34 protein-coding genes are annotated in these 40581 nt (G+C 48.4%); 23 read left to right on the top strand and 11 right to left on the bottom strand.

The genetic code is table 11. The features are described from left to right. Positions 1-183 precede the first annotated feature (183 nt). Both Q0Z70_RS06565 and Q0Z70_RS06560 read right to left on the bottom strand, forming a co-directional pair. Positions 184-600, bottom strand: coding sequence for a helix-turn-helix domain-containing protein (locus tag Q0Z70_RS06565; RefSeq protein ID WP_298073315.1), 417 nt, complete (start codon positions 598-600; stop codon positions 184-186). 70 nt (positions 601-670) lie between these two features. Further along, the gene (locus Q0Z70_RS06560; RefSeq protein ID WP_298073314.1) at positions 671-1021 is read right to left on the bottom strand and encodes a helix-turn-helix domain-containing protein; all 351 of its coding nucleotides are present in this window, start codon (positions 1019-1021) and stop codon (positions 671-673) included. 151 nt (positions 1022-1172) lie between these two features. Here Q0Z70_RS06560 and Q0Z70_RS06555 point away from each other — a divergent pair, with 151 nt between their 5' ends. Then, positions 1173-2066, top strand: a complete 894-nt coding sequence (locus Q0Z70_RS06555) for a radical SAM protein (RefSeq protein ID WP_298073319.1) — start codon at positions 1173-1175, stop codon at positions 2064-2066. 232 nt (positions 2067-2298) lie between these two features. On the opposite strand, the gene Q0Z70_RS06550 is transcribed toward Q0Z70_RS06555, so the two are convergent. Beyond that, complete coding sequence (locus Q0Z70_RS06550) at positions 2299-3006, bottom strand: methyltransferase (RefSeq protein ID WP_298073313.1); 708 nt, start codon at positions 3004-3006, stop codon at positions 2299-2301. 174 nt (positions 3007-3180) lie between these two features. Here Q0Z70_RS06550 and lon point away from each other — a divergent pair, with 174 nt between their 5' ends. Genes lon through Q0Z70_RS06535 form a run of 3 tightly spaced genes read left to right on the top strand, consistent with a single transcriptional unit; the run spans position 3181 to position 7936 of the window. Next, positions 3181-5664 (top strand): endopeptidase La, encoded by a 2484-nt coding sequence (lon, locus tag Q0Z70_RS06545; protein WP_298073312.1) that lies wholly within the window; start codon positions 3181-3183, stop codon positions 5662-5664. Beyond that, positions 5661-6791: a tRNA guanosine(34) transglycosylase Tgt gene (gene tgt / locus Q0Z70_RS06540; protein ID WP_298073311.1), complete on the top strand. Its 1131-nt coding sequence runs from the start codon at positions 5661-5663 to the stop codon at positions 6789-6791. Before lon ends, tgt begins: the two co-directional genes overlap by 4 nt. Continuing rightward, positions 6788-7936, top strand: coding sequence for an LptF/LptG family permease (locus Q0Z70_RS06535; RefSeq protein WP_298073310.1), 1149 nt, complete (start codon positions 6788-6790; stop codon positions 7934-7936). Before tgt ends, Q0Z70_RS06535 begins: the two co-directional genes overlap by 4 nt. Positions 7937-8335: 399 nt before the next feature. Here the strand turns inward: Q0Z70_RS06535 and Q0Z70_RS06530 are convergent, their stop codons facing one another. Together Q0Z70_RS06530 and Q0Z70_RS06525 are read right to left on the bottom strand one after the other, a co-directional pair. After that, the gene (locus tag Q0Z70_RS06530; RefSeq protein ID WP_298073318.1) at positions 8336-11233 is read right to left on the bottom strand and encodes a M16 family metallopeptidase; all 2898 of its coding nucleotides are present in this window, start codon (positions 11231-11233) and stop codon (positions 8336-8338) included. Positions 11234-11326: 93 nt separating this feature from the next. Further along, positions 11327-12535 (bottom strand): BamA/TamA family outer membrane protein, encoded by a 1209-nt coding sequence (locus tag Q0Z70_RS06525; protein ID WP_298073309.1) that lies wholly within the window; start codon positions 12533-12535, stop codon positions 11327-11329. Between the two features lie 96 nt (positions 12536-12631). On the opposite strand from Q0Z70_RS06525, the gene Q0Z70_RS06520 reads away from it, so the two are divergent. The 7 genes from Q0Z70_RS06520 (at position 12632) to nqrF (ending at position 20097) form a co-directional block, all read left to right on the top strand. Beyond that, positions 12632-14029 carry a C1 family peptidase gene (locus Q0Z70_RS06520; RefSeq protein ID WP_298073308.1) on the top strand — a complete coding sequence of 466 codons (1398 nt, stop codon included), beginning with the start codon at positions 12632-12634 and terminating at the stop codon, positions 14027-14029. A gap of 207 nt (positions 14030-14236) precedes the next feature. Further along, entirely contained in the window at positions 14237-15586 is a 1350-nt protein-coding gene (locus Q0Z70_RS06515; protein WP_298073307.1) for a Na(+)-translocating NADH-quinone reductase subunit A, read from the top strand. Between the two features lie 36 nt (positions 15587-15622). Next, positions 15623-16807: an NADH:ubiquinone reductase (Na(+)-transporting) subunit B gene (locus Q0Z70_RS06510; protein WP_298073306.1), complete on the top strand. Its 1185-nt coding sequence runs from the start codon at positions 15623-15625 to the stop codon at positions 16805-16807. 14 nt (positions 16808-16821) lie between these two features. Beyond that, complete coding sequence (locus tag Q0Z70_RS06505; protein WP_298073305.1) at positions 16822-17508, top strand: Na(+)-translocating NADH-quinone reductase subunit C; 687 nt, start codon at positions 16822-16824, stop codon at positions 17506-17508. 6 nt (positions 17509-17514) lie between these two features. Further along, entirely contained in the window at positions 17515-18150 is a 636-nt protein-coding gene (locus Q0Z70_RS06500) for an NADH:ubiquinone reductase (Na(+)-transporting) subunit D (protein WP_298073304.1), read from the top strand. Positions 18151-18183: 33 nt separating this feature from the next. Continuing rightward, the gene (gene nqrE, locus Q0Z70_RS06495; protein ID WP_298073303.1) at positions 18184-18810 is read left to right on the top strand and encodes an NADH:ubiquinone reductase (Na(+)-transporting) subunit E; all 627 of its coding nucleotides are present in this window, start codon (positions 18184-18186) and stop codon (positions 18808-18810) included. Positions 18811-18828: 18 nt separating this feature from the next. Further along, entirely contained in the window at positions 18829-20097 is a 1269-nt protein-coding gene (gene nqrF, locus Q0Z70_RS06490) for an NADH:ubiquinone reductase (Na(+)-transporting) subunit F (RefSeq protein ID WP_298073302.1), read from the top strand. 371 nt (positions 20098-20468) lie between these two features. Here the strand turns inward: nqrF and Q0Z70_RS06485 are convergent, their stop codons facing one another. From Q0Z70_RS06485 to Q0Z70_RS06460, 6 genes are all read right to left on the bottom strand, one after another. Beyond that, entirely contained in the window at positions 20469-21017 is a 549-nt protein-coding gene (locus Q0Z70_RS06485) for an NUDIX hydrolase (protein ID WP_298073317.1), read from the bottom strand. Between the two features lie 18 nt (positions 21018-21035). Continuing rightward, a complete protein-coding gene (gene gcvP, locus Q0Z70_RS06480) occupies positions 21036-23885 on the bottom strand; it encodes an aminomethyl-transferring glycine dehydrogenase (protein WP_298073301.1) in 2850 nt (949 codons plus the stop codon). A gap of 59 nt (positions 23886-23944) precedes the next feature. Then, entirely contained in the window at positions 23945-24583 is a 639-nt protein-coding gene (locus Q0Z70_RS06475) for an MBL fold metallo-hydrolase (RefSeq protein ID WP_298073300.1), read from the bottom strand. A 48-nt stretch (positions 24584-24631) separates the two neighbouring features. Beyond that, entirely contained in the window at positions 24632-25252 is a 621-nt protein-coding gene (gene rsmG / locus Q0Z70_RS06470) for a 16S rRNA (guanine(527)-N(7))-methyltransferase RsmG (RefSeq protein WP_298073299.1), read from the bottom strand. A gap of 5 nt (positions 25253-25257) precedes the next feature. Beyond that, positions 25258-26100 (bottom strand): DUF3298 and DUF4163 domain-containing protein, encoded by an 843-nt coding sequence (locus tag Q0Z70_RS06465; protein ID WP_298073316.1) that lies wholly within the window; start codon positions 26098-26100, stop codon positions 25258-25260. 129 nt (positions 26101-26229) lie between these two features. Beyond that, on the bottom strand, positions 26230-27063 hold the full coding sequence (locus tag Q0Z70_RS06460) for a helix-turn-helix domain-containing protein (protein ID WP_298073298.1): 834 nt from the start codon (positions 27061-27063) through the stop codon (positions 26230-26232). 58 nt (positions 27064-27121) lie between these two features. Here Q0Z70_RS06460 and lipB point away from each other — a divergent pair, with 58 nt between their 5' ends. The 12 genes from lipB (at position 27122) to Q0Z70_RS06400 (ending at position 39771) form a co-directional block, all read left to right on the top strand. Further along, complete coding sequence (gene lipB / locus Q0Z70_RS06455) at positions 27122-27787, top strand: lipoyl(octanoyl) transferase LipB (RefSeq protein WP_298073297.1); 666 nt, start codon at positions 27122-27124, stop codon at positions 27785-27787. A gap of 99 nt (positions 27788-27886) precedes the next feature. Continuing rightward, positions 27887-30379, top strand: a complete 2493-nt coding sequence (pheT, locus tag Q0Z70_RS06450; protein WP_366807177.1) for a phenylalanine--tRNA ligase subunit beta — start codon at positions 27887-27889, stop codon at positions 30377-30379. A gap of 53 nt (positions 30380-30432) precedes the next feature. Further along, a complete protein-coding gene (locus Q0Z70_RS06445) occupies positions 30433-31164 on the top strand; it encodes a YebC/PmpR family DNA-binding transcriptional regulator (RefSeq protein WP_298073295.1) in 732 nt (243 codons plus the stop codon). Between the two features lie 9 nt (positions 31165-31173). Next, the gene (locus Q0Z70_RS06440) at positions 31174-31419 is read left to right on the top strand and encodes a TIGR03905 family TSCPD domain-containing protein (RefSeq protein ID WP_298073294.1); all 246 of its coding nucleotides are present in this window, start codon (positions 31174-31176) and stop codon (positions 31417-31419) included. 252 nt (positions 31420-31671) lie between these two features. Then, on the top strand, positions 31672-32130 hold the full coding sequence (locus Q0Z70_RS06435) for a C-GCAxxG-C-C family protein (RefSeq protein ID WP_298073293.1): 459 nt from the start codon (positions 31672-31674) through the stop codon (positions 32128-32130). Positions 32131-32345: 215 nt separating this feature from the next. Then, positions 32346-33446: a tRNA 2-thiouridine(34) synthase MnmA gene (mnmA, locus tag Q0Z70_RS06430; RefSeq protein ID WP_298073292.1), complete on the top strand. Its 1101-nt coding sequence runs from the start codon at positions 32346-32348 to the stop codon at positions 33444-33446. After that, complete coding sequence (locus Q0Z70_RS06425) at positions 33443-34807, top strand: S8 family serine peptidase (protein ID WP_298073291.1); 1365 nt, start codon at positions 33443-33445, stop codon at positions 34805-34807. The genes mnmA and Q0Z70_RS06425 overlap by 4 nt, the downstream gene beginning before the upstream one ends. Positions 34808-34809: 2 nt before the next feature. Beyond that, a complete protein-coding gene (gene xseA, locus Q0Z70_RS06420; protein ID WP_298073290.1) occupies positions 34810-36057 on the top strand; it encodes an exodeoxyribonuclease VII large subunit in 1248 nt (415 codons plus the stop codon). A gap of 3 nt (positions 36058-36060) precedes the next feature. Next, positions 36061-36276 carry an exodeoxyribonuclease VII small subunit gene (gene xseB, locus Q0Z70_RS06415; protein ID WP_298073289.1) on the top strand — a complete coding sequence of 72 codons (216 nt, stop codon included), beginning with the start codon at positions 36061-36063 and terminating at the stop codon, positions 36274-36276. 446 nt (positions 36277-36722) lie between these two features. Beyond that, positions 36723-37742: a branched-chain amino acid aminotransferase gene (locus tag Q0Z70_RS06410; protein WP_298073288.1), complete on the top strand. Its 1020-nt coding sequence runs from the start codon at positions 36723-36725 to the stop codon at positions 37740-37742. A 154-nt stretch (positions 37743-37896) separates the two neighbouring features. After that, complete coding sequence (gene trmB, locus Q0Z70_RS06405) at positions 37897-38655, top strand: tRNA (guanosine(46)-N7)-methyltransferase TrmB (RefSeq protein WP_298073287.1); 759 nt, start codon at positions 37897-37899, stop codon at positions 38653-38655. Positions 38656-38670: 15 nt separating this feature from the next. Then, positions 38671-39771, top strand: a complete 1101-nt coding sequence (locus Q0Z70_RS06400; protein ID WP_298073286.1) for an Mrp/NBP35 family ATP-binding protein — start codon at positions 38671-38673, stop codon at positions 39769-39771. Positions 39772-40581: the final 810 nt, after the last annotated feature.

The following is a 40581-nucleotide window of genomic DNA, read 5'->3' as shown; positions in this document are numbered from 1 at the left end:
GGGTGGTGCAGCGCTGGAGCTTCGTCCCGGCGAACACCCCGCTGATCACATCTTCAAGACCCTTCAGGCCATCGGCGTAATAAAGGTCTATCTTGCCGTCCATGTTCAGGTGTTCAAGTTCTTGCAACTTCTCGGTTTTATACGTATAGAGTTGCGGCGAGGGTACTCCCCTTGGGCGTTTTCTTATTCGCTTATATCTTGCGCCAATGCTGATAAAAAACGCTTGAATGTCAGGTCGCTCGCTTCTTTGCCCGTGGCCTTCTGCCAAGCTTCGCGAGCCTTGCCGACGCTTTGCCTGTCCTGTTCTATGGCTTTGCGGACAACTTCCTCGTCCGTACAGTCCATGATAGGCTTGCGCCCACGACCGGGGCGGGTCTGCAGGCCGCTGATGCCTTCCTGCATGAAACGTTTCACCCAAAAGTTGACGGATACATGCGACATCTCCGTCTGCAAACCTACCTGCTTGCTTGAAAGTCCTGACGATTTGAGCTGTACGGCACGGCAACGCATGCGGAAGCAATGGCTGTTCCCTTGTCGGAAACCCCTTTCCAACGCCAAGCGTTCGGAGTCCTTTAAGATGATTGATTTGATTTTGCCCATAAGTGTTTCTTTGAAGTTTATGAGGCAAAGGTAACAAATCTATATGATTAAACTAATTATGAACATCTACTTATTTATTTATCTGTCTATTTCTCATTATCGTATCGAAATTCTCTTGTCCCCATTGTTTTAATTGCTCTAAATGAGGAATTAAAGTTTCACCGAACTCTGATACATAATATTCTACTTTGGGTGGTACGGATGGATATATTTCCCTATTTACTAATCCGTCTGTTACCAATGAGCGTAAAACGGAAGAAAGCATTTTTTCCGAAATGGAAGGGATTGTTTTATATAATTCATTGAAACGTATTACCCCTGTTTCATGTAATTTCAACAAAACGACTAAAGCCCACTTATCACCCAACCATTCCAATACTGGAGATGCTGGACAAAAATCATAATCCAACTTTTTTCTCATTTTTTCATCTTTAATATTGCTGATATTGAGAAACACTAACCTAAACGTAAGTGTCTGACAGATAGTATAGTTCTTCTTTTTTCAGAAGCAACATCCTAACTTTGCAATGCAAAAGTATAGAAAATAACGGATTTTAAAATGCTTAATTACAATATATATGAAACTATTACATTTTACAGGACAGGTTTGGAGACCTCCTTATGAGGCAAGTTCTCAACTCTTACAGGTAACAGCCGGATGTACATATAACAAATGCAAATTTTGCAGTTTGTATCATGGCACAAAGTTTCGACTATCACCTATAACCGAGGTTAAAGAAGATTTGGAGGTAATACAGAAGTATCAACCAAGGGCAAGACGTATCTTTTTAACCGGAGCCAATCCATTTGCATTAAGCTATAATAGGCTATTGGATTTAGGACTCCTAATTAGAAAGTATCTTAGGTATTGCGAAAGTATCGGTATGTTCGCAAGAATTTCAGATATAGAGCCTAAAACAGTAGGCGAATTAAGAAATTTACGTCATTTAGGTTTCGATAGTATCAGCATTGGTACAGAATCTGGAGATGACGAAACTCTTGCAAAAATGGATAAGGGTTATACAGCTAATGATATTTTCGAACAATGCAAAAAATTGGAAGAAGCTAATATCAAGTACAACTTTGTGTATCTGACAGGCCTTGCAGGTAAAAATAAGGGGCGACAAAACGCTGTCAATACAGCTACGGTGTTTAACAAGCTCAATCCGTTTACTATCAACTTCGTTTCATTAACTGTATTTCCTGAATCGAAGCTATATCAGGAAATACAAAAAGGAACATATGTAGAAGCGACAGAACATGAGAGATTATTAGAATTAAAGACGTTTATCTCAAACTTGAACATAGAAACAACATTATTGGGTAATACCGTATCAAACACTATTCCGTTTGTAGGGATGATACCAAATGATAAAGTGAGAATACTTAACGAGTTGGATTTAGCAATAAGGCAAATTAGTGAACATGAATTGAAACGATACAGGGATAGTATTAAATCCTTGTAAGATGACCTATGATTATGAAAAAAGAACTGGCTAATATTTTTGTCGGAAATAGATTTAGAGATAGATGAAATCGACCTTTACGGCTATGATGTTAGCCCAGTTTCTCTTGCTATAATACATCGTTTACAGGGTATTTTATCAGATTTGCAAACCTATGTATTTTTGTTAAAATTACAGTTGGCCAAATTGCAGCAAAGGATGCCATGTGAAGACGGTTACCCAACCTACCTCCTCAGAACTTCAGGTAGAACTCGCCCGTCAAACGGCGGTAGTCGTTGGTGTAATCGCCGTTCGCTTGGTGGATGTAGAGCGTGTCTTCGTCCACAGGCCCCAGCTGACGGCCGAATGTAATCAATACGCGGCGGACGGACTGGCTTGCCTTGGTGTACACACGCGTACGCCGTTGGGGATACAATCCCTGCATCCAAGCTGCATCTTCAGCCTGAGACTCCATCTCACTGGTAATGATGATACTCACTAAGCCTCCTTCGTTGAGCAGACGGGCTGAACGAAGGAAGAGTAGGTCGTAGTTCAGGCTGCCGGCATGGCGGGCGGTATTGCGCTGACGATCAGGGCATGGTAGGGCATCTACGTAGTAAGGGGGATTGGAAACGATCAAATCGAAACCTGCGGCTGGCTGAAAATCCTTGAAATCGGTACATACCACCTCTATCCGGTCGGGCCAGGGAGAAGCAGTTACGTTCTCTGCCGCCTGCATAGCGGCAGGAGCGTCTATCTCGATCGCCGTTACACACAGAAAGGGGTTGCGTTGGGCCAACTGGAGGGCTACGAGGCCTGTGCCTGTGCCCACATCAAGCGCCGTATGTGCCTGGGCTACAGGTGCCCATGCTCCTAACAACACGCCGTCGGTGCCTACCTTCATGGCACAGCGATCGTGGCGTATAATAAATTGTTTAAACAAAAAAGACGAGTCGGACATATCGGTTGCGGTTATTGTTCGGGCAAAATTAGTGAAAACCGAAGGAATAATGCATGTGAAACGCTGTTTTTTGCCTTTTTAAAGGATTAGGGGCCGATTAATAGAAAGAAATAGCGTAAATTTGCAGTTGCTTTGTGAACTCTCACAAGAGAGTACTAATTTAACATGACAGAAATGAAGAAAAGATTTTATATGGGTGGCGACGAATCGCAGGGCGGAAAGGGCTTTTCCGTCATTGCCGACTTTGAAGGAAACGATGAGCAGATGATTATGGATGTTGATATCGACAACGTATTGCCCGTGCTGCCGCTGCGCAACATGGTATTGTTTCCAGGAGTGCTCATACCCGTGTCGGTGGGCCGCAAGTCATCACTCCGACTGATACGTGACGCTGAAAAGAAAGAAATGTACATCGGCGTGGTGTGCCAGAAGGTGGCTGACACGGAAATGCCGCTGTTAGAAGACCTGCACGACATAGGTACGGTTGCCAAGGTGATCCGCGTGCTGGAAATGCCTGACCAGAGCACCACTGTTATCCTGCAAGGGGTGAAGCGGATGCAATTGAAGGATATCGTCGAGACCATCCCCTACCTGAAGGGACACGTGATCACTCTCAACGAGGAGCTGCCCGACAAGAACGACAAGAAATTCCAGGCACTGGTTGAAGCCTGCAAGGATCTTATCGTGCGCTATATGCGTACTGCAGAGATGTTCTCGCAAGATCCCTCGTTTGCCATCAAGAACATTACCAATTCCATCCTCCTCATCAACTTTATTTGCACCAATCTGCAACTGAAGAAGGACGAAAAGATAGAACTGCTGCAGATGACTTCCCTGCGCGAACGGGCCTATCACCTGTTGGAAATACTGAACCGCGAGGTGCAGTTGGCCGAAATCAAGGCATCTATCCAAATGCGTGCCCGCGAAGACATCGACCAGCAGCAGCGCGAATACTTCCTGCAACAGCAAATCAAGACCATTCAGGACGAATTGGGCGGAAGCACGCAGGAACAGGAGATAGACGAGATGCGCCAAAAGGCAGAGACGGTGAAATGGAGCAGCGAGGTGAAGACTACCTTTCTGAAGGAGGTGGATAAGTTAGAGCGCATCCATCCGCAGTCACCTGATTACAGCGTACAGTTGAACTACTTGCAGACAATGCTCAGCCTGCCGTGGGGCATCTATACGGCGGATAACCTGAACCTGAAGAACGCCGAAAAGACGCTGAACAAGGATCACTACGGACTGGAGAAGGTGAAGGAACGCATCTTGGAACACCTGGCCGTACTGAAACTGAAGGGAGACATGAAGTCACCCATCATCTGCCTATATGGCCCTCCAGGCGTAGGAAAAACGTCGCTGGGACGCTCCATCGCCGCTGCACTGAAGCGCAAGTATGTGCGCATGTCGCTGGGAGGCGTGCATGATGAAGCCGAGATACGCGGACACCGACGCACATACATCGGTGCCATGCCTGGACGCATTATCAAGAATCTGATCAAGGCAGCCTCGTCCAACCCTGTCTTTATCCTCGACGAAATAGACAAGTTGAGTGCCGACCATCAGGGCGATCCGTCATCGGCCCTGCTTGAAGTGCTTGACCCTGAGCAGAACTCGGCCTTCCATGACAACTTCCTTGACGTGGACTACGACTTGTCGAAGGTGATGTTTATCGCTACGGCCAACAACTTGAACCACATTCCCAGTCCTCTGCTGGATCGTATGGAACTGATAGAAGTAAGCGGATATATCACGGAAGAAAAAATCGAGATTGCCCGACGTCACTTAGTGCCCAAGGAATTGGAGAACAACGGTCTGGAGGAGACCGATGTAAAACTGTTCAAACAAACGCTGGAGGCCATCATCGAATCGTACACCCGCGAGAGTGGCGTGCGCGAACTGGAGAAGAAGATAGGCAAGATATTGCGCAAGGTGGCCCGACAGTATGCCACTGAAGGAATGTTGCCGAAGGTGGAAATCAGGCCCAAAGACTTGTACGACTACTTAGGCGTGGCCGAATACACGCGCGACAAGTACCAGGGCAACGACTATGCAGGCGTAGTGACGGGCTTGGCATGGACGGCTATGGGTGGTGAAATCCTCTTCGTGGAGACGAGCCTGAGTCGTGGCAAGGGCGGACGTCTGACACTGACGGGCAACTTGGGCGACGTGATGAAGGAGTCGGCCATGCTGGCGCTGGAGTACATCAAGGCGCATGCCTCGCTATTGGAACTGGACGAAGAGATTTTCGACAACTGGAACATCCACATCCACGTGCCCGAAGGCGCCATCCCCAAAGACGGGCCTTCGGCAGGCATCACGATGGCCACTTCGCTGGCATCGGCCCTGACGCAGCGAAAGGTAAAGGCCAACTTGGCTATGACAGGCGAGGTCACGCTGCGCGGCAGAGTGTTGCCTGTGGGAGGCATCAAAGAGAAGATCTTGGCCGCTAAGCGTGCAGGCATCAAGGAAATCATCCTGAGCGAAGAGAACCGCAAGAACATTGACGAAATTCAGGACATTTACTTGAAGGGACTTACTTTCCACTACGTGAAGGACGTGAAGGAGGTATTCGCCATCTCGCTGACTGACGAGAAGGTGGCCGATCCTATCGACCTGACCGTCAAGAAAGATAAGGAGCAAAAAACGGAAGCATGAAATTTGAATTACAATATATCGACAGCAAGACCAATGCCCGCGCAGGTCTGATAACGACCGACCACGGGCAGATTGAGACTCCCATCTTCATGCCCGTAGGTACTGTAGGTACCGTCAAAGGTGTACACCTGACAGAGTTGAAAGAGGACGTCAAGGCGCAGATCATTTTGGGCAACACCTACCACCTGTACCTTCGTCCGGGTCTCAGCGTGCTGGAGAAAGCGGGCGGCCTGCACAAGTTCAACGGCTTCGACCGCCCGATGCTGACCGACAGCGGCGGCTTCCAGGTGTTCTCTCTTTCGAGCATTCGCAAGCTGCGCGAGGAGGGAGTCGAGTTCCGATCACACATCGACGGCAGCAAGCACATCTTTACGCCCGAGCGTGTGATAGACATCGAGCGTACCATCGGGGCCGACATCATGATGGCCTTCGATGAATGTACACCAGGCGATGCCGACTACGAATACGCCAAGAAGTCAATGGAGCTGACGCATCGCTGGTTGGATCGCTGCATCGCACGCTTCAACGAGACGGAGCCGAAATATGGCTGCCATCAGGCACTGTTCCCTATAGTGCAGGGCTGCGTCTATCGCGACCTGCGCACACGTTCGGCCGAATACATTGCTTCGAAAGAGGCCGAAGGCAACGCCATCGGCGGACTGGCCGTTGGCGAACCTGTGGAGAAGATGTACGAGATGATCGAACTGGTGAACGGCATTCTGCCCAAGGACAAGCCCCGCTATCTGATGGGCGTGGGTACGCCGGTCAACATACTGGAGGGTATTGAGCGGGGCGTGGACATGTTCGACTGCGTGATGCCTACCCGCAACGGCCGCAACGGCATGCTCTTCACCAAGGACGGCATCATCAATATGCGCAACAAGAAGTGGGAAGCCGACTTCTCGCCCATCGAGGCTGACGGTGCTTCGTGCGTGGACACACTCTACACGAAGGCCTACCTGCGCCATTTGTTCCATGCGCAGGAGTTGCTGGCCATGCAGATAGCCTCTATTCATAACCTGGCCTTTTACCTATGGCTGGTGGGCGAGGCACGCAAGCACATCATTGCAGGTGATTTTGCAAGTTGGAAACCCATGATGGTCAAACGAGTATCTACAAGATTATGAAAAAGCTGAAAGGTAAACGGATTCCGAAACTGAATGTCAGTATATCCAGGCTGACAGGTGGATATTTGAGGAGGCTGGATATGTACATCATCAAGAAATTCATGGGAACGTACATTTTCGCCATCGCACTGATTATCTCCATTGCGGTTGTTTTCGACTTTAACGAGAAGCAGGATAAGTTCATGTCGCACGATGCTCCCTGGAATGCCATCATCTTCGACTATTACTTGAACTTCATCCCCTATTTTGCCAACCTGTTCAGCCCGTTGTTCGTGTTCATTGCCGTCATTTTCTTCACCTCCAAGTTGACAGAAAATTCGGAAATCATCGCTATGTTTTCTTCAGGCATGAGCTTCAAACGCATATTGCGTCCCTATATGGTTTCGGCCGGCATCATTGCCGTTGTCACTTTCTGGCTTGGGGGATACATCATCCCCAAAGGCAACGTGACGCGCATCAATTTCGAAGACAAGTATTATAAACCCCGAAAAGCCAATTCGGCACGAAACATCCAGTTGGAGGTGGACACAGGCGTTATTGCCTACATCGACCGCTTCGAGAACTATCGTCAGACAGGCTACCGTTTCTCGCTGGACAAATTCAAGGACAAGCAGCTGGTTTCCCATTTGACAGCCCGCAGCATTACCTACGACACGACAGCCTATCACCGCTGGATCATCAAGGACTATATGATACGCGAAATGGACGGAATGAAAGAGAAAATAACGCATGGAGACAGGATAGATACGACGCTTTTCATGGAGCCTGCTGACTTTCTCATCATGAAGAACCAGCAAGAAATGCTGACCAATCCGCAGTTGAGCGAATACATCGACCGCCAGAAGCAGCGAGGATTTGCCAATATCAAGGAGTTCGAAATCGAATATCACAAGCGCATCACCATGTCGTTTGCCTCGTTCATCCTGACATTGATAGGAGTCTCTTTATCGTCCAAGAAGACCAAAGGCGGTATGGGACTTTATCTGGGTATCGGATTGGGACTGAGCTTTTCGTACATCCTGTTCCAGACCATTGCGTCTACATTTGCCGTCAATGGTAATGTGCCGCCCATGGTTGCAGTATGGATCCCTAACATCCTGTATGCCTTCATCGCATTCTATCTGTATAAGAGAGCGCCGAAATAAGGACGTATAGAAACAATAAATAGTTTTATATACAACCACTATTAAGAGTCATGCCGTGCAACGCCACACTTGTACCTTCTCTGACGAAGCACTGCGTCAGCCTTTCAGGAAGTGCTTCGTAAGGGGTTCATACAGTGCTTTCTGAGGAGGTGAGGAAGCACTGTATCATACTTTCATGAAGCACTGCGTGAGGATGTCTGATGATAGAGCGTCAAACGGTGCGAGACTGTGGAAAGATACTAAAACTGTTCGTTTCATCCACAAAAAAGAAAGACGTAATATCGTCTATGGTATCGCATCCTATTGTTTTTTGGAAAAAAGAAACCCGCCACTGATGTCTGTTTTATCAATGACGGGGCACTCATTATTTTCTGATTTTATATATCGAATTCCTGTAGGTTAGAATAGCGTATCTTTCGTGCTGAACAGTTTGCTTGCATTGATCTTGACTACTTTTCCGTATTTCTCCAGTTTTTTCAGGTCTATCATCTTGGGGTTGCCCATGATGGCTATGGCGTAGGGTTTGCCTTGGATGTTCGTCTCGTAGAATTTCACGATGTCATCGAAGGTTAATGCGTCGATTTTTGGTAACTGTTCTTTGGCCGGATCTTCGGTATATCTCTGGTAACCGAGGTCTACCAGATACATCGCCTTGCTGCGGAAGTCGGGATGGTCGGTCAGGGCCGATTGACGCAGATAACTTTTGATGTTGTCGATGCGGCCGGCATTCTTCGGCATGTCGTTGATGAGGTCCATGAACACGTCGATAGCGTCGTTTGCCTTATCATTCTGTGTGCCGATGTTGCCGTACAGGTAGCTGGCTTTGCCGGCGATACCCTGTGTGGTGGCGTAGGCATAAGCCGTGTAGGCCATGGAACGCTTCTCGCGGATTTCGTTCAATACCAATCCGGTAAAGTCCAGACCGAAGTATTGGTTGAAGGCATCACGCAGCACATCGTCCTTCTTGTCGGCCGTCTGCATCGGTAGGTAGAAATGGATTTGTGCTTGTTCGGCGTCACTGTTGGGCATGAAGAAAATGGTATTCTCATTTACTGTCTGCATCGGTTTTACACGAGGCGATTCAGACGGGCGCTCATTGGCTACAAGAGGAAGATTCTGGCTCAGGATGCTGTAGACGTTGTCAAAGGGCAGGGTGCCAGTATAGAATATTTTCGATTCGAAGTTGGAGGCGCGATTGATGTCACCAGTCAACTCGGAGATTTGCAGTTCGAACACTTCCTTGTCCGTCAGTTCGTCAATATAGTCTGACTTGTCGCCGTAGAGCAGATATTGGCGCAGCGCTTCGTTCAGCGTACTGACGTTTTCTTTGCGCTGTTGGCGTGTACTCAGGATGTTACCCTTCAGCTGGGCCAGTTGCTTGTCGTCCAGTTTAGGCATCAGAATTTGGCGTGACAGGAGCTGGCAAGCCTGAGGCAGGGTCTCTTCGAACCCTTCCATGACGATGGTCAGATAGTTTGAACTGGCTGATACGTAGCAGGTGGCGTTCAGTTTGCTGAGTTCTTCCTTCAGCTGTTGCGGTTCGTAAAGACCCATCACACCGGCGTTGTTCATTAAGTTGGCGGCCACGTCGAGTTTGGGAAATTCTTCGGTTCCGGCTCCATATTGCAGGACAAGCTGGAAGATGTTGTTTTCCTTGTTGGGCGTGTAGTATATCTTGGAACGGTCATTCAGTTGTTTTACCTGTATGTCGCTGAAGTCAATCAGGTTTTCGGCTACGTGACCGATGGGCAGATTCTTGAATTGCAGGGCATAGAGTGATTGCTGGCCTACGGGCGGTTCCACGGGTTTGTAGTTGGGCTTGGCTATTTTCTCACCCTTCTTGGCTTTGCCCTGTTCGATATAGAGAGCCAGGTAGTTTTTAGACAGATATTGTTTGGCCACACGCTTTACGTCGTCGTTTGTTACAGCCATGATCTTGTCCTTGTAGTTTAGTATTTCGCCTAAATCCTGTTCGTTATAAAAAGCGTTCATCAGGATCATGGCTTTCTGTTCGTTTTTCTCCATGGCTAAGTCGAACTGGCGGCACATTTCTGCCTTGATAGCATTGATTTTCCAGTCTTCGAAGTCTCCGTTGGCGATCTTTTTGATAGCTTCCAAAGTTTTCTTCTCGGCGCTCTTGTTCGATTCGAAACGACGTTGATTTTCGTCGTAGAGCGGTATGCTTACTACGACCGAGCGCCCCTGCTCGCGGAAGGTCTGTGCGTAGGCCCCTGAACTGGTCAGTTCGCCGTCCAGTACCAGTTTGTCCAATGCTCCCGTCTGGCTGCCGTTGCTCAACAGAGAGAGTGCAATGTTCAGTGCGTCCTCGTCGGGATGTCCGGCCGGTACGCCGTTGAACACCATAGCCACCTGCGGGTAGTAGCCCACTTTTTCGGTGTATTGAATGCGTCCTTGGATGTTCATATCCGTGTAGGTTTTGTGTTCGGGCATCGGCTTCTTGGCTAAGCGGCCGAAGGTTCCGGCGATGCGGCCGGCTACCTGCTGGGCATTGATGTTGCCGACCAATACGAGCACCATGTTTTCGGGTACGTACCAGGTGTCATAGAATTCGATAAGCTTGCTCAACTGCGGATTCTTCAGATGTTCAGGCTGGCCGATGATATCGCGTGAATAAGGATGTCCTTCGAATGCCTTGCTCATGAAAAAGCTGTTGACTGCCTGATTGGGATTATCCTGTGCGCGGTTGTACTCTTCATACACATTTTCCAGTTCGGGCTGGAAAGAACGGAACACGGGATGGATGAAACGTTGTGAGGAGATTTCGAGCCACTTGTTTATCTGATAGGCTGGGAAGGAACTGTGGTAGAACGTGTAGTCGTAGCTTGTTGCAGCATTCACGCCTTTGGCACCGATACTTTCCATCAGACTGGAATATTCGGTTGGCAGGCTGATTTTGCCCGCTTTCAGAGTGAGTTCATTGATTTCTTGGTTCAAGGCGTCTTTCTTTACCGGATCGGTTTCGGTTGCCCGCTGGTCATATTTGGCGATGATTTCCTTGTAGATTGGTTCTTCTTCAGTCCAGTTGAGGGCACCGATGTTATCTGTTCCTTTGAACATGACGTGCTCTAAGTAATGGGCCAGGCCGGTGTATTCTTCCGGTTCGTTGATGGAGCCGGCACGTACACCTACCAGTCCGAATACGTCCGACTGGGATGCGTCTTCCCAAATATATACGGAAAGACCGTTTTTCAGTTTGAATGCTTTCAGACCTTGGCTGAAGGCTGGCATGGCTATGACGGCAGCAATAATCAGGCATAGTAGCATTTTCATTTTCATAACTCTCATAACTTTATATTTTTTCGGTTAATACGTTTAGTTGGTTAATCAGTCTACAAAACTATAAAAAATCACATTCTTGCTCTTCATGTTTTAGAACGCTTCTGTCATGTTGAAGTAGAACAGTGTCTGATTGTTTACTGTATTCTTGCCTAAATCTAAGCGGACATTCATACGAGGTTGTACTTCGATGCGAAGACCGACACCGCAGTTAGGCAGTACACCTTCTATTTTAGTAGGGGTAGGCCCCATAAATCCGCATCCTCCCCACACGACGAAGCCTACGTGGTTGATTATACGTTTCAACCAGGTTTCCTGATCGGTATTCAGCATCTGGCGGTATTCAGCCATCACGATGTGCGATGATTTGTCGCGATACTGTCCTTGATAATACCCCCGGAGATCGAAAGGGGTACCTGTCAGGGAGTATTGCGTTAAGGGTATATTGTCGCCGAATACGTTTTTGGTCTGAGCTGTCCAGGCGAGGACTTTGCGTTTGCCTACTTCCTTGTATTGTCGATAGTCTAATTCGAAGCGATAAAAGTTGCGTTCACTTCCGAATATTTTGTGATACATCATGCCCCGAAAGTCCAGATAGATGCCTTTATAAGCATTAGCTGGAACGTCGCGGCTATCGTATGTCAACAGGAAACCCAAACCGGAATTGAAGTTTTTGTATCCGTGGTAGGTACCGTTGGCTTCTTGATATGACAGGTTTTCTACCAGGCCTTTAGCCGGGTCGGTGAAATGATCGTAGTTGATGTCAATCTGTGGACCTGCAAAGAAATCGCTCTCGCCCAGTCGGAACAGAAACCAAGGATTGATCTGTACGCCACTGTATTGGTATTGGCTGGTCGAGTCACTTCGAATGTAGTCTCTGTTGGCCGTATAGCCTATATCATAATAATTCTCTACTGTGTTTTTATAACTGAACTTTCCAAAGAGGCGGAAACGGTCGTGCTTAAAGAATAATTGTGGTTTGGAGAATACGTTGACTCCTCCGTCGAACATGAAAGCCAGTGCTATTGGTACTACTGAATGTTTCAGAGTTGCGTCGTGAGGGTTCAGGCTGAATGTCATCAAGGCACTTCCGCCTACCAGCAAGCCAAAGTCCGGTGAGTAGCTCGGGCCGCCGAGTATGTTATAATGGAAATTACGGTTCGCTTTCTTAAGCTTTTGCAATTCTTTTTTGCTGAGGGTCGGGGTGCTGTCGTTAACGACTACTGTATCGTTCTGTTGTTGGGCCTGTACGCCGGTCGCCACTAGCGTAAACAGAAGCAGAATAGTTATTAAATTCTTCATACTTGTTGGAAATGTGATGCAAAGGTATTAAAAATCTCAGAAATAGTTAATATCTTTGTCATTGTTAACATTGTAACTTAAATTGTATTGTAACAGATGAAAAAACAAATGATTTCTGTAATTGTTCTGTGTGCAAGCCTGTTGAGTATGCAGGCTCAGGACAAGAATGGGGGTATCAGTTCGGAAATGTTGGGACAGATACGCCAGAACTATCAAGATACGGCTTCTGATAAAGCCTTGCGTAATGCCATCGGCAGTAACAGCATCAAGTCTTTAGCCTTGAATCAGGAGAAGCAGATAGGGATTGATACTGATTTTTCGGTCAAGGTGGAATCCAAAGGAATTACCGACCAGCAGTCTTCAGGTCGATGCTGGCTTTTTACTGGGCTGAACGTGATGCGTGCCAAAGCTATTGCACGCTTCGATCTTCCGGGATTGGAATTTTCGCAAACGTATTCGTTCTTTTGGGATCAGCTGGAGAAGTCCAACCTGTTTTTGCAGGGAATTATTGATACGGCTGAAAAACCGATGAACGATCAGACGGTGGAGTGGCTTTTTAAACATCCTTTGAGTGATGGAGGAACGTTTACCGGCGTGGCCGATATTGTAGGGAAATACGGACTCGTTCCCAAAGAAGTCATGCCTGAAACTTATAGTAGTGAACATACCAGTCTTATGTCGTCGCTTATCGGGCTCAAGTTGAAGGAATATGGTTTGTCTTTGCGTGAGATGGTACAAAAGGGCACCGGTGCTTCCGAACTGGAGAAGGCAAAGACCGAAATGCTGGGTACCGTCTATCGCATGTTAGCGTTGAATTTGGGAATACCTCCTACCTCTTTCGACTATGTGCGAAAGGATGCTCAAGGCAGACGTGTGGAAGTGGAACACCACACTCCGATGTCTTTTCTCGAGAAATACGGGGATACTGGTTTGCTTACCAACTACGTGATGGTGATGAACGATCCCAGTCGGGAGTATTACAAGTGTTATGAGATTGAGTACGACCGCCATCGTTACGATGGCCATAACTGGACTTATGTCAATCTCCCTGTCGAAGAAATCAAGGAAATGGCCATCGCTTCACTGAAAGATAGTACACGGATGTACTTTTCGAGCGACGTTACCCAGCTGGATGCCAAGCGAGGTTGGCTGGATGTGGACAACTATGATTATGGTTCTCTGTTCGGTGTGACGTTTGGCATGGACAAAAGACAGCGCATCCAGACTTTTGCCAGTATGTCGGCTCATGCCATGACGCTGATGGCTGTAGATCTGGATAAAGACGGGAAGCCTGTGAAATGGATGGTGGAAAATAGTTGGGGAGCCGCTTCCGGTTACCAGGGACATCTGATTATGACAGACCGCTGGTTCGACGAATACATGTTCCGCTTGGTGGTGGAGACTAAATACGTTCCTGAAAAGGTAATGAAGCTCTTCAGGCAGAAGCCCATCCGTCTACCTGCTTGGGATCCTATGTTTGCGGAAGAGAATTAAACCTCCGTTACCGTTTTCCAAAGTGCCACTTTAGCACCGTAAAGCTCTTCTTTGCGAGTCTAAAGTGGCTCTTTATTTTCATTGTGTTCGTTAACGGGATCTATTAGGGAGAAATTTCTGTAAATCCTTTCTTAGTTTACTCTTAAATCACATTCTTTTTTGCTAATTTTGCAGCAAATTAATGAAACCATTATTTTAAATCAACACATGGCAAATGTAATTAAGTTACGCAAAGGCCTTGATATTAACCTGAAGGGCAAAGCTGCCGAAGAGTTCTTCTCTGTGAAAGAACCGGGATTCTATTCACTTGTTCCCGATGATTTTACCGGAATTACTCCGAAGATGGTGGTTAAAGAACAGGAATATGTGATGGCCGGGGGGCCCTTGTTTATCGACAAGAACCATCCTGAATTAAAATTTGTTTCACCCGTAAGTGGTGTAGTGACGAGCGTAGAACGAGGCGCACGCCGTAAGGTGATGAATATTGTCGTTGAGGCTGCCACAGAACAAGACTATGAGGAATTCGGCAAGAAGGATCTGTCGAAGATGGATGCCGCGCAGGTTAAGGAACTGCTGCTCAATGCCGGTATGTTTGCTTTCATCCGCCAACGTCCCTACGATGTGATCGCAGATCCGACGGTGGATCCGAAAGCAATTTTTGTTTCTGCTTTCGACAGCAATCCGTTGGCACCCGATTTCGAGTTTGCGCTGAAGGGTGAGGAAGCAAACTTCCAGACAGGTCTTGACGCTTTGGCTAAGTTGGCCAAAACTTATCTGAGTATCAGCGTGAAGCAGAAAGCAGTCGCCCTGACACAGGCCCAAAATGTGACCATTACCACTTTCGACGGTCCGCATCCGGCCGGTAATGTCGGTGTGCAGATCAATCATATTTCGCCTATCGCAAAAGGTGAGACTGTGTGGACTATCGGTGCCGAAGCTGTTATCTTTATTGGCCGCTTGATGAACACCGGTCGTGTAGACATGACTCGCACGGTAGCTGTTACGGGTAGTGAGGTGAAGAAACCTGCTTATTGTAAGCTGAAAGTAGGTGCTCTGCTGACCAACGTATTCCAGGGTAATGTAACGACAGGTAAGACATTGCGTTATATTAGCGGTAATGTATTGACGGGTAAGAAGGTTTCTCCCAATGGTTTCTTAGGTGCTTTCCATAACCAGCTGACCGTAATTCCTGAAGGCGATGATGTACACGAAATGTTGGGTTGGATCATGCCTCGTTTCAATCAGTTCAGTGTGAGCCATTCTTATTTCAGCTGGTTGATGGGTAAGAAGGAATATGTGTTTGATGCCCGTGTGAAGGGTGGCGAACGCCACATGATTATGTCTAACGAGTATGACCGGGTATTTCCGATGGACATCTATCCTGAATATCTGGTGAAAGCCATCATTGCGGGCGATATCGACCGCATGGAAGCTTTGGGTATCTACGAAGTGGCTCCTGAAGATTTTGCCCTGTGCGAGTTTGTATGTTCGTCTAAGGTGGAAGTTCAGCGCATTGTACGTGCCGGACTTGACATGCTTCGTGCTGAAATGGCATAAATTGTAAGTTGAAAATTACTAAATGAAATAAATTAAATGAAAGCGTTAAGAAGTTATCTCGACAAGATAAAGCCGAACTTTGAAGAGGGCGGCAAATTCCACGCATTTCGCTCGGTGTTCGACGGTTTCGAAACATTCCTGTTCGTGCCCAACACTACGTCGAAATCGGGGACGCATATTCATGATGCCATTGACAGCAAGCGCATTGTGTCGATGGTGATCATTGCGTTGATACCGGCTTTGCTGTTTGGTATGTACAACGTAGGTTATCAGCACTTCCATGCTACGGGCATCGAAGGCAGTTTCATCGAATTGTTCGGCTATGGTTTCTTGGCCGTATTGCCCAAAATCATTGTTTCTTATGTAGTGGGTTTGGGTATCGAGTTTATGGTAGCCCAGTGGAAGAACGAAGAAATTCAGGAAGGTTTCCTGGCTTCCGGTATGTTGATCCCGATGATTGTGCCGGTTGACTGTCCGTTGTGGATGTTGGCCATTGCCACTGCTTTCTCCGTTATTTTTGCCAAGGAAGTATTTGGCGGTACGGGTATGAACGTGTTCAATGTAGCCCTTATCACCCGGGCTTTCCTGTTCTTTGCATATCCTACCAAGATGTCCGGCGACTCTGTATGGGTATCCGGTGACAGCATCTTCGGCTTGGGTGGTGATAAGTTTGTAGATGGATTCTCAGGCGCTACTGCCTTAGGCGTTGCTTCCGTGACTCATGCGGCTGACGGCTATCTGCCTTTCTCCTGGGATATGGTAACAGGTCTGATACCGGGTTCTATCGGCGAAACCAGTGTCATCGCCATCGCTATCGGTGCTGTAATTCTGTTGTGGACTGGCGTTGCCAGCTGGAAAACAATGTTCTCAGTATTCGTAGGTGGTGCCTTCATGGCATGGATTTTCAATGAATTTGGTCCCGATACGGCTATGGCCAATATGCCTTGGTACGAACACCTCGTGCTGGGCGGTTTCTGCTTCGGTGCCGTGTTCATGGCTACAGATCCTGTTACTTCGGCCCGTACCGAAACAGGCAAGTATATCTTCGGTTTCTTGATCGGTGTGATGGCTATCATCATCCGTGTGCTTAACCCCGGTTATCCTGAAGGTATGATGCTTGCCATCCTGCTGATGAATATTTTTGCTCCGCTTATCGACTATTGTGTGGTACAGAGCAACATCAGCCGTCGCGAAAAACGTGCAATCAAGTCTAACAATTAAAATACCGAATAGAAATGAATACCAATAGTAACAGTTATACTATTATTTATGCTTCGGTAATGGTTGTTATCGTGGCATTCTTGCTGGCATTCGTAAGTTCTTCTTTGAAAGAGACTCAGAACAAGAACGTGGAGCTGGATACCAAGAAGCAGATTCTGGCTGCCCTTAACGTTCGTGATGTAAAAGATGCCGATACGGAATATAATAAATATGTAAAGGCCGACATGCTGATGAACGCTGACGGTACGCTGACCGAAAACGCGGGTGCATTTGCTACCGGGTACGAAAAGGAAGTGAAGGAAAACAATCGTCTGCATGTGTTTGTCTGCGAAGTGGATGGTGCCAAGAAATATGTATTCCCTGTTTACGGTACCGGTCTTTGGGGGGCCATCTGGGGATATATCGCTCTGAACGAGGACAAGAATACCGTGTATGGAACTTACTTCTCGCACGCCAGTGAAACTCCGGGCTTGGGTGCTGAAATTGCTACAGACCATTTCCAGAGTGAATTCTTGAATAAGAAAACACTGGAGAACGGTGAAATTGTTCTCGGTGTAGTAAAGAATGGCAAGGTGGAGAATTCCGATTACCAGGTAGACGGAATTTCCGGCGGTACGATTACATCTTTGGCTGTGGATGCCATGATTAAAGGCTGTTTGGGCAATTACAAGAGTTTTTTAACTAATAATGTGGAGGAATAAAAGGATATGGGACAATTATTTTCAAAGCAGAATAAAGAAATATTCTCGACTCCATTGGGAATGAACAACCCTGTTACCGTACAGGTGTTAGGCATCTGTTCGGCATTGGCCGTAACGGCCAAGTTGGAGCCGGCCATTGTGATGGGACTTTCCGTAACGGTTATTACGGCATTCTCCAATGTAGTGATTTCGTTGTTGCGTAAGACTATTCCCAACCGTATCCGTATCATCGTACAGTTGGTGGTGGTGGCTGCCCTGGTTACCGTAGTGAGTGAAATTCTGAAAGCCTTTGCCTATGACGTGAGTGTCCAGCTCTCTGTATATGTCGGCCTGATTATTACCAACTGTATCTTGATGGGACGTTTGGAGGCCTTTGCCATGCAGGCCGGTCCGTGGGAATCTTTCCTGGATGGTGTAGGCAACGGTTTGGGCTATGCCAAGATTTTGATTATCGTGGGCTTCTTCCGTGAACTGTTAGGTTCCGGTACGTTGCTGGGTTTCAACATCCTTAATTACGAACCTCTGAAGCAGTTGGGCTATCGGAACAATGGCTTGATGCTGATGCCGCCTATGGCATTGATCATCGTGGCATGTATCATCTGGTACCAGCGTGCCCGTCACAAAGAGTTGCAAGATAAATAATAGAAATTCTGAGTTCTTAGTTCAAAACAAGTTATGGAACATTTTTTTACTTTGTTAGTCCGCTCCATTTTTGTGGATAACATGATATTCGCATTCTTCCTCGGCATGTGTTCTTACTTGGCTGTGTCGAAGACTGTGAAGACTTCCGTTGGCCTGGGTATTGCCGTAACCTTTGTGTTGGTGGTTACCCTTCCGGTCAACTATTTGTTGCAGACCAAGGTGCTGGGCCCCGATGCCATCGTTGAGGGGGTTGATCTCAGCTTCCTGAGTTTTATCCTTTTCATTGCCGTCATTGCCGCCATCGTTCAGCTGGTGGAGATGATTGTCGAGCGTTTCAGTCCCTCGCTCTACGCTTCGTTGGGTATCTTCCTGCCGCTGATTGCCGTGAACTGTGCCATCATGGGTGCATCGCTCTTCATGCAGCAGCGCATCAACCTCGGCATGAGCGATCCCAAGTATATCGGCGGGGTGGGTGATGCCGTCTCTTATGCTTTGGGTTCGGGTATCGGCTGGATGCTGGCTATCGTCGGTCTGGCTGCCATCCGCGAGAAGATGGCCTACTCCGATGTCCCTGCTCCGCTGAAGGGCTTGGGCATTACATTCATTACGGTGGGCTTGATGGCCATTGCGTTTATGTGTTTCTCCGGTTTGAACATCTAAAAAGAAAGGAATAAGACAATGGATATGAATATGATATTGGCAAGCATTGGAGTATTCCTCGTGGTGGTTCTTCTGCTTGTTGTGGTTCTGTTGGTAGCCAAGAATTTCCTGGTGCCTTCAGGTAATGTAAAACTCACCATGAACGGTGACAAAGTGCTGGACGTAGCTTCCGGGGGCACGTTGCTGAATACATTGGCTGTCAACGGCGTCTATCTTTCTTCGGCATGCGGCGGCAAGGGTTCTTGCGGCCAGTGCAAATGTCAGGTTGTAGAGGGCGGCGGTGAAATCCTGCCTTCTGAAACTCCTCACTTCAGCCGTAAGCAGCAGAAAGACCATTGGCGTCTGGGCTGTCAGGTGAAAGTGAAAGGGGATATGTCTATCAAGGTGCCCGAAAACATACTGGGCGTAAAGGAATACGAATGTACGGTGATCTCCAACAAGAACGTGGCTACCTTCATCAAGGAATTCAAGGTGCAGCTTCCTGCCGGTGCGCACATGGATTTTCTGCCGGGTTCCTATGCACAGATTAAAATTCCAGCATTCACGATGGACTACGACAAGGACATCGACAAGAGTCTGATTGGCGACGAGTATCTGCCTGCATGGCAGAAGTTCGGCCTTTTCCCGCTGAAATGTGTCAATCCCGAACCTACGGTGCGTGCCTATTCCATGGCCAACTATCCGGCAGAGGGCGACGTATTCATGCTGACCGTCCGTATCGCCACTCCCCCGTTCAAGCCCGACCGCAGCGGCTTTATGGATGTAAATCCGGGTATCGCTTCTTCTTACATCTTCACACTGAAACCGGGTGACAAGGTAATCATGAGCGGGCCTTACGGTGATTTCCATCCGCATTTCGACTCCAAGAAGGAGATGATTTGGGTCGGCGGCGGTGCCGGTATGGCTCCGCTCCGCGCACAGATTATGCACATGACCAAGACGCTGGATACACGCGATCGCGAAATGCACTACTTCTACGGCGCCCGTGCCTTGAACGAAGTGTTCTATCTGGACGACTTCCTCGGACTGGAAAAGGAATTCCCCAACTTCCACTTCCATTTGGCACTCGACCGTCCCGATCCTGCGGCCGATGCAGCCGGCGTGAAGTACACTGCGGGGTTTGTTCATACGGTGATGTACGACACTTATCTGAAAGACCATGAAGCTCCTGAAGACATTGAATACTACATGTGCGGCCCCGGCCCGATGTCTAAGGCTGTAGTCAACATGCTCGACGGTTTGGGTGTCGACGAAGCCAGTATTATGTACGATAACTTCGGCGGATAATTGTCTGTCCCGATATGGAATAAGAAAGCGCGAACGGCTTCTGCTGTCCGCGCTTTTTTTGTGCCGGTTATTCATTGAATGAAGACTCGTTATCAAGGGTCACGAACACCCTTCATCAAGAGTCACGAACACCCTTTATCAAGGGTCACGAACACCCTTTATCAAGGGTCACGAACACCCTTCGTCAAGGGTCACGAACACCCTTCATCAAGGGTCACGAACACCCTTCATCAAGGGTCACGAATACCCTTCATCAAGGGTCACGAATACCCTTTCATTTTGTTCTTTTTTTATGGATACAGAAAAAGTGGACAACCCCGGAGAACATGAATCGGGGGTCGTCCACTTTCAGGAAGTCATTCACGGACTGACTATTTCTTCTCAGCAAAATACTTCCATAACGGAGCTGCCATGAGGGCCTGACGTACTTGGTCTTTTCTCAGCAGGTCGAACACTTCATCTGCCGTGAGCAGATGGATGCTGATGTCTTCTGTCTCTTCCAGATGTTGGGTGGAGAGAGGTTCTACATCTGTCGCGATAAAGCAATGACAAAGGTTTGTCATGGTGCTGGTATTGGCTGATATTGTCATGTGGTGAGTCCACTGTCCGTCACCGTAACCGGTCTCTTCATAGAGTTCACGGCGTGCGGCGTCAATCGGAGCTTCGCCGGGTTCGCATACACCGGCACATATTTCGTAGCCGGTGTAGCGCAGTCCGTGACGATATTGTCGTTCCATAAGGAAGTGTCCGTCGCGGGTTAAGGCGATGACATTTACCCAATCCGGGTATTCCAGTACGTAGTATTCGGGATTTTCCACACCGTTAGGCAGGCGTACATGGTCGCGTCGTGCTGTCAGCCAGGGGCGACGGATCAGGTATTCGCTGTGCAGTACTTCCCACTTCTTTTCGTCATCCATGATATTCCGCTTCGTTCCTTTTTATTCGAACTGTCCGTAGCGTGTGGGCAACAATTTGCGGTCGCCTAATGTATTGTCTACACGAGCCACATTTACCCAGAACTTGTTTTCGCGGACCATTTCTGTGGGATAAGCCGCTTTCTGCCGGCTGTAACTGTGTTCCCACCGGTCGGACACGACTTCATATTCGGGGTGAGGTGCATTGAGCAGGACGTTGTCGGTCTTGTCGGCACGCCCTTCTTTCACTTCCTGAATTTCTTCCCAGATGTGGAGCATCACGTCTACGAAGTTGTCCAGTTCTGCCAGGCTTTCGCTTTCGGTAGGTTCTATCATCAGTGTACCGTGTACGGGGAAGGAAAGCGTAGGCGCATGATAACCGTAATCCATCAGACGTTTGGCTATATCGTTCTCGCTGATGCCGGTCTCTTCGTGTATCTTGCGGCACTCCAAAATCATCTCGTGTCCTACGAAACCTTGTGCACCGCGATAGACGATGCCGTAGGTGTCTTGCAGGCAAGCGGCAAGATAGTTGGCGTTGAGGATGGCCGTGCGGGTAGCCTGTGTCAGGCCTTCCGTACCCATCATACGGATGTAGCCATACGTGATGGGGAGGATACCTGCACTGCCGAAAGGAGCCGCCGATACTTCGTTGGCAGCGTTTCCGAAGAATACATGCCCTGGCAGGAAGGGAGCGAGATGGGCCGCTACACAGATGGGGCCGACACCGGGGCCTCCTCCTCCGTGAGGCGAAGCAAAGGTCTTGTGCAGGTTCAGGTGGCAGACATCCGCACCGATAAGTCCCGGATTGGTCAGACCTACCTGCGCATTCATGTTGGCGCCGTCCATGTAGACCTGTGCGCCGCAGGCATGAATAATCTTGCATATTTCCACTATTTCAGTCTCAAAAATGCCGTGAGTCGAAGGATAGGTAATCATCAGGGCTGCCAGCGAATCCTTGTTCTCTTCGGCTTTGAGGCGCAGGTCGGCCATATCGACATTGCCATGAACGTCGCAGGCGCAGGTAATAGTCGTAAAGCCGGCTTGTACGGCACTGGCCGGATTGGTTCCGTGTGCCGATGCCGGAATAAGTATCTTGTTGCGGTGTCCTTGGCCGATGCTTTCCAGATAGGCGCGGATGACACGCAGACCGGTGTATTCGCCTGCCGCTCCCGAATTGGGCTGGAGGCTGACATCCGCGAATCCGGTAATGATTTTCAGTTCCTCGCAGAGGTTGTGAATCAGTTCGTGGTATCCTTGAGCCTGGTCTTCCGGTACAAGGGGATGGAGGTTCATAAACTCAGGGCGACTCAGTGGGAGCATTTCGGCGGCGGCATTGAGCTTCATCGTGCATGAACCCAGGGAAATCATGGAGTGAGCCAGTGAAATGTCCTTGCGGTCGAGGCGTTTGATGTAACGCATCATCTCGGTTTCTGTGTGATAACGGCAGAATACTTCGTGCGTCAGGTATGGGCTTTGGCGGCGGAATGTCTGGGGCAGGGTGCAGGCTTCGGCCACATCGGCTGTCTGCGGTGCTTCCACACCGGAGGCAATGGCAAAGATGGCGAGCAGCGTGTTGATGGCGGCGATGTCTGTTGTTTCGTCGATGCTCATGCCGACGTCGCCATTGTCAAAATACCGTAGGTTTACTTCTTTGCTCAAAGCGATGGTACGTATCTGTTGGGCAGAAGTACTTTGCGGAAGAGAGAAACGCAAGGTGTCGAAATAGACTGAGTTCTTTTGCGTGTAGCCTAATTTGCAGAGTTCTTTCTCTATGAAAGCGGCAATGCTGTGGATACGGGTGGCGATAGCACGGATTCCCTCTTGGCCATGATAGACAGCGTAAAATCCTGCCATAGTGGCTAACAGAGCTTGTGCCGTACAGATATTCGAAGTAGCCTTTTCACGTTTGATGTGTTGTTCACGTGTTTGGAGAGCCATGCGGTAACATAGTTTCCCGTATTTGTCTTTAGACCATCCGATGATGCGTCCCGGCATATTGCGTTTGTATTCATCGCGAGTTGCGAAGTAGGCTGCCGACGGCCCGCCATAGAACATGGGGGTACCCAATCGTTGGGTCGATCCGAATACAATATCGGCTCCCCATTCACCCGGAGGAGTGAGCAGGGCAAGGCTCAGAATGTCGGCGGCGACCGCTACTTTGCATCCGGCTGCATGGGCCTGCTCCACGAATGCCCGGTAGTCTTCTACATTTCCGTCGGCATTGGGATATTGGAGGACGCAGGCGAATACGTCGGATGTAAGTTTTGCTTCACTGTATTTCCCTGTACGCAAGACCATGCCCTGGGGAATGGCACGGGTAGTCATAACTGCCAGGGTTTGCGGGAAAACAGATTCATCCACAAAGACAACGTTGGCTCCGTCTTTCTGTTGCTGACGCGAACGGAGGGCGTACATCATGGTTACGGCCTCGGCTGCAGCTGTGGCTTCATCCAGAAGCGAACAGTTGGCCAAAGGCATACCGGTCAGGTCGGATATGGCGGTCTGGAAGTTCATCAAAGCTTCTAAGCGGCCTTGCGATACCTCGGTCTGATAAGGGGTATAAGAAGTGTACCAAACAGGATTTTCAAAGACATTACGCTGGATAACTGCCGGAGTAATGGTGCCATACCATCCCATGCCGATATAGGTCGTATAAAGTTTGTTTTTGGAAGCGAGTTGAGCAATATGCTGCGCAAACTCATATTCGGTCATGGGCTTGGGGAGTTCAAGCGGTTCTTTCAGACGGATATTCGAGGGAATGGTCTTGTCAATCAGTTCGTCTAAGCTACCCACGCCTATCTTGCGAAGCATGGTCTCTTCGTCTTTTGGAGCGATGCCATTATGGCGTCGGGATAAAAAGTCATTTGTCATAGCGATATTATTTAAGATAGTAAAATGTTTATTGGTTATGAATTACTTTTTTGTTTCTTTTATCTGAAAAACGGATTCTCTGCTTTCTCGATGCCAATAGTGGTTGGGGCGCCATGGCCGGGGTAGACAATCGTTTCGTTGGGAAGAACAAACAGGCGGCTGCAAATATGCTCGATCAATGTGTCGAAGTTGCCTCCTGCCAAGTCGGCCCGTCCGATACTTCCTTGGAAAAGTACGTCTCCAGAGAACATACAATGCTCTGCTGCACAATAATATACCAAGCTCCCTGGGGAGTGTCCCGGTACGTGAATACACTCCAGTTGTGTATGACCGAAAGTAATGATATCACCGTCATGCAGATATTTTCCTAACGGTGGAAGCTCTTCTTGGAACTGAAAGCCGAACATACGGCTTTGTTTGGGTGCATTCTCTATCCAGAACTCATCAGCTTGGTTGGCTTCTGCTTTCAATTCGAATTCTTTCAGCATGAATGGATTTCCGAAAATATGGTCCAGATGGAGATGAGTGTTCAGCAGATGTTTCACCTGAAGATTGTTTTCTTTGATGAAGTCTTTCAGGGCCTGTCTTTCTTCTTCGTAAAAACAGCCGGGATCGATGACTACTGCTTCATTGGTTTCATCCCACAGTAAGTAGCAGTTCTCGGAAAACAGATTGAATTCAAATCGCTTTATTTTCATAAGTTGTACAGGTCTTGTTTTTGTTGCTGGTTTCGGGCAAGTGGCTTTTCAACTTGCCACATATACTACTTTTTTTGTTTCGAAGAATTTTTCGTTGAAATAATCGCTCAAACTCCACATCGTGGTCTTGTTTCGGAAAGGCATTGTCTCGTGTTTCAGCTCTCCTCCTTTCAGGCAGATGAGCCCGTTGGGCAGGGCGTTCTGTTGGTGAGTGGAGATTTTCTTCCGTACAATTTTCATCAGATCGGCCAGTGGCATAACTGCACGGCTTACCACAAAGTCATACAGATCTTTTACTTCTTCGGCACGTGCGTGGCTGAAAGTGACGTTTTTTATCCCGATGCTATTTGCTACTTCAGAGGCTACACGTACTTTCTTGCCGATGCTGTCTACCAAGTGGAATTTAACTTCCGGGAAAAAAATGGCCAACGGGATGCCCGGAAATCCTCCGCCGGTTCCCAAGTCCATGATTTTGGTACCGGGACTGAAGCGGATTACTTTGGCAATACCCAGCGAATGGAGCACATGATGTTCGTACAGGTTACCGATATCCTTGCGCGAAATGACGTTGATTTTGGCATTCCAGTCTGTATAGAGTTCTTTTAGAGCAGCAAACTGTTCTTTTTGTTTTTCGTCCAGATTGGGGAAATATTTTAATAACAGCTCCATAAAGCTCAGTTGATTTGGCTGATAATGGTATTGTCATTCAACAGATGTCTCACGGCATCGTAAGGCAGTTTGATTTGGATGGCTCCCATTACATACGGTGCAATATCATAGATATTATAATGGAAAGTAATTCCGTCGGAATCAATGAAAAAGTTTTCAGTAGGAGTCAGCTCTCCTATGCTGGTGTATCCCATGTTTTCTAATTCTTCGTGAGTTGTGACCTGATTGTCCGCCATCAGTTGGTTCCAAAGCAGATCTGTCAGGGCATCCTTATAGTTGGGGACAAACAAGTCGTCCAAGCAAATAGGCGTCAGGGTGTCCAGCTGTAGATTGAGGTAGGAGGTCATGTAGACACCGTGCGCTCCACCTGTGTATTCGTTGTAGCTGATCCGGTAAACAAGCAGATTCCCGCCATAGAGTTGGACATGTCCTTCCATACCTTTATAATAAGAATACCATGCACTGACGTTGGCTGAATCTTCTACAGATTCCTGCTTGTACATTGGCTCCAGGTCTTTGCGGTAATTTTCAATATAGGTTTCCGCATATTTATCTGGTGCGTTTTCAGGATCCATTGTCATGTATTTGTCACCAAAGCACATAGACAGGAGGTATTTGTTTACACTATCTTTCATCTGTTCGTCAGACGATTTCGTGATATAGGTAAAATTGATATTGATGTTACAGGCAGGTTTGGCTGTGTCTCCGAAGAGGTGTGCCGTCTGATTTACTTGAAGACTATCGAAGGTAAAGTCGCCTGTATGTTGGTTCACTGTGTCGTTGCACGAGAAGAAAAAACTGCTTGCTGCAAGCAAAATGACAAGTGAGATGACAGAATGTTTTTTTATTATGGCTTTCATTTGCAAAACAATAATCGGTTGTTGAAACAGTACCTACAAATATAGAATTAATTACTCAATACTATAGTATGGCAGGAGGAATTTTTTCTCAGTTTTAGCATGTCCGTCGGTGAGAGTTTAGCTGTTTCGGTATTCCAGCGGACTCATGCCGACATGGCGCTTAAAATATTTACCGAAAAATGAAGCGTTGGGGAAATTTAGTGAGTAAGCGATTTCCTGCACGGTCATATCGGTCGATTTCAGTTTGGACTTTACATCTATCAGAACGACATGGGCAATAATATCAAGAATGTTTTTTCCTGTAGCTTGTTTTACGGTTGTACTCAGATGTTGCAGGGAAATGCCCATTTTATCAGCATAGAATTGGGCTCGGCGTTCACGGGTATAGTTTTCGATAACAAGTTGCACCAGCCTGCGGCAGATTTCTTCCTTACGGCTTTGCATTCGGATGTCTTGCATGGGAACATCGCTGTACAGTTTGTCGACACTGAAGAGCATGCCTTCTAATATGTGCCGAATCATTTCTGTGTCCAGTGTATGCGAGCCAGTTGTGATGCGACTCAGCAGGATGAAATAATCCTGAAAATAGGATGCCACAGTCGGGTCGATGTGGAGTACGGGTGAACGCAGTATGGAAGAGAGAGAGTGGAAGGTCGATTGGACGACATTCACCTGGGTAATGCACTGTTCTGAGAATCCGACAAAGCCGATACGGACTTTCTCTTGTTGGGAATAAAATTGTATGATGGTGCCGGGCAAGAGTACGACAAAATCTCCTTGTTTGATTTCTGTTTCCATCAGATTGATGGAGACGGTGATGGTACCTTCGATGCACAAGGCAAAAATACACGCTTTCAATCGGCACGATTGTTTGTAGATATTTAGAATGTCTTCGGTGACATCGGTCCATGCAATGATGTTTACCGGTAGGTCAACATGAGGGAAATCCATAACGCTATCATATTTTTATGCGGCAAAGATAAGGTTTTTCTCGAAATCTTTTACCTTTGTGGACATGAAAACATTGGTTGAAAATTGGGGAATTATTTCCTATGAACAGTCCTGGAAAAGGCAGGTTGAATATTTTGAAACGTTGATACAGGCCAAACAAAGTGGCTGCGAGTACATGAATTACATCATTTTCTGCGAGCATCCGCACGTCTATACTTTGGGACGCAGTGGCAAAGAGCGGAATATGCTTTTGAGTGAGGAGCAACTTCAGCGGATAGGTGCTACCTATTATCATATAGATCGGGGAGGCGACATCACTTATCACGGCCCAGGTCAGCAGGTTTGTTATCCTATTTTAAATCTGGAAGATTTCGGTCTTGGCCTGAAAGAATACGTTCATCTGCTCGAAGAAGCTGTCATCAACGTGTGCGCTTCCTATGGCGTCGTGGCCGGAAGAGTAAACAAAGCTACAGGCGTTTGGTTGGAAGGCGATACGCCGCGTGCCCGCAAGATTTGTGCTATCGGGGTACGTAGCAGCCATTACGTCACGATGCACGGTTTGGCTTTCAATGTAAATACGGATTTACGTTATTTCAGCTACATCAATCCTTGCGGCTTTGTGGACAAAGGAGTGACTTCCCTGCAAAAGGAACTGGGGCATGAAGTGCCGATGGAAGAGGGACGTCTGCGCTTGGAGGCCGAATTGCAGAAACTCCTTTCGTAGGAGCGCACTGCTGCGTTCGTGATTTTGCAGGGGCTTTTTGCGTATTTTCTTGGAGGATAATTCCCTACGGAATAAAAATTTTTATTAGCTTTGCAAGTCATTTTTGGAAACAATATAAAACATTACGATATGAATATCTCTTATAATTGGTTGAAAGAGTATGTCGATTTCGACCTGACTCCAGATGAAGTCGCTGCCGCTCTTACCTCCATCGGACTGGAAACAGGCGGTGTAGAAGAGGTACAGACTGTCAAAGGCGGATTGGAAGGTCTGGTGATTGGCGAAGTGCTGACATGCGTTCCTCATCCTAATTCAGACCACATGCACGTCACTACCGTTGACCTTGGTTCGGGCGAACCTGTACAGATTGTGTGCGGCGCACCCAATGTGGCTTCCGGCCAGAAGGTGGTAGTCGCCACACTGGGCACCAAGCTCTATGACGGAGAACAATGCTTTACCATCAAGAAAGCAAAGCTTCGCGGAGTGGAATCCAATGGAATGATTTGTGCGGAAGACGAGATAGGCATCGGAACCGACCATGCCGGCATCATCGTATTGCCTGCCGACGTGGTTCCCGGCACGCTGGCTAAGGATTACTATCAGGTGAAAAGCGACTACGTACTTGAGGTGGACATCACCCCAAACCGTGCCGATGCGTGTTCGCACTACGGCGTGGCCCGCGACCTCTACGCCTGGTTGGTTCAGAATGGACGTACAGCTACCCTGAAGCGTCCGTCGGTAGAAGCTTTCGTTGTAGAAAACCACGATTTGGATATCGACGTGTTGGTCGAGAATACCGAGGCTTGTCCTCGTTATTCCGGCGTTACGGTCAAAGGCGTTACGGTCAAGGAAAGTCCCGCCTGGTTGCAGGATAAGCTCCGTACCATCGGCCTGCGTCCTATTAATAATGTAGTCGATATTACCAATTATATCGTCCACGCTTTCGGTCAGCCGTTGCATTGCTTCGATGCCGACACCATCAAAGGGGGCGAAGTCATAGTGAAAACCATGCCCGAAGGTATGCCTTTCGTGACATTGGACGGTGTGGAACGCAAGCTGAGCGAACGCGATCTGATGATTTGTAACCGCGAGGGAGCCATGTGTATTGCCGGTGTGTTCGGTGGATTGAATTCTGGCTCTACCGAGACAACGAAGAATGTATTCCTCGAGAGCGCCTATTTCCATCCCACCTGGGTGCGCAAGACGGCCCGTCGTCACGGTCTGAGTACCGATGCTTCGTTCCGTTTTGAGAGAGGTATCGACCCCAACAATGTCATCTACTGCCTGAAGCTGGCTGCCCTGATGGTGAAGGAATTGGCCGGAGGAACCATTTCGTCCGAGATTAAGGATGTATGTGCAGGCCCTGTGGCCGACTTTCGCGTGGAGCTTCCATACGAAAAGGTACATTCACTCATCGGTAAGGCCATTCCTGTAGAGACCATTAAGCGTATCGTGAAGAGTCTGGAGATGAAAATTGTGAACGAGACCGCCGAAGGATTGACACTCGACGTACCTCCCTATCGGGTGGATGTTCAGCGCGATTGCGATGTTATCGAAGATATCCTCCGCATCTACGGATATAATAATGTAGAGATACCTGCGACTTTGAAGTCCAGCCTGACCACAAAGGGTGAGTGCGACAAGTCGAATAAGATACAGAATCTAATTGCCGAACAGCTGGTGGGTGCCGGCTTCAACGAGATTTTGAACAACTCGCTGACGCGTGCCGCCTATTATGACGTTTTGGAGTCTTGTCCGTCTGCCAATCTGGTGATGCTGATGAACCCGTTGAGTGCCGACTTGAACGCCATGCGCCAGACCCTCCTTTTCGGTGGTTTGGAAAGCATCGTGCGCAACGTTAACCGTAAGAATGCCGACCTGAAGTTCTTCGAGTTTGGTAATTGTTATTATTTCAATGCTGAGAAGAAGAACGACGAAAAGCCTCTTGCCGCCTATTCGGAAGAGTATCATCTCGGTCTGTGGCTTACCGGTAAGAAGGTGTCCAACTCGTGGGCACATGCCGATGAAGATAGTTCGGTATATGAACTTAAGGCGTATGTAGAGAACATTTTGGCCCGTGTGGGTCTGTACATGCACGACCTGGTTATCGGTAACCTGGCAGATGATATTTATGCAGCCGCCTTGTCGGTGAACACACGCGGAGGCAAGCGCCTGGCTACGTTTGGCGTTGTGGCGCGTAAGATTTTGAAGGCATTCGATATCGAAGACAACGTCTTCTATGCCGACCTTAATTGGAATGAACTGATGAAGGCCGTCAAGAACGTCAAGGTCAGCTATACGGAAATTTCTAAGTTCCCTGCCGTAAAACGCGATCTGGCTCTGCTGCTCGACAAGAAAGTCCAGTTTGCCGAAATCGAAAAGATTGCTTATGAGACCGAAAAGAAACTCTTGAAGTCTGTTGAACTATTTGACGTGTACGAAGGCAAAAACCTTGAAGCGGGCAAGAAGAGTTATGCCGTCAGCTTTTTGTTGCAGGATGAGGATGCCACGCTTAACGAGAAGCAAATCGAAAAGATCATGCAGAAGCTCGTCGCCAACCTGCAGAACAAGCTGGAGGCCAAATTGAGATGAAATGAAACCAATAGAACGAATTATTTAAAAATCAAAATAAAAACATTACTCCCATGGGAAGAGCGTTTGAATATAGAAAAGCTACTAAGCTGAAAAGATGGGGCCACATGGCCAAAACATTTACACGTCTGGGCAAACAAATCGCCATTGCCGTAAAAGCTGGCGGTCCTGAACCCGAAAACAACCCCACATTGCGTTCGGTTATTGCCACTTGTAAACGCGAGAATATGCCGAAGGACAATATCGAGCGTGCCATTAAGAATGCGATGGGCAAAGACCAAAGCGACTACAAAGGTATGACATACGAAGGCTACGGCCCTCACGGCATCGCCGTATTTGTAGATACGCTGACCGATAATCCTACCCGTACCGTTGCCGATGTTCGTTCGGTATTCAACAAGTTTGGCGGCAATCTCGGAACAATGGGTTCGTTGGCTTTCCTCTTCGACCACAAGTGCGTGTTTACGTTTAAGAAGAAAGATGATATGGACATGGAAGAATTCATCCTTGATATGATTGATTTCGATGTAGACGAAGACTACGAGGAGGACGAAGAAGAAGGCACTATCACCATCTACGGTGATCCGAAGAGCTATACTGCTATCCAGAAACATCTCGAAGAAGGTGGTTTCGAGGATGTCGGCGGTGACTTCACCTACATCCCTAACGACCTGAAGGACATCGAGCCCGAGCATCGCGAGACGATCAACAAGATGATCGAGCGTCTGGAAGAGTTCGATGATGTGCAGACGGTTTATACTAACATGAAGCCCGAAGAGGAATAATCTTTTGCAATGACTTATCATTATAAAACGAAAGGTACGTGCAGTACCGATATCAACCTTAAAGTGGAGGATGGTGTCATCAAGGACATCGAATTTTGGAGTGGGTGCAACGGTAATCTGCAAGGCATTTGCCACTTGGTGAAAGGTATGTCTGTAAAGGATGTTATCACTCGTTTGGAAGGGATTCGTTGCGGCATGCGTCCTACGTCGTGTCCCGATCAGCTTTGTCAGGCACTTCATGAGATGGGATATTGAACAATATACCTTTCATTCTTGTTTATGATAAAAAGCCGGATGGGAATTATATCTTTCCGGCTTTTATACATTGTTCTCTATGTTCGTCGGCTGGTGAATCGGCTTCTTCACGGCGGATGATGGAACCGTATGCCAACAGTTGGTGGAGTAGTGGGCTATGCTATTTTATAGTTTCTAATGTTACGATGCTCAATATGAGGTTGGTTGTATCAGAATTGTTGTAAGCATAAATTGTGTAAATAGGAGAATTATATGGAAGAAGGCGAGAAAAGGATAGAAAAAGCCGTAGACCTTTTTAAGAGTGGTTTTAACTGTGCTCAGGCAGTAGTGACGGCTTTTGCCGATCAATACGGCTTTACCGAAGAACAGGCTTTGCACATGGCCGCTTCGTTTGGTGGAGGTATCGGACGTATGCGTATGACGTGTGGTGCTGCCTGCGGTTTATTCATGCTGGCCGGACTGGAGAAGTGTGCTGTCGAAGGCAAAGACCATGAAAGCAAGAGTGCCAATTATGCTCTTGTACAACAGTTGGCCGAAGAGTTTAAAAAACGCAACGGTTCGCTGATTTGTGCCGAGTTTTTGGGGTTGAAGGAGCCTGAAATTACTAATATTCCCGATAAACGTACCATGCAATATTATGCCAAACGTCCTTGTGCCCATCTGGTTGAAGAGGCAGCCCGTATTTGGTTGGAGCATTTGGAGAAGAAATAAACCTAAGAAAATGATATTTCTTTCGCGTTTATTGCGTTATTGTTCATATCTTTTATATAGTATCGCGTAATCCGAAGGGACTTTCAGCGAACATTCTTTTAGAAATAACAAGAAGGTAATTCTATAAAAATGTCTACTTTTGTAGGATCAAATCAGACAAAAATATCACGATTGTCTGCGTGGAAAAATGGTTTACTTAAGAGAACCGATAGTTTATGAACGGGCCCGAAAAGAGAGTTTTGGTAGGTATGAGTGGCGGCATAGACAGCACCGCCACATGTCTGATGCTGCGCGAGCAGGGTTACGAGATTGTAGGCCTCACCATGTGGGTATGGGGCGACGAGCCTGTGGAGGCACATCGCTTATCTGAGAGCATAGGCATTGAGCACCACGTCATTGATGAGCGCGAAGGCTTCCGCCGCACCATTGTGCAATATTTCATTGATGAATATCGAGCGGGGCGTACTCCGAATCCCTGCGTGATGTGTAATCAACTGTTCAAGTTCCGTATCCTGACGGAATGGGCCGATCGCTTGGGCTGTGCTTACATCGCTACGGGCCATTACGCACGCATTGAAGAACGGGACGGAAAGCTCTACATCGTGGCGGGTGACGATGACAAGAAGGACCAATCGTACTTCCTGTGGCGCCTGGGGCAAGATGTACTGCGCCGTTGTCTCTTTTCTTTGGGTGAATATACCAAGTTGAAGGTGCGCGACTACTTGCGTGACAAAGGCTACACGTCGAAAGCTGATGAGGGTGAGAGTATGGAGGTGTGCTTCATCAAGGACGACTACCGCGACTTCCTGCGCGAACACAGCCAGGAGATAGATACGGAAGTGGGTAAGGGATGGTTTGTGAACGCCGAAGGTGTGAAGTTGGGCAAGCACAAGGGTTTTCCCTATTACACCATCGGACAACGCAAGGGGTTAGAGATAGCCTTGGGAAAGCCAGCTTACGTACTGAAAATCAATCCGCAAAAGAATACGGTGATGCTGGGCGATGCCGAGCAGTTGAAGACGCGCTACATGCTGACCGAGCAGGATTATTTGACGGATGAAGCGGAGGTCTTCGAAAGCGACTGTCTGACAGTACGCATCCGCTATCGCAGCCACCCCATTCCCTGCACGGTGGGCCGTTTGGAAGATGGACGTTTGCTGGTGCACTTCCAGGAAGAAGCATCGGCCATTGCACCAGGCCAATCGGCGGTGTTCTACATCGGTCGTCGTGTGGTGGGTGGAGCGTTCATCGCTTCGCAACGGGGAATTGGAATGTATGTGGAAAATGAAGAAATAATGAAAAAACGGATTTTATGAAACGAATGATTGAGTTATTAGTCTGTATCTTGGTCGCTCTGTCGGTGGGTGCGCAACAAGACACGCTGAAGTATCGCATCTGTTTGAAGGACAAGGTGGCTACGGAGTATTCCTTGCAGCGTCCTGGAGAATTTTTATCTGCAAAGGCTTTGGATCGCCGTCACCGACAGGGACTGAAGGTGGATTCTATGGACCTGCCTGTGTGTCGCAGCTACGTAAACGAGATACGGAGGCAGGGAGTGAACATTGTGGTGACAGGCAAGTGGGAGAACTTCGTGACGGTGTCGTGCAACGACTCGATGCTTATCGGCCGCATTGCCTCCTTGCCTTTTGTGCGCTCCATCGAACGGGTGTGGATATGCCCTAACAAAGAGGAGGTTATACCCCAGCGTGATTCGTTGGTAAACTGCCCCGAAAAGCATCCTGAGGACTATTATGGCGCGGGCGCCGCGCAGATACAGATGAGCCATGGCGATAAGTTGCACGAGGCGGGCTTTCGCGGACAGGGGATGACTATTGCCGTCATTGACGCGGGCTATCATAACGCCGATCGTATCACGGCCTTCGATATGGAGCGTGTGTTGGGTGTGAAGGATTTTGTCAATGCTCGTGCCGACATTTTTGCCGAGCAGAGTCATGGCATGGCCGTGTGGTCGTGCATGGGGCTGAACCGTCCGAAGATGATGGTGGGCACCGCCCCTGAGGCTTCTTACTGGTTGCTGCGCAGCGAAGACAACTACTCCGAGAATCTCGTGGAGCAGGACTACTGGTCGGCTGCAGTGGAATTTGCCGACAGCGTGGGCGTGGATGTCATCAACACCTCGTTAGGTTACTATGAATTCGACGATAAGGAAAAGAATTATACTTATTGCCAGTTGGACGGACGCTACGCTCTGATATCGCGCCAAGCTTTGCACGTGGCCGACAAGGGTATGGTGCTGGTGTGTAGCGCGGGTAATGCGGGTGCGGGTCCGTGGAAGAAAATCACCCCTCCGGCCGATACCGACAACGTGCTGACTGTGGGGGCGGTGGGCAAGGACGGCGTGTTGGCCTCTTTCTCATCTGTTGGCAATACGGCGGACGGACGCATTAAACCCGACGTGGTGGCTGTGGGTTATAAAGCCGATGTGATGGGCACCGATGGCAATTTGAAGCAGGCCAATGGCACTTCCTTCGCCTCGCCCATTATGTGTGGTATGGTGACCTGCCTGTGGCAGGCTTGCCCCAAGCTGACGGCCAAAGAGGTGATTGAATTGGTGCGTCGTTCAGGCGACCGTGCCGCTTGCCCCGACAATATATATGGTTATGGTGTGCCCGATCTGTGGAAGGCTTATCAGGAATATCTGTCCCAATCTCGTTGACAATGGCCGCTTTATCCCTATACGACCTCAACGCCCTGGTGCGCCGTAGCCTAGAACAGTGTCTGCCCGATGAATATTGGGTGCAGGCCGAGCTGAGTGAGGTGCGCACGCATCCCATCACGAATCATTGCTACGTGGAGTTCGTGCAGAAGGGTCCGCATGGTAATAACCTTGTGGCTAGGGCACATGGCGTTATCTGGAGCAATGTTTTCTGTCTGCTTCGCCCCTACTTTGAGGAAAGCACAGGACAAGCCTTTGCGGCAGGCATTAAGGTGCTGGTGCAGGTTAGTGTCTCTTTCCATGAGCTCTACGGCTATAGCCTCACCGTGCAGGATATTGACCCCACTTATACGCTGGGCGACATGGCACGTCGTCGCCACGAGATACTGAAACAGCTTGAAAACGAAGGCGTGCTGAAGCTGAACAAGGAGTTGCCCATGCCTGTGTTGCCCCAGCGGGTGGCTGTCATTTCTTCGCCCACGGCAGCAGGTTATGGCGATTTTTACCATCAGTTGGAGCACAATCCGCGCGGCTATGCCTTCCATGTGACTCTGTTTGCCGCCGCCATGCAGGGCGACCGTGTAGAGACGTCCATTCTTGAGGCGCTGGATGCTATCAACAACCGTGCGAAGCAGTTCGATGTGGTGGTCATTATCCGAGGCGGAGGTGCCACGTCTGACCTCTCGTGCTTCGACACCTACTTGCTGGCTGCTGCCTGTGCCCAGTTTCCCCTGCCCATTATCACCGGTATCGGGCATGAGCGTGACGACACTGTGATCGATTCCGTGGCTCACATTCGCGTTAAGACCCCTACGGCCGCTGCCGAATATCTCATCGCTCGCATGGATGAGGCCGCTGACCGTCTGAACAATTTGGTCATCCTCCTGCGCGAGGGTGTAACCGATCGCCTGAAGCAGGAACGTTGGCGTCTGTATCAGTGTCGCAACCGCATTCCTGCGTCGGTCGTTCGTCGCGTATCGTCCGCTAAGCTGGAGTTTCTTACCGTTCGCAAGGATCTGCATCGTTCTGTAAAGACCCTGTTGGCATGCCATAGTCATCGGTTGGAGTTGCTTCGCCAACGTATAGCCGACGCCTCGCCTGAGAAACTTCTGGCCTGTGGCTATAGCCTGACGCTGAAGGATGGGCGGGTCGTGAAGGACGCTTCCCTACTGCACGAGGGTGATGTGCTGGTAACGCAGGTTCATAAAGGAACATTCACTTCGATTGTAAAATATACAAATAACGATTAAAATATGTCCGTATCCAAGAAAAAAGAGACCTATTCGCAGGCTATGGCCCGTTTGGAAAAGATTGTCAGTCAGATTAACAACAACGAATTGGAGATAGACCAGCTGGCCGAGAAAATCAAGGAAGCCAATGAAATTATTGCTTTCTGCGAGAGCAAATTGATGAAAGCCGACCGGGAGATCGAAAAAATACTGGCCGAAAAGCAAGAAAGTGAAGAATAAAGAGTATTTTTGCCTGAAAACAAAAAGTAAGCAAGCATGAGTACAATGGATTTGAGGAGACAGGTGTTGCAGGGTGTCATATTCCTGATGGACAAGGATTAGATCATGGATGTGCTTCAAGCCTTTTTGGAAGATCTAAAGGAAAGGGAGAAGGATGAAACGTATCCGCTGTGATAAGAATAATTGGTTGATAGGGTGTACCTATGCGCATGAAAAGTAGTTGCGGGATTGTGCGAGGAATAGAACAATCACGGATAGGGTTTCCTGTTTGCCATTTTCCCTCTTTATAGGGTAGCATGTAGCAGAATATTACGGTTTAGTCGCACTCCGCATATAAGATTATCTATCAGGTAGAGAATGATAAGGTAATTGTCATTCACATTTTGGGGAATTATATAATGAACTTCAGAGGAGTAAATAGGAAAACAACAATAACATCATAAAATATGAAAGAAATTGATTGGGCAAATCTGTCCTTCGGATACATGAAGACAGACTACAACGTGAGAATCTACCATCGTAACGGTCAGTGGGGCGAGTTGGAAGTATGCAGCGAGGAAACCATCCCCATGCACATGGCAGCTACCTGTCTGCACTACGGACAGGAAGCCTTTGAGGGCTTGAAAGCCTACAAAGGCAAAGACGGTAAGGTGCGCATCTTCCGCTTAGAGGAGAACGCCGCCCGTCTGCAGTCCACCTGTCGTGGTATTTTGATGCCAGAGCTTTCGACCGAACGTTTTCGCGAAGCTGTGCTGAAGGTAGTGAAGTTGAATGAACGCTTCATCCCGTCCTACGAAAGCGGCGCATCGCTCTACATCCGTCCGCTATTGGTGGGTACAGGTGCGCAGGTAGGCGTGAAACCCGCCAATGAGTACCTGTTCTTGATTTTCGTCACGCCTGTAGGTCCATACTTTAAGGGTGGATTTGCTACTACTCCCTACGTCATCACGCGCAAGTACGACCGTGCGGCTCCGCTCGGCACCGGCACATTCAAAGTGGGCGGCAACTATGCGGCCAGCCTCCGCGCCAGCAAGGAAGCCCATGAGGATGGCTACTCTGCCGAATTTTATCTCGATGCCAAGGAGAAGAAATACATGGACGAATGTGGTGCCGCTAACTTCTTTGGTATCAAGAATAATACCTACATCACACCGCTGTCCACCTCTATCCTGCCCAGTATCACCAACAAGAGTCTGATGCAACTGGCTGAGGACATAGGCCTGAAAGTGGAACGTCGTCCCATTCCCGAAGAGGAACTGTCCACGTTCGAAGAGGCGGGCGCTTGCGGTACGGCTGCTGTCATCAGCCCCATCCAGCGTATTGACGATCCCGAAAACAACCGCTCCTACGTCATCTCGAAGGACGGTAAACCGGGTAAAATTAGCTCCGAGCTCTATCATAAGCTGCGTGCCATCCAGTATGGAGACGAATCAGACGTACACGGCTGGATAACCATCTTAGAATGACAGGCGTACAGGAGATGCCCAGATAACGTTCTTCGTTGACTTTCCTCGCCTGCCCGTGACCAATGAGGGAGGATACGTACTTCAATCGCTTTGATGACGAACTGGTGCTGGATGGCTTTCACATTCTCACGTGTTGGGTAGAGACTTTTTAATTATGGGAAAAGGGAAATTAGCTAAGTTTGCAGATATGCGGGACTACCCGCACGTGTTTGAATACCCCTATTCGGTCGTGGACGATGTGCCCTTTCCGATGAAAGGACACTGGGGCGAGACGTTCTTCAAGAACGACCACCCCATTGTGCTCGAACTGGGTTGCGGTCGCGGAGAATATACCGTTGGCTTGGGCCGCCTCTTCCCCGGAAAGAACTTTATCGGGGTGGACATCAAGGGCGCGCGCATGTGGACGGGGGCTACCGAGTCACTTCGAGCGGGTATGGAGAACGTTGCCTTCCTGCGCACCCAAATCGAAATCATCGACCGTTTTTTTGCTCCAGATGAAGTAAGCGAAATATGGCTTACCTTTTCCGACCCACAGATGAAGAAGGCAACGAAACGTCTGACGTCCACCTACTTTATGGAACGCTACCGCCGCTTCCTTGTGGACGGAGGACTGGTACATCTCAAGACGGACAGCAACTTCTTGTTCACCTATACCAAGTACATGATAGAGCACAACCATCTGCCTGTCGAAGTGATGACCGAAGACCTTTATCATTCTGACCTGGCCGATGAGATATTCGGCATCCGTACCTATTATGAGCAACAATGGCTGGATCGCGGTCTCAACATCAAATACATCCGCTTTCGCTTGCCCCATGAGGGTACGCTTACAGAGCCCGACGTGGAAATCGAGCTGGACGATTACCGAAGCTACAACCGTAGTAAGCGGAGCGGACTTCAAACAAGTAAATGAAATAATAGATATATTATGACTCTTTATCCGAAACTCATTCTCGATGCACTGGCCACCGTGCGCTATCCGGGCAACGGCAAAAACCTTATCGAAGCCGGAATGGTGGCTGATAACCTGCGCATAGACGGCATGAAAGTCAGCTTCTCGCTCATTTTCGAAAAGCCTACTGATCCCTTCATGAAGTCCATGTTGAAATCGGCCGAAACAGCCATTCACACCTACGTGTCGCCTGACGTGGAGGTAGCCATCAGCACTGAAAGCCGCCAAGCCGCCCGTCCTGAACCGGGCAAGATGTTGCCACGAGTGAAGAACGTCATCGCTGTATCGAGCGGCAAGGGTGGAGTGGGTAAGAGTACTGTGGCCGCCAATTTGGCTGTAGCTCTTGTAAAGTTGGGATATAAGGTCGGTCTGCTTGACGCCGATATCTTTGGCCCTTCCGTCCCCAAGATGTTCCAAGTGGAGGATGCCCGTCCTTATGCCGAGCACATCAACGGGCGCGACCTCATTATTCCCATCGAGAAGTACGGCCTGAAGCTACTCTCCATAGGCTTCTTCGTCAATCCCGAACAGGCTACTTTGTGGCGTGGCGGTATGGCCAGCAACGCCCTGAAGCAGCTCGTGGGCGATGCTGACTGGGGCGATCTGGACTACTTTATCCTCGATACCCCTCCGGGTACCAGTGACATCCACCTGACGCTACTCCAGACGCTTGCCATTACAGGCGCTGTTATCGTTAGCACACCGCAGCAGGTAGCTTTAGCCGATGCGCGCAAGGGCGTGGATATGTACACCAACGATAAGGTGAACGTGCCTATTTTAGGATTGGTAGAGAACATGGCATGGTTCACTCCTGCCGAGTTGCCGGAGAATAAATATTATATCTTCGGTAAGGATGGCTGCAAGCTATTGGCCGAGGAATTGAACGTTCCTCTACTGGGGCAAATCCCCATCGTGCAGAGCATCTGTGAGAGCGGTGATAAGGGTACGCCCGTAGCTCTCGACTCCGATACCGTTACCGGTCGCGCCTTCCTGCAACTGGCCGCCGCCGTGGTGCGCCAAGTGGATAGGCGAAATATTGAGATGAAGCCGACTCGAATTGTGCAGGTGAAAAAATAAAAATTCACCACAGTGTAATACGGAGTCTCATAGAGTCGAAAAAACAAAACTCTGTGGGACTCTGTATCTTCTGTGGTGAACCAATTATGTAAAGAAACGTGAGTTCGACATAAAATCAAAAGACAGCAAGTTGTTCGTCCTTGATAAAGTTCATTTCAATGTCAGGTTTCTTTTCAAAGCAACAACAGGCTGCGATAACTGACGATGAATTGGGCAATGAAATGTCTATTTCTTTCCGCTGCCACGCAGCACTTCCTGAAGTCCCGACGCAGTGCTGCGTGAGGGTGTCATGCAGTGCTTTCTGGGGAGGGGACGAAGCACTTCGTCAGAGGGTCAGCAAACACGGTGTCAGGACGGAAAAATTTGCCTGTGAAAAAAAGAGGAAGAAAACGGGGTTTTATCACGAGTAAAACAGTCCTGTCACACCAATTTGCTGATATACAGTCGGTTGCTGCGACAGTGACAGGACTGTGCAAACTTTTTTGAAATAAAATAAAAAATAGGCTGCCTTTAAAGGAAAGGTATTTTTTATTTTTTCACGGAAATGTTTACCAAAGGTACTAAGGTGTCGCACTAATTTATTGATAATCTGCTACTTGGTGTGACAGGACTCTTTTGAGCCCCTCACGGATTATTTTCAAAGTGATTTGGGAGCTTTCATAGACAGGATAGCTGATAAAAAGGGAGGATGTTTGTCGTCCTCCCTTTTTATGGTTATCCGATATTTATTCCCATGTCTAGTCCTGAAATAGCGTTACAACAAAAAGTAACATTATGGAAAAGACAGAAACAAAGTACGTTAAGCGCACA

The sequence above is a fragment of the uncultured Bacteroides sp. genome (assembly GCF_947632445.1).
Taxonomy (GTDB): domain Bacteria; phylum Bacteroidota; class Bacteroidia; order Bacteroidales; family Bacteroidaceae; genus Bacteroides.
Note: the sequence above shows the minus strand (reverse complement) of the source record. Positions and strands in the feature narration are given on the sequence as shown.

Excerpts from the sequence above, each read along its gene's own strand:
- Q0Z70_RS06440 (WP_298073294.1), top strand. The coding sequence starts at position 31,174 with ATGACTTATCATTATAAAACGAAAGGTACGTGCAGTACCGATATCAAC.
- Q0Z70_RS06510 (WP_298073306.1), top strand. The coding sequence starts at position 15,623 with ATGAAAGCGTTAAGAAGTTATCTCGACAAGATAAAGCCGAACTTTGAA.
- Q0Z70_RS06410 (WP_298073288.1), top strand. The coding sequence starts at position 36,723 with ATGAAAGAAATTGATTGGGCAAATCTGTCCTTCGGATACATGAAGACA.
- gcvP (WP_298073301.1), bottom strand. The coding sequence starts at position 23,885 with ATGACAAATGACTTTTTATCCCGACGCCATAATGGCATCGCTCCAAAA.
- mnmA (WP_298073292.1), top strand. The coding sequence starts at position 32,346 with ATGAACGGGCCCGAAAAGAGAGTTTTGGTAGGTATGAGTGGCGGCATA.
- Q0Z70_RS06500 (WP_298073304.1), top strand. The coding sequence starts at position 17,515 with ATGGGACAATTATTTTCAAAGCAGAATAAAGAAATATTCTCGACTCCA.
- Q0Z70_RS06445 (WP_298073295.1), top strand. The coding sequence starts at position 30,433 with ATGGGAAGAGCGTTTGAATATAGAAAAGCTACTAAGCTGAAAAGATGG.
- Q0Z70_RS06560 (WP_298073314.1), bottom strand. The coding sequence starts at position 1,021 with ATGAGAAAAAAGTTGGATTATGATTTTTGTCCAGCATCTCCAGTATTG.
- Q0Z70_RS06565 (WP_298073315.1), bottom strand. The coding sequence starts at position 600 with ATGGGCAAAATCAAATCAATCATCTTAAAGGACTCCGAACGCTTGGCG.
- Q0Z70_RS06435 (WP_298073293.1), top strand. The coding sequence starts at position 31,672 with ATGGAAGAAGGCGAGAAAAGGATAGAAAAAGCCGTAGACCTTTTTAAG.
- Q0Z70_RS06520 (WP_298073308.1), top strand. The coding sequence starts at position 12,632 with ATGAAAAAACAAATGATTTCTGTAATTGTTCTGTGTGCAAGCCTGTTG.
- trmB (WP_298073287.1), top strand. The coding sequence starts at position 37,897 with ATGGGAAAAGGGAAATTAGCTAAGTTTGCAGATATGCGGGACTACCCG.
- tgt (WP_298073311.1), top strand. The coding sequence starts at position 5,661 with ATGAAATTTGAATTACAATATATCGACAGCAAGACCAATGCCCGCGCA.
- lon (WP_298073312.1), top strand. The coding sequence starts at position 3,181 with ATGAAGAAAAGATTTTATATGGGTGGCGACGAATCGCAGGGCGGAAAG.
- Q0Z70_RS06475 (WP_298073300.1), bottom strand. The coding sequence starts at position 24,583 with ATGAAAATAAAGCGATTTGAATTCAATCTGTTTTCCGAGAACTGCTAC.
- Q0Z70_RS06400 (WP_298073286.1), top strand. The coding sequence starts at position 38,671 with ATGACTCTTTATCCGAAACTCATTCTCGATGCACTGGCCACCGTGCGC.
- xseA (WP_298073290.1), top strand. The coding sequence starts at position 34,810 with ATGGCCGCTTTATCCCTATACGACCTCAACGCCCTGGTGCGCCGTAGC.
- Q0Z70_RS06505 (WP_298073305.1), top strand. The coding sequence starts at position 16,822 with ATGAATACCAATAGTAACAGTTATACTATTATTTATGCTTCGGTAATG.
- Q0Z70_RS06515 (WP_298073307.1), top strand. The coding sequence starts at position 14,237 with ATGGCAAATGTAATTAAGTTACGCAAAGGCCTTGATATTAACCTGAAG.
- Q0Z70_RS06525 (WP_298073309.1), bottom strand. The coding sequence starts at position 12,535 with ATGAAGAATTTAATAACTATTCTGCTTCTGTTTACGCTAGTGGCGACC.
- Q0Z70_RS06535 (WP_298073310.1), top strand. The coding sequence starts at position 6,788 with ATGAAAAAGCTGAAAGGTAAACGGATTCCGAAACTGAATGTCAGTATA.
- Q0Z70_RS06550 (WP_298073313.1), bottom strand. The coding sequence starts at position 3,006 with ATGTCCGACTCGTCTTTTTTGTTTAAACAATTTATTATACGCCACGAT.
- nqrF (WP_298073302.1), top strand. The coding sequence starts at position 18,829 with ATGGATATGAATATGATATTGGCAAGCATTGGAGTATTCCTCGTGGTG.
- rsmG (WP_298073299.1), bottom strand. The coding sequence starts at position 25,252 with ATGGAGCTGTTATTAAAATATTTCCCCAATCTGGACGAAAAACAAAAA.
- nqrE (WP_298073303.1), top strand. The coding sequence starts at position 18,184 with ATGGAACATTTTTTTACTTTGTTAGTCCGCTCCATTTTTGTGGATAAC.
- Q0Z70_RS06425 (WP_298073291.1), top strand. The coding sequence starts at position 33,443 with ATGAAACGAATGATTGAGTTATTAGTCTGTATCTTGGTCGCTCTGTCG.
- xseB (WP_298073289.1), top strand. The coding sequence starts at position 36,061 with ATGTCCGTATCCAAGAAAAAAGAGACCTATTCGCAGGCTATGGCCCGT.
- Q0Z70_RS06460 (WP_298073298.1), bottom strand. The coding sequence starts at position 27,063 with ATGGATTTCCCTCATGTTGACCTACCGGTAAACATCATTGCATGGACC.
- Q0Z70_RS06530 (WP_298073318.1), bottom strand. The coding sequence starts at position 11,233 with ATGAAAATGAAAATGCTACTATGCCTGATTATTGCTGCCGTCATAGCC.